A 55441-nucleotide genomic window follows, 5' to 3' on the forward strand; every position below is an offset into this window, starting at 1 on the left:
CGGTCGCCGATTCATCGGATCGAAGCCGAACACCCAGCCGGTCCGCGATCGCCACGGCGGGATCATGCCCGAGACCGAGCTCGCCGAGTTCGACGAAAACCATCCCATCGGCACCGGTCGAGAAGTGCTGCCCGACTACCCGACGGGCCAGGCGGGTCTTGCCGATACCGCCCGGACCGGTCAACGACACCAGGCGCGCGGCCCGCAGCAGATCCGCAACGGCGGCCGACTCATCGTGGCGGCCGACGTAGCTGCTCAGCTCGGTGAGGTGGTCGCCACTGTGCACCATCGGCCGTCCGCTCCCTACCCGCGCCGCGGCCGGCGGTACAGGTATCCGGATGTACCGCCGCGCCCAGGCGCGCAGCCTCTCGAGGTACGGCGATCCTACGACGACGAGGCGGGTGGCGGCCCGGGGTTGGCCGCAGTCGGTCAGAGTCGCCCGGCGGCGAAATCGGCGGCTTCGCCGGCGAACCGGGTGTATTGGAGGTGGACATTCCAGTTGCTGCCGCCGGGGTCGCACACCGGATCGCCGTCGTTGCACACGTCATAGGTGCGGCCGGCGTAGGTGCCGGTCACGGCTTTGCCGATTTCGCGAATCGGGTTGCCGAACAACAGCAATGCCGCGATCCTCGGCTCCACGCTCACCGGAAGTGTGGCGACGACCGGGCCGCCGACCTTCGCGCCCGCACTGCTGATCCCGATCGAATTGGCGACGACATTCGCGCCCTGCGAATAGCCGACCAACACGAACTTCTCATCGGGGCAGGCGGCCGCCTGAGCCACCACGTGGTCGACGAGGTCACGGTTACCGGCCTGGACCGACGTCGGCTGATTCAGGTCGGCGGGATAGTTCACCCGATACGCGGTGGTCGTCACGGTGAGTGCGGCGTCGATGGCCTTGTACACCGGATTACCGACGACGGTGCCCAGGCGGTATTCGCTCCACGCCCCACCGGGCTCGTTGGTGCCGCGAGCCGCCACCACATGGACCTCGGAGCATGTCGCGTCCGGTGCGGCATTTCCACCGCCGACCGCGGATCCCGTCAGCGCGGTCGTCGCGAGCACCACCGCCGCACTCCGCTGCCATATCCGGCCGTTGCTTGGCATCCTTGCGCCTCTCTGTCGGCGAGTTCGAGAGGCGACCATGCCTCCGTCGCTGGAACGTAAGGCCGGAGGAGCTCGGCGGCTGCGCCGCACGGCGCACATTGGACAACTCATGAAGGGGGTCGGCCCAACTTTTGTCCGCGCACTATTTACGCAGCGGGTTTCGGTCGTGTGCGGTCGCCGTCGGCGGACCGGGCAGCCCGTCGGATGCGGCATCGCCCTCGGCCTCCTGGATTCGGCCGAAAACCACCGCCGCGGCCCGTCGCCACCTCCGGTCTTCGGCGATGGCCGCCATCTTTTCGGGGAGCCATGACGCCACTCGTGCCCGGATGGCGCGACAACAGCAGATTCTCGGAAGCGCCCGGTGATGACGCAGGTCAGGCTTGTGGTGACTCGACACCTAGGAGAACGATGCCACGACATTCCTGCGGCCGGCTCTTGTTGACCGGCGCGGCAATTCTGAACCTGCTACCGGCCGTAGCGGTCGTATCCGTCGACCGTGCCGCCGGCGCCTACGGGCTCGATTCCGTCGACGGCGACCTTCGGCTACTGATGCGTCACCGCGGCATACTGTTCGCGATCCTGGGCGCCGGGCTGCTGGTGGCGGTGTTCCGGCCACGGCTGCGGACCGTCGCCATCACCGCGAACGCCGTGAGTATGGCGGGCTTCCTCGCTCTGATCCCGCTCGAACAGCCGGTCGGGCCCGCTCTGCTGCGCGTGGCGAAGCTGGACGCGCTCGGACTGCTCTTGCTCGCCGGCGCGGCGGCGGCGTTCTGGCAGCGGAATCAGGAGGCGCTCAGATGAGGACCGTGGTGCTGATCCTGGCGGCCGTATTCTTCTGCGGCATGGGACTTTACGCGTTCGCGGCTCCCGCCTTGCTCGCGCGCCCGTTCCGGCTGGAAGTGAATTCCCCGGAGAGCCGATACGAAATCCGGGCGGTCTACGGCGGGTTCGGTGTAGCGATGGCGCTCGTGCTCGGCTGGTCTGTAGTGGGGGAGGGCGGCACGCATTCCGGTGCGGCGATGGCCGTCGGCATGGCGCTGGCCGGTATGGCGGTCGGGAGGGCGGTATCGCGGTTGCGGGATGCGCCGACCGCGTTCTACCCGATCTGGTTCTACTGCCTGGTGGAAGCAGTGGGCGCCGGCGCGATCCTCGCCGTCGCGTGACCGCGGTCAGCCGACGATGAGCACGAGTGTTTCCGCCGCGCAGGCCGGTTTGCTCGCACCGCCGTGCGCGACGGCGGTGCCGTAGGGGCCGGTGGCCGCGCGTTCCGGATCGACGGGCGTGATGCCCGCGTTCGGTCCTGATCAGTCCGGCCGGTGGCAGAAGACCCGCTGCAAGAGGACGCCCAGCTGCTCGCGTTCCTGCTCGCTGAGCCGGTCCAGGCCCTCGCGGGTGACCCGCATTTTCGCGCGGATCGCATCGGTGACCTGCTCGCCCTCGGGCGTGATCACCAGATTGGTGACGCGCCGGTCGAGTGCGCTCGGCTCGCGCCGCACCAGACCGCGCTTCTCCAGCCGGTTGATGATTCCCGTCACGTTGGACGCATCGCAGGCCAGGATCTCGGCCAGCGCGCGCATCGCGACCGGCCCTCGGCGCAGCACCGTCAGCGTCTTGCCTTGGCTCGCAGTGAGGTTCTCGCTCGCGGCCGCGATGGTGAAGTCCCCGTAGTAAGCGCCGAGCGACACCGACAGCAGCTCCATGAGCCGGGCCGTCTCGACGGGGGGCGCTTGTGTCATGCCACCACCCTATCCGCAGAAACTTGACTATCTCAAATACTTACCTCTAGCGTGGGCGATTGCTTGAAGTACTCAACCATTGATTTTGTCAAGTAACCCCAGGAGTATCCAGTGACCACCACCGCGTCCGCGGCCTCCCGCACCGCCGAGGTCCTGTCACGGCCCGTCCAGCTCAACGGCCTGACCGTCCCGAACCGCATCGCGATGGCGCCGATGACGCGCATGTTCTCGCCCGACGGGATCCCCGGTGACGACGTGCGGTCCTATTACGCCCGCCGCGCCGCTGCCGGTGTGGGCTTGATCGTCACCGAAGGAACCTATGTCGGCCACGAATCGGCAGGCAACAGTGACCGGGTGCCGCGCTTTTACGGCGAGGAGCAGCTGGCGGGGTGGGCGAAGGTCGCCGAGGGCGTGCACGCGGCGGGCGGCACCATCGTGCCGCAGCTGTGGCATATCGGCATGGTCCGCGGCCAGGGCGAACAGCCCTACCCCGACGCTCCCGCCGTGGGCCCGTCCGGCATCCGGGTCGACGGCACCGAGGGTGCGGGCAAGGCCATGACGCAGGCCGACCTCGACGATGTCATCGGCGCCTTCGCCGACGCGGCCGCGGCCGCCGAGCGCATCGGCTTCGACGGCGTCGAATTGCACGGTGCGCACGGCTATCTCATCGACCAGTTCCTGTGGGAGCGGACCAACCGCCGCGCCGATGGCTACGGCGGTGACGCGGTCGCCCGCACGAAGTTCGCGGCCGAGATCGTGGCGGCGGTGCGTGCGGCCGTCTCGCCGGAGTTCCCGGTGATCCTGCGCTACTCGCAGTGGAAGCAGGACGCCTACGACGCGCGGCTGGCCGAGACCCCGCAGGCGCTCGAGGCGATCCTGGCCCCGCTCGTCGCGGCCGGTGTGGACGCCTTCCATGCCTCCACCCGCCGCTACTGGTTGCCGGAGTTCGACGGTTCGGATCTGAACCTGGCGGGCTGGACCAAGAAACTCACCGGCAAGCCGGCCATCACCGTCGGCTCGGTCGGGCTCGACGGCGATTTCCTGCACGCGTTCCGGGGCCGGGGTGCCGAACTCGGCAGCCTCGACAACCTGCTCGATCGCATGGAGCGCGACGAGTTCGACCTCGTCGCGGTCGGCCGGGCATTGTTGCAGGACCCGGAGTGGGCCTCGAAGGTGCTCGAAGGCCGCCTCGACGAGCTGAAGCCGTACGACGCCGCGGCGCTGAAAACGCTGAGCTGAGCAGTCGCCCTGCGCGACAACGGTTCTCACCGTCACGATCCTCAGATATCGGGTTGCCGACGAGTCCGGGTGACGTCCGCGACTGGCAGTGTGCTGCCGCCAGGCGCATCGTTCGCCGCGCGGGCCGGTATCAGCCGCGTGATCGCGCGGAGACCTCGGACGCCCTGCCGCGCCTGTCAGTAGTCGAGGGCGTGTTCGGGCTGACAGACCTGCAGGGGCGACGGCAGGTACCGCACGATGGCGTTCACCAGCGGCGCGACCTCGCCTCGCGGCGTCGCATCACACAGCACGGGCACGGCGTCACCGATCTGGGTGAGACGGCGGACGCGGTCATGCAGTACTTCCGGTGAAATCGCCGGCACACCGGCATCGGTCGAGGCGGCGTCGGAATGCATGATCGTCTCCCGCAGCCGGCGATACCACTGCTCGGCGAGTTCCCACCGGCGACCGTAGTAGGCGGCGGCCACCGGCTCGATCGCCCACATCGGAATCAGGTCGACCACGCCGTCGAAGTGCGCGCCGAGCCCGTGCGGAATGTGCAGCACCAGCGGTACCGCCCCATGGGTGCCCGCGATGGTGTGGACGCAGCGATCGAAATCGGCGCCGGGCTGGTCGAGGCCGGTCACCAGGCACAGGCGCGCGACTTGGTGATCGTCGGCCACGCGCAGTGCCGCCTCGAGCCGTGCGGTGCTCCTGGTGGCGTTCATGACGGCGAGCACGCCGTCGGCCAGGCGGATGGACCGTTCGAGGGTGTCGATCGGCGCGTGCGTCGACAACTCGGCGAACCGGATCGTGTGGCCGGTCGTCCGTGCCGGCGGCACAGTCGTGGTCAGGGCGCGGCGCAGGCGGTGGACGACGCGGGTCGTATCGTCGGGTTCGCCGACGACGGTGACGTTGCGAATCGCCTGCGGGTCAATGAGTTCGGTGCCCATCGTGTGGTGATCTCCAGATCGACTCCAGGAGGCGATCGCCTACCCGATCCGGCCTCACGTTACCTGCGCCGGTGATTTCCGGAAGCGGAAATCCGGCCCAAAATAGAACGTGTTCCTATAACGTCGGGTTCGTGCAGAAAGAACAACGCCCCGCCGTGGCCGACTGGTTCACCGCCGACGACGGCACGGTGCGCCTGAAGGGAAGCCGCTGCACGACCTGCGGCACGCCGTACTTCCCGCGCAACACCCTGGCCTGCCGGAATCCGCAGTGCGCAGGCCCGAAGGACGGCTCCGAACTCACCGAATACCTGTTCTCCACCCGCGGCCGGATCTGGTCGTACGCCGACGCCCGGTACAAGCCGCCTGCGCCCTACGTTTCACCCGATCCGTTCGAGCCCTACGTGGTGGCGGCGGTGGAACTCGACGTCGAGCAGATGGTGATCCTCGGCCAGGTGGTGCGTGGTCTGACGGTCGACGACCTGGCCGTCGGCATGCCCGTCGAGCTGACGCTCGGGGTGCTGTACGAGGACGAGGAAGCCGAGCACACGGTGTGGATGTGGAGGCCGGTCGATGCCTGAATCGAATGACCGCGATATCGCCGTTCTCGGTGCGGGAATGCACCAGTGGGGCAAATGGGGGCGCAACTTCGTCGAATACGGACTGGTCGCAGCGCGTGCGGCGCTCGCCGACGCCGGCGTGGACCACCGCGACGTCGGCTACATCGCCGGCGCCGACACGATCCGCAACGGCTACCCCGGTTTCGTCGCCGGCGCCACCTTCGCCCAGGCCCTCGGCTGGTCGGGTGCGCGGATCTCGAGCAGCTACGCCGCCTGCGCCTCCGGCGCCCAGGCCATCGCCAACGCGCGCGCCCAGATCCTCGCCGGACTGTGCGACGTCGCGCTGGTCGTCGGCGCGGACGCCGCACCGAAGGGCTTCTTCCAACCGGTCGGCGGTGAACGCCGCGACGACCCGGACTGGCTGCGCTTCCACCTGCTGGGTGCGACCAACCCCATCTATTTCGCGTTGTACGCCCGCCGCCGGATGGCGCTGCACGGCGCCACGCTGGACGACTTCGCCGCGGTCAAGGTGAAGAACGCCCGGCACGGCCTGAACAACCCGTACGCCCGCTACCGCAAGGAGGTCTCGGCCGAGGAGGTCGCCGCCTCGGCGATCGTCTCGGATCCGCTGCGCCTGCTCGACATCTGCGCGACCAGTGACGGCGGCGCCGCGCTGGTGCTGACGTCGATGGAATACGCCCGCCGCCACGGCGTCACCGACCCCGTCCGCATCCGTGCCCTGTCGACGGTCACCCCGACCTTCCCGAAAACAGTGCTCGACCTGCCCGATTTCGCCACCGACTCCGCCGTGGCCGTCGAACCACCGCCCCGCGAATTCCGTTCCGCGGTCGCGCACGCCGCCTATGAAGAAGCCGGCCTCGGCCCGGACGAGCTGTCCCTCGCCGAGGTCTACGACCTGTCGACCGCACTCGAGCTGGACTGGTACGAAGACATCGGCCTCTGCGAGAAGGGCGGCGCCGAAGACCTGTTACGCAGCGGCGCAACCACCCTGGGTGGACGGATCCCGGTGAACCCGAGCGGCGGCCTGGCCTGCTTCGGCGAGGCCATCCCCGCCCAGGCCATCGCGCAGGTCTGCGAACTCACCTGGCAGCTGCGCGGGCAGGCCGACGGGAGGCAAGTGGACGGCGCCGGCGCGGGAATCGCGGTGAATCAGGGCCTGTTCGGCCACGGGTCGGCCATCATCGCCACCCGCTGATCCCGCGTCCGGCTCCGTGTGCCGGCTAACCGGCCGGTGCGGGGTTCGGGACCGACCCCACCAGGCCGCCGTCGACGACGAGGTCCTGACCGGTGATGTAGGAGGCGTCGTCGGAGGCGAGGAACGCGACGGCGGCGGCGACTTCCGCGGCATGGCCGACGGTGCCCAGCGGTACCTGGGCGGCGTTGCGGGCGTCGGCGTCCGGGTCGGTGTTGGCGTCGCGGTACATCTCGGTATCGATGTAGCCGGGGCTGACCGAGTTGACGCGGATACCTCGCGGCGCGAGGTCCGAGCCGAGAGTGCGGGCCAGGTTGTGCACCGCGGCCTTGGTGGCCGAGTAGATCGAGGCGACCGGCAGGCCGCGGTGCAGCGTCCACGATGCGTTGAGGACGATCGCGCCACCCTCCTTCAGCAGCGGCAGGGCTTTCTGCACGGTGAAGAACACGCCCTTGAAGTTCACATCGATGGATTGGTCGACATCGGCTTCGGTCAGCTCGGTGCTCGGTTGGAAGATTCCGGTACCGGCGTTGGCGAAGATGGCGTCGAGGTGGCCGCGCCAGGTCTGGATGGACCGCATCAGGGCGTCGAGGTCGCTGAGGTTCGCGACGTCGGCGCGGACGGTCAGCACGCGGGGCCCGGCATCGAGTTCGGCGGCGGCCCGCTGCAAACGGGCGTCGTCGCGGCCGGTGATGACGACGTAGGCGCCCTCGTCCAGCAGGCGACGCGCCGTCGCCAGGCCCATGCCGGAGGTGCCGCCGGTGATCAGAACAGTGCGGTTGGTGAATCGGTTCATGCGAATGATCCTGCGGGCGGGGCGAGGGTCGCGGCAGTGCGCGGCGAACCTGGGTCTGACACCACCACCTTCGGGCGTGGATCCACGGCCTTCGTCAGCGTCGGCCGGTCTCTGCTAGCCGGAAACCACGACCGCGCGCGTCACCCGACGGTGGCCCTCAGCAGGCCGGCAAGGCGTTGCTCGGTCTGGGTATCCGGCGACGGGGTGTGCAGCAGCAGGCGATGGCCGGGCAGATCGGGTAGCAGCAACGTGGTGTAGTCGAAGACGAGTTCGCCGGCCTCCGGATGGTCGAGCACCTTCGTGCCCGTCGTCGTATCGCGAACGTCGTGTTCGGCCCAGATCTCGGCGAATTCGGCGCTCACCGAACACATGTCGTCGGCGAGCCGACCGAACTCCGGATCATCCGGATAGCGCGCGGCGTCGGCGCGGAACTGGGCGACGATGGCGCGAGCGGCATCGTGCCGGTGACACAGCGACGACCGGTAGCGAGAGCTGGTGAAGAAGGTGACCAGACAATTGTGGTCCTCCTCGCCGTATCCGAACACCAGCTCGGCCGCACGGTTCACCGCCACCAGATTCCAATGCCGATCCAGCAGGTAGGCCGGGCGCGGCAGCCACGAATCGATGACGCGCCGCAACTCCTCCGGAACCGGTCGGGACATCGCAGCCGGCGGCGGCGGATTGAGCCCGGCCAACAGGTAGAGATGCGCACGTTCGCTCGCATCCAACCGCAGCACCCGGGCAATCGCATCCAGCACATCACCGGACACGTTGATATCGCGCCCTTGCTCGAGCCACGTGTACCAAGAAACCCCGACCCCGGCGAGCACCGCGACCTCCTCACGACGCAAACCCGGGGTCCGTCGCGCGCGAGTATCACCGACCGCCAGGCCGGCATCGGCGGGCGAAACCCGCGCTCGGCGCGACCGCAGAAACTCCTTCATCTCGGCACTGCGGCGAGCTCTGGCCTCGGTGGGTAGCGGGGTCGATCTCATGCCGACGATCGTAAGCACCGGCCCCGATCGTGTTCCCCGCGAGCTCGCGCGACATCGGTGGCGTGGTGGCGAATCCACGCCATGAACGGTTCCAGCGATTCGGCCAGGCCGTGCCCCAGCGGAGTGAGCTCGTAACTCACCCGTGGCGGCGTAGCAGGTTCCACGGTGCGGGTGGCCAGACCGTCGCGTACCAGTGTGCGCAACGTCTTCGAGAGCATCTTGTCGCTGATGCCCTCGATCTTGCTCTGTAGCTCGAAGAACCGTAACGGCCGCTCGCGCAAGATGTGCAGCACGGGGCTGACCCACCGGCCGGAGAGGTCGATGGTCTCGCGCCACGAGCACTCGGGGTGAAATCCGTCACCGGGACCATCGGCGTCGGTCTGCGAGACCTGCGGGCCTACTGTCATTTCGGCAGCTTACCTCTAGGTAGGTACTCACCATAGGTGAGCTCGGATGCTTACGCTCCTGACATGTCGATAGTCGTTTTCGGAGCCAGTGGAAACGTCGGCCGCGAAGTGGTAGCCGGCCTGAATTCCGTTGCCGTGAAGGTCCGCCTGACCAGCCGTGCCCCCGACGCGGCTCGGCTTCCGGCGGGGGCCGAAGTGGTTGTGGCCGATCTGGATCGGTCCGAAACACTGCCCGCCGCGCTGGAAGGCGCAGACAGTGTCTTCGTGTATGCGCGACCCGCGGGGCTGGATGGATTCGTCGCCGCGGCCGAAGCTGCCGGGGTGCAGCACGTTGTGCTCCTGTCCTCGGCGGCGGCCTCGGATCCCGAACCCGAATCCAACCCGATCGCCTGGACACACTTTCGGTGTGAGTCCGCGCTGAGGGCCTCGAAACTGGCGTGGACGTTCCTGCGGCCCGGCATGTCCGCCACGAACCTGATCTGGTGGTGGCAGAAGTCCATTCGGGAACACGACCTTGTACACCTGCCCTACCCGGACGCTCGGATAGCCGCCGTGCACGAAAAGGACATAGCCGCAATGGCGGTAACCGCATTGACCACACCAGGCCACCGCCAGGCCACCTACCCGGTGACCGGACCCGAAGCGATCACCATGCGAGAGCAGGTGCGCCACATCGCGGCGGCCGTCGGCCGGGACATCGCGGTCGTGGAGACGTCCGTCGATCAGGCGCGGGCCGCACTCGAGCGGACTGTGGCGCCGGTTGTCGCCACGGCGATCCTGGACGGGTGGCGGGCCGCGACCGAGAGCACACCCCCAGTGTCGACCTCGGTCGAGGATGTCACGGGCCGACCCGCACAATCTTTCGCGGAATGGGCCCGTGACCACGCTGCCGACTTCGTCCGCCGCTGAAGTCGGGCTGATCGCTCCAATCTCCGGCTCGTCCAACGCAGCGAAAGTTGGAGGGCCACACCAGCGGGCGTCCTGTAAACGGCATTTCAGGATGCTTATACCGACTTGGTGGTAGCCAAACCCGGGGTACGTCGCGCGCGAGTATCACCGACCGCCAGGCCGGCATCGGCGGGCGAAACCCGCGCTCGGCGCGACCGCAGAAACTCCTTCATCTCGGCACTGCGGCGAGCTCTGGCCTCGGTGGGTAGCGGGGTCGATCTCATGCCGACGATCGTAAGCACCGGCCCGCCCGCGGCCGTCGTCGAGGCGCTGACCACGCCCAACGCGAAGCGCTTCCTCACGTCCGCTGATCGCGGAGCCAGTCGTCTATGAGACCGGTGGCTGCTTCCGGCGTCGGGTCGTTCTTGATCATGGCGCTGATGCGCTGGGCTTGTGCGGTTGTCGGCAAGAACCCGACCAAGAGCACGGGAAGAAGGAGTCGGCGGGCCAAGAGTTCCCGCGCCGATGTCACCTGGGGCCTGCGGATCACCGAAACGTTGACGCGGATCGCGTGTTCGTTGCCCGGTGGGACGCCTGGCCGGTCGGATTCTCGTGCGGCGTAACGGAAACCGTGTGCGAGGTTGCAGGCGGAGCAGTCCATCGGACCGCCGCCGAGGCGGCTCCCGCATTCCTCGCACAGGATCCGGTCGAGCGCGCCGTCGACGATTCGCCAGTCGTGCTGGTCGGGTTCGGCAGCGATCAACCGGGCAAGGTCGAGCTCATTGTCACCTTGCCACTGGTCGACGAAGCCCTGCCACCCCTGCTCGACGAGGTCGTCGACGAGGAACCGGCACCGGAGGCACTCGGGTGCTCCGCCGTACTCATAACCGCCGCACTCTTCGCATCGCACCAAGGCAGCACCGACTTCCGGCCTCACCCACACTATTGTCGTGCCGACTCGGCGATCGGCGCCAGGGAAATACTCGCGCCACCGACTCGATGGTCCGCCGGCTTCTTACTCGCCGGCAACGCAATCACCTGGGCGAATCAGCTGATAGCAGAGCGGTCCGTGCCGCATCTCGCACGATCGGCCGGCCTGAGGCGCTGCCGGGGCTGTTCCACTGGCCGGAAAGTCGGCTATCGGCCGACGCCCCGAACGGTCTGTAATCGGTGAATGACCGACCACACCTCGTTCGCTCCGGGTGCGCTGCTGACCGGACGGCGGGCCGTGGTCACCGGCGGGGCCGCCGGTATCGGCGCCGCCGTGGTGCGGGCGTTTGCCTCGCACGGGGCCGAGGTCCTCGTCGCGGATATCGAACCGATCGGCTCGGCCGAATTCGACCGCGCCGCCGGCGGTTCGATCGCGCACATCGAATGGGATGTGCGGGTTGCGCCATGCCCACCCGAACTGGCAGAGCACCGGCCAGACGTGCTCGTCAACAATGTCGGTCACTATCTGCAACCGCCACACACCTTCGCTACCAACGCGCCATCGCTGTGGGAGGAACTGCACGACATCAACTTCGGGCAGGTGCTGCGCCTGACCCACGCGCTGCTGCCAGGGATGACCGAACGCGGGCGGGGCTCGATCATCAACCTCACCACGGTCGAAGCGCATCGGGCGATGCCCGGTCACGCCGTGTACTCGGGATACAAGGCCGCACTGACGGCGTTCACGCGGTCGCTGGCCGCGGAGGTCGGCCCCGCCGGTATCCGCGTCAATGCGATCGCCCCCGATCTCATCGAGTCGCCTCAGGTGCCTTACGACAAGCTTGTCCCCGAGGCCGACCGGCAGTTGTGGCCCACCTGGTCACCGCTCGGTGGCCCCGGTCGTCCGGAAGACGTGGCCGGGGTGGCGCTGTTCCTGGCCTCCGAGCTGTCCCGATTCGTCACCGGCGGCACTATCCACGTCGACGGCGGAACCCACGCCGCCGGCGGCTGGGTGCCGCGCCTGTCCGGCGGCTGGACCAACCGTCCCCGAAACCCCTGAACCGACACACCGAAAGCGATGTCGAAATGAAGATCTTGGTCATCGGCGGCACCGGGATGATCGGCGCGCACGCCGCGCTGCATCTGCGCGAGCACGGCGACGAAGTCACCGTCGCCGCCCGCGGGCCGGTTCCCGACTCCTCGCCGGTCGCGGGCTTTCCGCTGCTGACCGGCGACTACACGGTTCCCACCTTCACCCCCGAGCAACTGTCACGGTTCGACGCCATCGTTTTCGCCGCCGGACAGGACTTCCGGCACATGACCGTCGACGACGACTTCCACACCTTCTGGGAGAACACCCAAAGCGTGGGTGTGCCGCGTTTCGCCGCACTCGCGAAACAGGCCGGGGTCGGCCGCTTCGTGCAGGTCGGCAGCTACTACCACCAGCTCCGACCGGATCTGGCGGACGACAACCCCTATATCGCGGCCAGGAAGGCGGCCGACGAGGGCGCCCGCGCGCTCGCGGACCGATTGTTCACCGTGTGCACGCTCAATCCGCCCTCGATCATCGGCGCCGTACCCGGTGCGTCGGCCCGGCGCTACCGGCGGATGGTCGCGTGGGCGGCAGGCAACGAACCCGGCATCCCTGATTTCGCTCCGGCGGGCGGCACCAACTTCATGTCCGCTGCCTCGCTCGCACAAGCGATCCGCGGTGCCCTGCGCTCTGACGAATCCGGGGCGGCGTACCTCGTCGGCGACGAGAACCTCTCCTACCGGCAGTTCTTCCAGATGATGGTCGACGCCGCCGGCGGCAAGCGGACCATCGTCGAACGGGATGAACAGCATCCGCTGCTCCCGGACACCGCCATCGTCCAAGGACGCGGCAACACACTGGCCTACGAACCGGGTCCCGACGTGGTGCGCCGACTGGGCTACACCCGCGACGACTGCGCCCGAGCAATCGAGGAGCTCGTCGACGTGGTCCGCGCCTGCACCTCCTGAGTCCGGTTAATCGATGTCCTCGTCGATCCGGCCGATCTTGCGATCGACGGTCTGACCGTCGAGCAGCACACCGGGGTAGCCGCGGTGGGCGAGTTCGGTGCACATGCGGCGGTACTTGCCGACACCGCCGACATACCCGAGGAAGGTCGAGGGCTTGCCGACCACGTTGGAGCCGCGGTACCAGGAATCGGTGGTGGCGTAGAGGGTTTTGCCGACCACGTCCTCGCAGATGGTCACCCATTCGTCCTGTGCTTCGGGAGTCGCCTCGATGACCTCGACGCCCTCGGCGCGGGCGTGCTCGATCAGGTCGGTGATCCAGTCGACGGCCTGCTCGATGGTGACGATCACGTTGCTGACGATGGCCGGGCTCTGCGGACCACCGATCATGAAGAAATTCGGGAAGCCCGCGGTCATGATGCCGAGGAAGGTGCGCACCCCGTCGCTCCACGCGCGTTGCAGACTGCCGCTGTCCTGGGAGGAGAGGTTGAGACCGAACAGCGGGCCGGTGAAGGCGTCGAAGCCGATGCCGAGCACGATCGCGTCGACTTCGTAGTTGCCGGCGCTGGTGACGATGCTGTCGCCGGTCATCGTTTCGATGGGTTGCTCGCGCAGCGAGACCAGCGAGACGTTCGGGCGGTTGAAGGTCTCGTAATAGTCGGTGCCGAATACGCTGCGCTTGGCGCCGAGGGGGTGGAAGCGTGGTTCGAGCAGAGCTGCGGTCTTCGGGTCGTGCACGATCTCGCGGATCTTGCCGCAGAAGAAGTCGGTGGCGGTTTTGTTGGCCTCCGGATCGGTGAGCAGATCGGTGAATTCGGCGCCGACACCCTGGAATCCGCTGCGCTCGTAGGCTTGTTCGTAGCGGCGCAGGCGTTCCTCATCGCTCACGTCGAACGCCTTGTCGGTGACCGGTCGATCGGGGATGCCGCCGGGGGAGTGGCGACACTCCTCACGGATCGCGGCGTAGTCGCGCTTGACCCGCTCGACGTCCTCCGGTGCCAGTGGTGCGTTCCGCGCGGGGAACACATAGTTCGGTGTGCGCTGGAAGACGGTGAGGTGTTCGGCGACGGCAGCGATGTGCGGAATCGCCTGCACCGCGGAGGAACCGGTGCCGATCACGGCGACGCGCTTGCCGGCCAGATCGTCGAGCGGAATGGTCCAGCGGCTGGTGGAGACCGTGATCCCGGTGAAGTTCTCGATCCCCGGGACGTCGAAGTCCTTCGGTGTCGACAGCCCGCCCGCCCCCGAGATCAGATAGCGGCAGCGGTGCACCTCGCCGGAGTCGAGCGTCACCTCCCACAGGTGTTCGCCGGGCAGCCATCGACCTGAGGTGACCTTGGTGTTGAACGTGAAGTACTTGCGCAGATCGAAGCGATCGGCGACATGGTTGAGGTAGCGCAGGATCTCCGGCTGCGGCGCGAAACGCTCGCTCCAGGTCCACTCCTGCTGGAGCTCCTCGCTGAACGAGTAGGAGTAGTAGATGCTCTCGACGTCGCAGCGAGCGCCGGGGTAGGTGTTCCAGTACCAGGTGCCCCCGACGTCGGGCGCGGTCTCGAATCCGGCGAACGACCAGTCGTGCTGCTCGGCCTGGTAGGCGACGTAGAGACCGGAGAAGCCCGCACCGACACAGATGACGTCGAGCGGTTGGGGGGTGGGATGTTGCATGGGAGTTGCCTTCGGTGTCCGGGTGTAGGGGCATCGGGCTGGGAGCGGAACGCGCTCATCATGATCAGTTGACTATGTCAGATGATCGAAAATTATCGACGGATCTGCGCGGCCGTCAAGAGCCGGCCACCTCGTCACGGGGCCGCGATATCACGCAGATACCAGCACACCTCGTCGATCGCCTGCTCGGCCTGGGTGAACACGCCGACCTCGGTGAAGAAGCCGTGGAAGACCCCGGTATACCTGGTCGACGACACCGCGACGCCCGCGTCCCGCAGCCGCTGCGCATACGCTTCGGCATCGTCGCGGATCGGATCGACCTCGGCCGTGATGACCAGCGCGGGCGGTAGACCGTGCAGCGACTGCGCGCGCAGCGGCGCCGCGAGTGGATCGCCGCCGGGGTGTCCGGCGCCGACGTACTGCGCCCAGAGCCAGCGGCCCTCCGCGGCGCCGAGCAGTGGAGCGTCGGCGAACTCCGACCACGACGGGCTGGAGAACGTGTCGTCGACGGCGGGATAGGCGAGCACCTGCGCGACGGGCAGGTCGCTGCCCTCGTCGCGGCGGTACAGGCACAGGGCGACAGCGAGATTGCCTCCGGCGGAGTCGCCGCCGATGGCCATCCGATTCGGATCGATGCCCAGGCCGGCGGCCGACCGGCGCAGCCACGCGTAGGCGTCGACGCAGTCTTCCAGCGCTGCCGGGTACGGGTTCTCCGGTGCCAATCGGTACTCCAGGGATACGACCGTCCACCCGGATCCGTGCGCGATCGCCCGGCACAGCTCGTCGGCGCCGTCGAGGGTGCCGAGGACGAAACCGCCGCCGTGCAGGTAGACCAGGGTGGGGCCCGCGGCGTCCACCGCCCGGTGCGCGCGGTAGAACCGTGCCGCTATGGTGCCGGCTCGCGTCGGGATGGTCAGGTGGTCGACCTGGCCGAGCGGGGTGAGCGGCTCGGCCGACGGGGTCGAGTTCACCAGCGCGCGAGCCTGCTCGGGCCCCAGCTCGTGGAGGGGTTTCACCAAGATTTTGTTGATCATGCTCGCCACGGCCGCAGCGCGGTCATCGAGCAATTTCCAGCACGCGGGAATGTCGTCGTTCATGAGAAAACCTCGCTGGTCGTTGACAAGAAGTGATCTGTGCCTCACCATCATAGTCACATGACTCAGACATTTGACTATAAGTTCACGTTTCATTTGGGATCCGCTGTCGACGGTGTTCCGCGCACACGATCTCGTCGCATCGAAAGGACAACAACATGACCGAAACGACGATCGATCCCGCCCTGCGCGGGGCCGACGCGGTCGACGGGGTCGATATCCGGATCGAGGACGACGCCAGTCCGATCGTCCGGCTGATCGCCCGGACCATTGGCGACTCCCTCCGTGCCGACGGTTCGCTGGTGCCGGCCGGGTTGACCGGCGCGATCGCGATCCGTTCCCACGACACCCCGCAGGCGGCCACGATCACCCTCGCCGACGGTGCGATCGCGGTGTCGGGCGGTGTGTTCGTCGAGCCCGATCTCGACGTCACCGTCGACCTGAACCAGTTCTTCGCCCCGGTCGGTGAGCCCGTCGGCTCGCCGGAGTTCGCGGCGGTGGCGCTCGCGCTGCTGTCGCCGCCGCTGCCGGACTGGAAGACCGCCGCGCGGAGCTTCTGGGACAAGGCCCGGTCGGTGCCGGGGATCCCGGACGTGCTGGTCGCCGTCATCGAGGGTCCCGACGGGGTGGATCAGGTCGTCGTGGGCGAGGGGGACAGTCACTACGTCATCGCGGGGCCGCCGGATCTGCTGGCCGCGGTCTTCACCGGCGCCGTCGATCTGCTCGCCGCCCTGTCCACCGGTCTCATGGGTGTGCGTGGCACCCTCTCGCAGCTGTCGGTGCTGGTCGCCGCTTCCTGGAAGGTTCGTTACGATGTCTGAAATCGCAACCACCGCAACGGCTCTCGCGCCCGGTGTGCACACGGTCCGGATCGAGTCGACCAACCACGATGGCTCCTTCCACGGCAAGAACATCTCGCCGGCGAAGTTCGCCGCGAGTGCGGAATCGGGTTTCGCGATGGCCGACCTGCTGTTCGGTCTCGACGTCGGCAACGCGCCGACGCTCGGTTTCGCCTACCCCGACTGGCGTGGTCATCTCGCCGATCTGGAGTTCCGGCCCGACATGTCGACGCTGGTGCAGTGGGCACCCGGTGTGCAGTCGGTGATCGGTGACTATTGGCAGCCCAATGGTTCCCCGATCGGCACCTGTCCGCGCAACCTCGCGCGGGCAATGGTGGACCGGCTCGCCACCCGTGGTTTCACCGCTACCGTCGCGGTCGAGATCGAAGCCACTCTGTTCCAGGAGTCGGTGCATGAGGCGCGGGAGAAGGGTTACCGCGACCTGACACCGCTCGGCGGGTCCGCGGGCACCGCCTACAACCTGGCGAAGTCGAAGGACTGGGTCGACTACATGTCGGCGGTCGCGCGGCGGCTCGAGGAGATCGGCATCGAGTGGGAAGCGTGGAGCGACGAGGACGCGGCCGGTCAGGTCGAGCTCAATCTCGTGCCCGCCGACCCGATCTCGGTGTGCGACAACTGGGCACGTGCTCGACAGGTGATGCGGGAGGTGGCCTTCGAACTCGGCCACACCGTCACCTTCATGGCCAAGCCGACTGCCGGCTACGGCCAGGCCTCGCACGTCAACCTGTCGCTGCAGCGCGACGGCGTCAACGCGTTCTACGCCGCCGACGGGCCGTCGGACACCATGCGGCACGCGGTCGCCGGCCTGCTGGCGACGATGCGTGGCGCGACCTCGGTCATGCTCCCGCAGATCACCTCCTACCGTCGTCTGGTCGATCTGAGCGGACCGCCCACCACGGTGACCTGGGGTATCGCCAACAAGACGACCGCGGTGCGCGCGGTGTGCGGTCACCCGAAGTACTCCCGGCTCGAGTACCGCGTTCCGGGTGCCGACGCCAACCTCTACCTCGCGGTCGCGACGATTCTGGCGGGCGTGATCGCCGGGATCGACGGCAAGCTCGAGCCTGCCGACCCGGTCACCGATATGGCCTGGTGCGCGCCCGACATCGAACGGCTGCCCGACACCATCACCAAAGCCGCTGCCGCGCTGGAATCGGATCTGATCCTGCGTGAGCAGCTCGGTGACGAGTTCGTCGACTACTGGGTGGGCACCCGGCGGTGGGAATGGATGCAATTCCACACCACCGGCGGCGACCCGTTCGCCGAGCTGTCGGAGTGGGAGTCCAGCCGCTACTTCGAGTTCCCGTGAGCGCCGGCCACGCGGACCGGGTGCGCCCGCTCATCGGGCTGACCGGCCGGCGCTTCCGGATGGAGCTGATCAAGGGCGGTCACCCGGGATACGGACACCGCCTCACCGACAGCTTCATCTCCGATTTCGCCGCCGCGATCACGCGCGCGGGCGGGGTACCGGTGATGCTGCCCTACGACGCCGACCCGGCCGCTCTCGGCTATTGGCTCAGTGGTGTCGTGATCACCGGCGGTCAGGATGTGCATCCGCGCTGCTGGGGTGGTGACGAGTCGGTGGTCGGCGAGGTCGATCCGGTGCTGGACCCCTCGGTCCACGACGTCAATCGGGACGAGTTCGAGATCGCGTTGACGCGGGTCGCGCTGGAGCGCGAGATCCCGCTGCTCGGTGTGTGCCGCGGCATGCAGGTGCTCAATGTGACCCTCGGCGGCACGCTGATTCCCGATCTGCCCGTCGGGCCGGTACGTCATCTGATGACGACGGGGCCGCTGTCGGATGGCGAACCCGAGCACGTCGTCACCTTCGACGCGGGCACGATCGCCCAGAAGGTGTTCGGCGATCGCCTGGTGACCAACTCCTGGCACCATCAGGCGATCGACACCTGTGGCGCCGGATTGGTGATCACCGGCCGCACCGACGACGGTGTGGCCGAGTCCGTCGAACTGCCGGGTGCTCCCGTACTCGGTGTGCAGTGGCATCCGGAGTGGATGATTACCGACGACGGCGCGCTGCGCTGGCTGGTCGACGCGGCCGCCGGGCGACGCTGATCCCATCGCAACCGCTGTGGCCATGACCTTTCCGGTGATGGCCACAGCGGCGCGATCAGCTCGTGCGTACCCAGGACACCAGTGAACGCATCGTCGGCTCGGGTGTGGTGGCGGCCGGCGTGGTCGCCTGTGCGGCGGCATCACCGAGATTGGCCGCCATCCACGCGTCCAGCACGCCGAGGGTGAGCTCCACCTGCGCACGCGCCGCGTCGGCATCAGTGAACACCAGCCAGTTCAGGGCGAATCCGTCCGACAGCGCGGAGACGACGTAGATCAGCTGATCGACCATGTCCGGGTCGAGCGGTCGGCCCGAGGCGGTCGTGGTGCCCTCCAGGATCGTGCGCATGGTGGCGTAAGCCTCGGTGTAAACGACCTCGGCCTGCTCGCCCTCCCGCTGGCCCCAGCTGATCAGCTCGAGGATGGTCGCGCCGAAGTCCGGATTCTCCAGGTACCAGTGCAATACGCCGCGCAACAGGCCCCGGGCGGTGCTCTGCGCGTCGCTGTGGACATCGCTGCGGTTCAGCACATCCCGGTACTCGCCGGCCAGATACTCGAAGACGGCGGCGAACAGTAGCTCCTTGGTCGCGAAGCAATAGTGCAGCGTGGCCAGGGGAGCGTTGGCTTCTTCGGCGATGCGGCGCGTGGTGGCTCCGTCCACCCCGCGAGCGGCGATCACGCGCACGGCCGCGGCCACCAGTTCGGCGCGGCGTTCGGCTGCGGGGACGCGAGCCATGGGCTTCTCCTGTCGAAAAAGATCTGAACGTTTGATCAAGTCAACTCTGAGGTTACCAGCTCGCGCAGCATGCGCCGAGTACGCCGGCGCGGGAGTGTTACGGAAAGTGGGTCAGATGCCTTGATCGTATGACCCAGTTCGGTTACCGTTATGGCGGGCCTCACATATCGACTCGCCTGACGGCAGCAAATCCCGGTCCTGGCGTATGGGACCCCATCGAAAACCGCACATGGTGGCGCACCCGAGAACCGGCCACCCGCCCGGCGGCTGCAAGGCCGATCGATGGCCTTCCACCTGCTATCCGCGAAGAGGATGACATGACCAACGTCGCATCGATCCAGTCCGAACGCGCGAGCGTGCTCGCGCGTCTGGCCGAGGACCCGCCGATCGGCACGCTCACCGGCCTGCTGGCCGACCAGGCGCGCCGCCGTCCCGGCCACGAGTTCCTCCGGTTCGCGGACCGGTCGTGGACCTTCGCCGAGATCGACGAGTGGACCACGCGGCTGGCTCGGCGACTGATCGCCGAGGACGGCGTCCGTCCGGGCGACCGGGTCGCGATCATGCTTCCCAATGTGGTGCAGTGGCCGGTCGCCTGGCTGGCCGTGCTCGAGGCGGGTGCGGTGACGGTTCCGGTGAATTCCTCCTATCAGCGTGCGGACCTGGAATTCGTACTCCGAGATTCCGGTGCCCGGGTAGTGGTCACCGACGCCGAGCACGCCCCGCTGGTCGAGGGGGTGCGCGCGGACAGCAGCGAACTGGCGGGCATCCGCATCGTTCATGCCGGAACACCCGGCGAGCTCGCGGCATATCCCGCGGATCCGCCCGCGGTGGACATCGCAGGCGAGACGTTGGCGAACCTCCAATACACCTCGGGGACAACAGGATTCCCGAAAGCCTGCATGCTCACCCACGACTACTGGACCCGGCTCGGCTGGGTGTGCGCGAATGCCGCCGGCCTCGGCGCCGAGGACGTGGCGCTCACCTCGCAGCCGTTCTCCTACATGGATCCGCAGTGGAACACCGCGCTGTGCCTGACGATCGGGGCGCCGCTGGTGGTGCTGCCCCGGTTCTCCGCCTCCGGTTTCATGGCCGATGTCCGCAAGCACCGGGCCACGTTCTGCTACGTGCTCGGTTCCATGCCGACACTGCTGTTCAAGCAGCCGCCCACCCCGCAGGACCGTGACAACGACCTGCGCATCGTGCTGTGCTCGGCCATTCCCGCCGCGCTGCACGCCGAACTCGAACAGCGCTGGGGCGCGCCGTGGCGGGAGATCTTCGGAATGACCGAGACCGGCGTCGATCTGGTGAGCCTGCCCGAAGCCACCGACAACGTCGGCAGCGGGCGGCTGGGCCGGCCGGTGCCGACCAAACAGGTCCGGGTGGTCGACCCGCAGGGCCGCGAAGTCGGCGAAGGCGAGTCCGGCGAACTCGTCACCTCGGGTAAGCCCATGATGCTCGGCTACTGGAACCGGCCCGAAGCCACCGCGCAGGTCCTGCGCGACGGCTGGCTGCACACCGGCGATGTCGCCGTCCGCGAGGCGGACAGCTACCGCCTGGTCGGCCGGCTCAAGGACATGGTGCGCCGGGGCGGGGAGAACATCGCCAGCGCCGAGGTCGAGCGCGCGCTCGAACGCGACGACAGCGTTGTCGCGACCGCTGTCGTCGGTGTGCCGGACGAGCTGTTCGGCGAGGAGGTCAAGGCCTTCGTGCAACTGGCCCCCGGTGTGGCGCAGAGCCGCGAGACCGCGCAGCGCATCCTCGACAATGCCCGACATCAGCTGGCGCGCTTCAAGCTTCCGCGCTACGTGGAGTTCGTCGCCGACTTCCCGCGCACCCCCTCCGAACGCGTGTCCAAACCCGCGCTGAAGGCGCGCGCCGCCGAGCAGCCCGGCACCACCTACGACCTGCGACCGCCGCGCGACTGAGGAGCCGGACATGACCGACAACTATCTGGATGTACGCATCGATGACGACGTCGCGGTGCTCACCTTGAACCGCCCGGCGAAGCTGAACGTGCTGGATGTGGCCACCCGGGTGCTGCTCGCGCAGACCATTCGCCATTTCGGGACCGGTGATCTGGTGCGCGGGATCGTGCTCACCGGCACCGGCCGGGCCTTTTCCGCGGGTGAGGACCTGCAGGCGGTGCCATCCACCTATGCCGAGATCCGCGAGGCTTTCGCCACCTTCCACGACATCACCCGCGCGATCCTCGAAACGAAGATTCCTGTCATCGCGGCCGTGAACGGGATCGCCGTGGGCGGCGCCTCCGAGATCACGCTGTGCTGTGACGGCCGGATCGGCAGCCGGACCGCCGAGTACTTCCAACCCGAGAACCATCGCGGAATCATCATTTCCAACGCCTCCAGCTTTCTGATGGGCCGGCTGGTCCGCAACCACGCGATGCGCATCATCCTGGGATCCCAGCGGATCGGCGCCGAGGAAGCGCTGCGGATCGGGCTGCTCGACGAGATCGTCGCGCCGGAGGCTCTGGTCGGCCGTGCCGTCGAGGTGGTCCGGCAGTGGAACTCCGATCCCCGGATCACCGCCTTGCACCTGGGCCTGTTGCGCCCGCAGCCCGCCGATATCGAAGCCGCGTTCGCGCGCGAGGACGACGCCGCCCGCGAGGCCTGGGAGTCCGGCGCCTTCAGCGAAGGCATCGAGGGTTTCTGGACATCGAAGAACGCGGCGTCCTCGGCGTCCGCGCAGCACAACCGAGATCGGAGTCGATCATGATCACCACCGAAGCAGCTGTTCTCACCGCGGTCGAGCAACCGCTGGAGTTCACCGAGATCTTGGTCGACGACCCGGAACCCAACGAGGTCCGGCTCGCGGTCTCGAATGTCGGACTGTGCCACAGCGATCTGCACTACATGACCGGAACCGTGGCCGCCGACCTGCCCGTAGTGGTCGGGCACGAGGTGGCGGGTGTGGTCGAGGCGGTCGGCTCGGCGGTGACCACGTTGCGTCCCGGCGACCGCGTCGTCGGCGCTCTCACCCCCTCGTGCGGGCTGTGCCGCAACTGCCAGGTCGGACACTCGACGCAGTGTCAGCGCATCACCGAGATCCGGCAGCGGCCCCGGCCCGCCTTCCAGACGCCCGACGGTCAGGTCATCCACCGGCTCGGCGATGTCGGCGCGTTCTCCCGCCACACGCTGATGCGGGAGAACGCACTGGTCAAGGTGGCCGACGAGGTGAGCCTGCACGTGGGCTGCCTGCTCTCGTGCTGCATCATCACCGGTGTCGGTGCCGTGTTCCGTGGCGCCGAAGTGCGTCCCGGCTCCACCGTCGCCGTCATCGGTTGCGGCGGTGTCGGTTCCGCGATCATCCAGGGCGCGCGCCTGGCCGGAGCGTCGGCGATCGTCGCCGTCGACCTCGACGACGCCCGCCTCGCCGCTGCCGAGACCTATGGCGCCACCCACGTCGTCAACGGTGCGGCGGATGTGGCCGCCGAGATCCGGAATCTGCTCGGCGACGGTGTGGACTACTCGTTCGAGGCCGTCGGCAGCGCCCGGACCGCGGCCACCGCGCTCGAGGTGCTGCGACCCACCGGCACCGCATGTCTGGTCGGTATCGCACCCGACGGCACCGACCTGAAGCTTCCCGCCTGGAACTTCTTCTTCTCCGAGAAGCGTCTCATCGGCTCCTATATGGGTTCGGGCCAGGCGCAGGAGGACATTGCCCAGTTCGCGCGCCTGTACCAGCAGGGGCGGCTGCTGCTCGACGAGATGGTCAGCGACGTCATCCCGTTCCACGACATCGACAAGGGCTTCGAGGCGATGAAGTCCGGCGAAGTCACCCGCATCGTCGCCGACCTCACCGTGTGAGCTCCCGCCCATTCGCGCACCGAAGGAACCCCTGATGACGAATCCGCAACTACCCCAACCGATCAACTACATCGCCGACGACTGGTCCGAATGCGCGACGATTCCCGGCGCCTGGAACCTCGACCCCAACACCGGCCGGCCCGTGCACCGTGCCGTCACCACCACGCCCGCGGATGTGGAACGCGCGCTGCGCCATGCCGAGCGGTCCTACGGGTTCGAGCGCTGGGACGACGCGGCGAGTGAGGAACGGGCGGAGGTCATCGAGCGCGCGGCCGACATCGTCGAGTCCCGGGTCGAGGACATCGCCTACACCGATGCCCTCACCAGCGGCGTCCCGATCGCCAAGGCTCGGCTGGTCGCGCAGTTCCTGCCGCATCGGATCCGGGCCGCGGCCGCGGATCTTCGTACCCTCCCACGTCGCACCGCGCTCGACGCCGGCGGTCGTGACGTGCGGCTGTACAAGGTCCCGTGGGGTCCTGCCGCCATCCTCACCCCGTGGAACGGTCCGAGCTTCATTCCCGCCGCGAAGATGGTGAGTGCGCTGGCGGCCGGATGCCCCGTCATTCTGAAACCGTCGGAGCACGCACCGAGCAGCGCCCAGATCATCGTCGAGAGCTTCGTCAAGGCCGGCCTGCCCGACGGGGCGTTGCAGCTCGTGCACGGCGCCGGTGACGTCGGCGCGGCCATCACCGGCGATCACCGGGTGAAGGTCGTCTCCTTCACCGGCGGCCCGAATGCGGGCCGGGCCATCGCCCGCGCGGCCGCGGAGGATTTCAAGGTGCTCCAGCTCGAACTCGGCGGCAACAATCCCGCCCTGGTCCTGGACGACGCCGACATCGACGTCGCCGCCGACGGCATCCTCGACGGGATGACCAAGCTCAACGGTCAGTGGTGCGAGGGCCCCGGCAAGGTGCTGGCACACAAGAGCCTGGTCGAACCGCTGCTCGAGGCGCTGCTGGATCGTATCGCCCACATCGAGATCGGGAACTCGCTCGACGAGACCACCGAACTCGGCCCCATCTCGAACGCCCCGCACTTCGCGACGTTGCACAGTCGCATCGACGAACTGCGGGCCAACGGCGCGACCATCCACCAGCCCGCGAAACTGCCGGGCCTCGACGGCTTCTTCCTGTCGCCGACCGTCGCCACGGGCGTCGACGCGTCGCTGGCCACCGCCGAACTGTTCGGCCCGCTCATCAGCCTGCACGCCGTGGAGTCCGACGAAGATGCCCTGCGCGTGGCCAACGCCAACCCGTCCGGTCTGGACGCCTACGTATTCGGTGGCGACCTCGACCGCGCGATCGAGGTCGGCTCGCGGATCCTCTCGGGCGAGGTGCGGGTGAACGGCGCCAAGGTCGCCGACCTGGCCGATGGATCGGCCCAAAGCTTCTGGGGCACTTCGGGAATCGGCGGTCACGCCCCCGGTGAGTCCGTCCGGGTGTTCTGCGGCGACCGCGTGGTCGGCGTCGATTCCCCCGACCTTCCCCTGTAATCGACCCCTCAACGAAAGCGGCTGTTGCCATGAACTCCACCTCCACCTCCGACCATGGGGTTGTCGACGTCATCGGTGTCGGCGCCGGCTTCACCGGCATGTACCTCTCGCACCGGCTGACGACAGCGGGCTGGACCTTCGCCGGGTTCGAGGCCGGGCCGAGCGTCGGTGGCACCTGGTTCTGGAACACCTATCCGGGCGCACGATGTGACGTCGAGAGCATCTACTACTCGTACTCCTTCGACGAGCAACTCCAGCAGGAGTGGACGTGGAGCGAGCGGTTCGCCCCGCAGGCCGAGATCCTCAGCTACATCGAACACGTCGCCGACCGCTTCGACCTGCGCAAGCACTTCACCTTCAACACCCGCGTGGTGGCCTGCACCTGGAACGCTGCCGACCGGCTCTGGGAAGTCCAACTCGACAACGGCGAGGTCCGGCGCAGCCGCTACCTGGTCTCGGGTGCAGGTGGCCTGTCCACACCCAAGGACTTCGACGTGCCCGGACTGTCGAACTTCACCGGCCTGACGGTGTCGACCAGCCGGTGGAACATCTCCCTCGACGATCTCGCGGGCAAGCGCGTGGCCGTGATCGGCACGGGATCCTCTGGCGTACAAGCCATTCCGCTCATTGCGGAGGTCGCCGAGCACCTCACGGTCTTCCAGCGCACCCCGAACTACGTGATGCCCGCCCGCAACCGCGTGCTCTCTCCGGAACAGGTCGCCGCCGTCAAGGACGACTACCCGGCCATCCGGGAGGAGTGCAGGCACTCGCCGGGCGGCATCCCCGATCGCCCCGTCACCGACCGCGCGTTCGACGTATCGGACGAGGAGCGTAGGCGACGCTACGAGGCGGCATACGAACGCAGCGGCTTCCTCGGCGTCGGCGCCGAGTTCGCCGACCTGATCTTCGACGCCGAGGCGAACCGGACGGCATCGGAGTTCATCCACGACAAGATCCGCGAGATCGTGAAAGACCCGGTCACCGCGGAGCGGCTGGTGCCCAAGTACCACCCGCTCGGCGCCAAGCGCAGCGTCTTCGGCACCGACTACTACGAGACCTACAACCGGCCGAACGTCTCGCTGGTGTCACTGCGCGAAGAGTCGATCGAGACGATGACCGAGAACGCGATCGTCACCTCGAACGGCACCTACGAGGTGGACGCCATCGTGCTCGCCATCGGGTTCGACGCCTTCACCGGCCCGCTGTTCGGGCTCAACATCACCGGCGCGTCCGGTAGGAAGCTGCAGGACACGTGGAGTGACGGGATTCGCTCCTACCTCGGGTTCATGGCCGCCGACTTCCCCAACTTCTTCATGGTCGGTGGACCGCTCAGCCCGGCGCTGGCAAGCAACGTGGTGGTGACGATCGAGCAGGCCGTCGACTGGATCGCCGACCTCATCGAACACGCCCGCGACACCGACGCGACCCTGATCGAGGCCACTCCCGAAGCCCAGCAGGAGTGGGTGGACATCACCGAGTGGACCGTATCCCAGACGCTGTACGCGACCACCGACTCCTGGTACCGGGGTTCCAATGTCGAGGGCAAGCCCAACACCTTCATGGGCTATCTGGGTGGCGTCGGCAAGTATCGGCGCATGTGTACCGAGATCGCCAAACGCGGCTACCCCGGCGTCGAGATCGACGGTGAAACGCCGTCGCGCACAGTCGGCCCTATTCACGAGGAGATCGCATGAGCAGCGCAGTCCACCGGCGGTATGTCGCCTTCTCCGACGCGCACTACGCCGGTAACCTCGTCGACGGTGCCTACGCCTTGAAGCTGTTCGGCGACGTCGGCACCAACCTCTCGATCGAGCTGGATGGCCACGAAGGCTTGTTCGCCGGCTACTCGTCGGTGGAGTTCCTGGCCCCGATCCGGGGCGGTGATGTCGTCGAAGCCGAGGCGACCCTGGTGAAGAAGGGCAACCGAAGCCGCACAGTCGATTTCGAGCTCCGGGTGATCTGCCGGGGCTCCGACGACACCGGCCGCGCGCACGTCCTGCAACCGCCCTTGGTCGCGGTGCGCGCTCGCGGCACCGCCGTCATCCCCGCCGGCGGAACGGGGTAGGCGTCATGAAGTTGATCGACGACACCGGATGGGCCGGACAGCCCGACACGGCCGAACCGTCGCTGACCGGCGAGATCACCTGCGACGTCGTCGTGATCGGCGGCGGTGGTGGCGGCATGTCGGCCGCCCTGCGTCTCGCCGACAAGGGCGTCGACGTGGTGCTGCTCGAGGCGAAGACACTGGGCTGGGGCGCCACCTCCCGCAACGCCGGCTACATCACGAACTCGATCGCCGCCGATCCGGAGATGCTGGGATTCCTGCTGAAGCGTGAGCGGTTGCGCGAGCTGTACCGCTACGCCGAGCACGCGGTGCATTTCGCCGAGGACGCGATCAAGCACCACGGCATCGACTGCGATTACCGCCAAGAGGGCATCGTCATGGGTGCGATCTCGAAGGGGCAGCTGCGGCACGCGCGCCGCAACGCGAAGGTGCTGGCCGAGGCCGGATCGTCGGGCGAATTCATCGAAGGCCCCGAAGCGGGCCTGCCGGAGGGTTTTCTCGGCGGCATCCGCGAAGGTGTCGGTGGCACGGTGAACCCGGGCAAGTTCGCCCTCGGGTTGCGTGCCGCGACGATCGCCGCCGGGGTCCGCGTCTACGAGTCGACTCCCGCGCTCGACGTCGTCGACACTGGTGGGCGAGTCACCGTGGAGACCCCACACGGCAAAGTCAGGGCCCGCAAGGCGCTGCTGACCACGAACGCCGCGAGCAACAGCCTGTCCATCGCGCCGAAGCACGTGGCGACGCCGGTGTGGACGTCGCTGGTCGAAACCGAACCCATTGCGCCCGAACGGCTCGACGAGATCGGCTGGACCAGCCGCGCGCCCCTGGTGACACTGCACATGATCCTGGAGAGCTACCGCGTCACCCCGCGCGGCACCATCGCCTTCGGAACCCGCCGCATCCAGGCAGGTCGCAACCCGCTGCCCGACCGCACCCCGGCGACGAACGTCGTCGACGATCTCGTTCGCGGCTTCCGTGACCGCTTCCCCGGACTGCGCGACATCAAGCCGATGCAGGCCTGGGGCGGCTGGATCGGCATGAGTTCCACGTGGCTGCCGGTCGCCGGCGAGGCCTCCGCGAACGTGCTGTACTCCGCGGCCTGCAACGGCCACGGCTTCGCCCAGGCGCAGTACGTGGGTCATATGCTGGCCGACCACGTCACCGGCGCGCCCCGGCACGAGGACCTGGAGGCGATCTGGCACGGCCGCAAGCGGTTCTGGCCCAGCTTCGTCAGCAATCCGGCGCTGTATGCGGGTTGGCTCGCCGACCGCGCCACCGACCGTTGGTCCTCGCTGCGGAAGTAGTCGCCACACCTGTTGTCGCCGGCCGTCGAAGCCGCTCGCCGTCGACGGCCGGCTCGACGCGCGCGCGGGGAGGTCCTCGCAGAGGTCTTCTCGGTATCGAACCAGGACCCGGTCGACGAGCCGGGCGAATGACTTAGACAAACGACCAAGAATGTTGAGATCCACATGTTCACCAACACCTTTACCGAAACGTTCGGTGTCGAGCACCCCCTTGTCTGCGGCGGCATGACCGCCGTCGGCACCGCGGATCTGATCGGCGCCGTGGCCAACGCCGGTGCTCTCGGATTCCTCACCGCGCTCACCCAGCCCACGCCCGAAGCGCTGGTCAAGGAGATCAACCGCTGCCGCGATCTCACCGACAAGCCGTTCGGGGTGAACCTGACCATCCTGCCGACCATCAAGCCGGTGCCGTATGACGAATACCGCGACGCCATCGTCGACAGCGGCATCACCATCGTCGAAACCGCCGGCGGTAATCCGCAGCCGCACCTGCCCACTTTCACGGCCGCGGGCGTGAAGGTGATCCACAAGGCGGTCACCGTTCGGCACGCGCTCAAGGCCCAGCAGCTCGGCGTCGACGCCGTCAGCATCGATGGGTTCGAATGCGCGGGACACCCCGGCGAGGACGACGTTCCCGGTCTCGTGCTGATCCCCGCCGCCGCTCGGGCACTGACCATCCCGATCATCGCCACCGGCGCAGGACTTGTCGCGGCCCTGGCGCTCGGCGCGTGCGCGGTCAATATGGGCACGCGATTCATGGCGACCACCGAGGCGCCCATTCATGACAACGTCAAACGGCAGATCGTCGACAACAGCGAACGCGACACCGTCATCGTGTTTCGCGAGTTCCACAACTCGGCCCGCGTTGCCCGCAATGCGGTATCGGAGGAGATCGCCGCGATCTCCCGCGAACCCGGCGCGAGCTTCGACGACATCGCCCACCTGGCCAGCGGCGCACGCGCCCGCGAGCAGGTGTACGGCAACGGCGATGTCGACGGCGGGCTGTGGTGGGCCAGCCGGGCTCAGGGCCTGATCCACGATATCGGCAGCTGCGCGGAGGTGGTCGACACCATCCTCGCCGAAGCGCGGCAGATCATCACCGGCACCCTGCCCGGTCAGCTCGCGGGCTGACGCTGTCTTCGAGCCGCCGAATCCGCGCGTCGGGTTCGGCGGTTCGGCATGTCGGCCCTCCGTGTGTCATGGGGAATGATTCGCACGAATTAGTGGGTCAAATGGCTTGATCATATGACCCACTCCCGGTACCGTTATGACTGGCATCACATTCCGACCCCCGCTGCATACCTGGATCAGCGGCCGGCTGTCGGACCCATGGATTGCCGGAACGAGACGACTACCGTTCCTCGATCGCTCGGTAGCGCTGACGAAAACGACCCATTGCCGCTGGCCGGCGGGTGTCACCCCTTCAAGGAGAAGATCAATGTCGATCAAGGAACTGCTGTTCGCGGTCGCGGACATCTGGATGATCGCCGTCGGTTTCACCTACGGCATCAAATTCATCCGGAACTACCGGAACTATCTGCTCGGACTCGAGTGGATCATCGTGGCGACATCGGGAACGAACTTCCTGATCTATGGCTTGCTCAAAGCCGGTCATGACAGCCCGATGTACGCGTTCGCCTACTTCCTGGACGCCTTCTCGCGCTCGGTCGGTATCACGCTGATCCTGGTACTCGGGTTGATGAAGGTCACCCACCGGTACAAGCCCTCGGTGGCGGTCGACGTCGGCGCGTTCGCGCTCGCCGGTGTGGTCGGTTTCGTTCTGAGCGTTTACGCCGAGGAGGTCGGTACCCCGGGCAAGATCTTCTACATCGTGGCCAACGTCCTCACGACGTTGTTCCTGATCTATTTCTCCAAGCGGCTCTGGGAGATCGGTGAGCGCGGGCACGCGGTGTGGGCCGGAATCGCGACGGCGTGCGGATTCGTGATCGCCGCGACCTACGACTTCGTCCACATTCCGGGCGACGATGCCGAGCACACCATCTTCTACATCTTCGCGCTGTCCACCTGGGGCTTGCAGATGTTCACCTACTACCGCGCTTACCGCGCCTTCGATGCTTACAACAAGAAGGTCGACGCTCCGGCTGTCATCGGTGACGCCCCCGTCACGGCGTGAATGCCGCACTGTCGTCAGGCCTGTCAGGAGACGAAATGCCAACGCAGAATACGCAGGAAGAAACGACCGAGGTCGTCGTCATCGGCGCCGGAATGGCGGGATTGACGGCCGCGACCACCTTGGCCCCGACCACCGAGGTGGTCGTGCTCGAGTCCACCGACCGCACCGGCGGACGCGTCGACACCGTCCGCCAGGGCGACTACTGGATCAATGTCGGCACCCAGTTCACCGAGGGCACCGGCACGTTGATCGACGCGCTCGAACGGCACAACATCGAGATGGGTTCGCTCGCCGGCAAGAGCATCGCGTTGCATTTGAACGGTTCGACAGTCGATACCTCGAATCCGCTGGCGCTGATGTTCCGCACACGCATGACGATGATGGATCGGCTCGGCCTCGCCATCGTCGGGGCGCGCATCCTCTCGGCCGCGCCGTTCCTCGAGTCGCAGAGCCGTTTCGCGCAGCGGGTGCGGGCCAGGCTCGAGTCCAAGCTGGCGTCGTATCTGCTGAACGGCGTGCGTTCGGAATTGGCCGCCATTATGGTCCGGTCGTGGTCGGCGCAGTGGATGGGCTGTGATCCGGACGAGACGGCCGCCGCGCAGTTCGTCTACTCGGTCGGCATCGCGCTGGCCGACCCGGAGAAGGTTCCGAACTTCTCGCTGCCGGTCGGCGGTAACCAGACGCTGACCGATGTGCTGACCGAGGATCTGGGCGCTCGCATCCGGCTGAACTCGGTGGTGCGATCGGTGCGCCGCGACGGTGACGGTGTGGTCGTCGACTATCTCGACGGTGGCGTGCCCAGGCGGTTGCGGGCCGCGCGCGCGATCGTCACCACGCCCGCCGACATCACCGAACGGATCATTCCGGATCTGCCGCAGCAGTACCGCAATGCGTTCAACGACATCACCTACGGTCGTTACGTGGTGGTCGGATTCTTCACCGACGAGGTCGGCCCGCAGCGCTGGGACAAGTATTTCGCCATCTCCGCACCGCAGCTGTCGTTCCAGGCGGTGTTCAACCACGCCGCGGCGCTGCGTACCGGCGACGACCGCAAGCCGGGCGGCGCCCTGGCGTGTTTCGCCGGTGGTGGCAAGGCCGACGAACTGCTCGACCTCCCCGACGAGGAGATCGTGTCCCGCTTCAGGGCCGATTTGCTCAGCGTGCTGCCCGAACTGGACGGCAAGCTGGGGGAGCCCATCGTGCGCAGGCACCGTCGAGTCGTCCCGTTCTGGGCACCCGGCCGGCGCAAGACGCTCCCCACCCTGCGCGATCCGCTCGGCCCCATCCATCTCGCCGGTGACTACCAGCTCGACGTGCCCTCGCTGGCCGACGCGGCCACCTCGGGCGAGCGTTCAGCACTGGCCGTTCTGGCCGACCTGGGTCGCTCCGCATAGCCGAACGTCATCCGGCGACGAGGGCGTCGCGCACCGATGTCATCCGCCCATCCGACACGTGAGCCCCGGCCGACACCTATACGGCCGGGGCTCACACCTATGTACCAGTCGGGTCGATCGGTCCCGCCGGGGTTCAGGATGCATTTGCGTGCCTCTGCGCCATGCGTCGCATCATCTCCTCCGGTTCGACATCTACGACGTGGGAGGCGATCGTCCATCGGTGGCCGAAGGGGTCGATGATGTAGCCGTCGCGGTCGCCGTAGAACTGGTCCTGTGCGGGCCGCTGGAGCTTGGCGCCGAGCCTGACCGCACGGGCGGTGACACGTCGACGTCACCGACGTAAACGAACATGACCACGGGGGCAGCCCAACCTGCGGCGGTGCCTGCGTTCCCGGTTACGCCGACACTATTGGATCAAAATGGTTTGATGTATTCTGCGAGGGTGAGCGGGATCATACGCGGTGTTCCACCATTGATCGGTCTGGCGGCGCATCCGGTGCGCTGGGCGCTGATGCGGGAGTTGGCGGTCAGTGACCGGCGGGTGCGCGAGCTTGTCGCCTCGGTAGGTCAGCCGCAGAATCTTGTGTCCTATCACCTGCGCGTGCTGCGGTCGGCGGGGCTGGTCGTGGCGCGCCGGAGCAGCTTCGATGGGCGCGACAGCTACTACCACCTCGATCTGGCTCGGTGCGCGCAGGCATTCTCCGATGCGGCGACGGCCCTGCATCCAGGACTCGGTGCGTCTGTTCCGCGGCGCGCTGGTGGATCGGTGCTGTTCGTGTGCACCGGAAACAGCGTCAGGTCGCCGATGGCCGAGGCCCTGCTGCGGCATCGCGTCGAAGGCATCGAGGTCGCCAGCGCCGGCAGTCATCCGGCCGACCGCGTGCACCCCGCCGTGGCCCGCGTCCTACACGAGGAGTTCGGGATCGGATTCACGCCGCGGGCCCCGCAATCGTTGGCGAAGCTGCTGTCGGATCGACGGTTCGAGCATGTGATCACCTTGTGCGACAAGGTTCGCGAGTTCGCCCGCGCACAGGGTGTCCCCGTGGCAGCGCACTGGAGCCTGCCCGCTCCCTCGCTCGATCCCGGACAGCGCGGTTATCGGGAATTACACAGTCTCGCAATCGAACTCGATTCCCGCATCAGATATCTATCGTTGCAAGGAGTATCAGAGGAGACGCCATGACCACCTCATCCACCGGCCGGGCTCGGGTGCGCTACCTCGTCGACGATGTCGGCGCGGCAGTCGAGTTCTACACCGCCCACCTCGGCTTCGCCGTGGCCAAGAATGCCGCCCCCGCCTTCGCCGCGGTGGCGCGCGGATCACTCGAACTGCTGCTGTCCGGATCGGCCAGTTCCGGCGCCCGTGCGACACCCGCCGGCGCGCGTACGGCGGGCGGCAACCGCATTCAGCTCGTCGTCGACGACCTCCGCGCCGAGATCGATCGGCTGCGGGCCGCGGGCCTGTCGTTCAGCAGCGAGGAGATCAGCGGCCCCGGCGGCAGCCAGATCCTGCTGGCCGACCCCTCCGGTAACCTCGTCGAACTCTTTCAACCCGCAGCCCGATAGATTCACCGAGAGCAACAGATTCATCGAGGGTAACGGCGAGCACCGCACGGCGCCGGCCCGGTCACGATGCCGGTGCTCGGGTTCAGGGTGCCGCGGCGAGTAGCGCGATCAGCCAGGCCTTGTGGGCGCCGCCGGCGATCAGCGCGATTCCGGCGCCGTTCACACCGAACAGTGCTTCAGGCCGGTGTCTGGGTCGAATTGCACCGGTGGCCGGGCACCTTCCATGGCTCGCAGGCCCTGCCCGCCGAAGTGTCGCAGCGCCGATCGGCCGAACTCTGCGCCGCCCTTCGTCGCGCGCTGTCGGCCTGATCGGGGGACCGTCGATGAACGCGACTATGCGTGCGCACACACCGGACTCCTCCGTGCGGGCCAGCCGTTGTCTTGGACGCTTGCCGAGAGATTGCGCGGGTATGTGTCTTCCATGGCGGTCATGCTGAAACGAGCGGTAACCACCCCGCTGCTGTATTTCTTCATTCTCGGCGACATCCTCGGTGCCGGGGTATACGTGCTGGTCGGCACTGTCGCGCGCGAGACGGGTGGGGCAGTGTGGCTTCCGTTGCTGATCGCGCTCGGGCTGGCGACGCTCACCGCTGGCTCGTATGCCGAGATGGCCACGAAGTATCCGCGGGCAGGCGGCTCGGCCCACTACGTCACCACAGCATTCGGTCCGGCAGCGGGATCGTTCATCGGGTTCTGCATGCTCGCCGCGGGAATCGTCTCGGTGGCGGCGCTGGCCCGAGGATTCGCCGGTGACTATTTGCAGGCACTGGTCTCGCTGCCGACGGTGCTCGTGGTGGTGGTCTTCCTGGTCGAGCTGGCCGCCCTCAACATCCGTGGGATCAAGGAGTCCCTCGGCGCCAACGTCGTCGCCACCTCGATCGAGTTGTCCGGGCTGCTGCTGATCATCGGCCTCGGCGGGTGGGTGATGTTGCGCGGCGATGCCGACCCGGGCAGGCTCGTGCAGGTCGGAACCAGCGACCAAGGAGCCGCCAGGGCTGTGCTGGCCGGAACGGTGCTCGCCTTCTACTCGTTCGTTGGGTTCGAGACCTCGGTGAACCTGGCCGAGGAGGTCAAGGACCCGCGGCGTTCGTATCCCACGGCGTTGTTCGGCGCGCTGCTCACCGCAGGTGTGGTGTACGCGCTGATCGGTGTGGTCGCCAGTGCGTGTGTTCCCACCGAGCAGTTGGCGGCTTCCAGCGGGCCCCTGCTCGAGGTCGTCCGGGTCGCGGGGCAGGTGCCGGACTGGTTGTTCAGTGTCGTCGCACTGGTCGCGGTGGCCAACGGTGCGCTGCTCACCGGCATCATGTCGTCGCGGCTTGCCTACGGCATGGCAGGCGATGGTCTCCTGCCGCCGGTCCTGGCCCGGATCTCCGCGCGCAGACGGACGCCGTGGATCGCGATTCTGGCGACCTCGTCGGTGTCGCTGGTCTTGGCGCTGACCGGTGAAATCGACTCACTGGCAGCGACTTTGGTGCTGTTGCTGCTATTCGTTTTCGCCGCCGTCAACGCGGCGGTGCTGGCACTGCGCCGCGACGCGGGCGAGCCCGGGCATTTCCGGATCCCGACCGTCGTTCCCTGGCTCGGCTTGGCGTCGTGCCTGTTCCTGTTCACCCGAATAGAGAGCGAGGTGTGGGTGCGCGGCCTGCTGCTCCTCGCGCTCGGCGCGGCACTGGCCGTGGCGAACGCCGTGCGCGCTCGCCGGCGCGGCGCGGCAGTTGAGCCGAGTCGAGTCGGCGGCGGCCAGTGATCAGCGCGGCCGCCTCATGCGCCCAATAGCCGGATCTTGTCGTCGAGCAAGGCCGCGTGGGTGTGCAGCTGGGCCTCCTCCGGCTGCGCCCCGATTTGGTCGGCCAGATCCGCTCGGGTGACGACCACTATGCCGTCGCGGTCCTCGACCGGCCCGGTATGCAGCTGGATGCGGCCCTCTACCAGCAGCAGGCAACTGTTCGGGTCCGCGTCGAGCAGCCGACGAAGATCGGCGGCGTCGACCTGGGTTCGGGAGGTCTCAGGGTGCTCTGCGGAATTGTCGGTGCTCATACCCGGCGGTTGCCCGCCCACGGCGAGAGGAAACGGCTGCGGGCACAAGCAGCGGCGGAAACTCGCCGATCCATGGCACCGCGCGCATCACTGAGCGCGATGATCGTGCCGGTAGCGCCACCAGGCGGCCAGCCAGCCGACCTCCATGGCGGCGTCGAGCAGATAGCTCTTCGGTATGCGTCCCTTCGGGACATAGACCAGGTCGATGAGCAGCAGCGTCGCCGCGGTCGCGATGCCGATGTCGGCGGCGCTGCGGACACCGCCGGGTCTGCCGGTGGCCAGCAATTGGACGGTGCCGTTGGCCACGAGCAACCCCGCGACCGTCGATTGGAGCCACTCGTCTTCCTTGTGCCCGAAGACGGCTTCGAAGCTGCGGCGATGGAGCAGCGGCCAGCCGCCACCGACGACATTGAACATCCCGTTGGCCATCGCGAGCCCAGAGCTCGATAACGCCATCGCAACCTCCATGCGCTGAGGCGAGAACGACTGTGACCGGCGTACCCGCGTCGACCTCTGCCAAACAGGCGTCCCGGTGCCATCGACAGCTCATCCGGATGAGCGCCGGGCGCGACCCGCGGGGCCGCCGATCGCCTGGTGTAGAGGCGGGCCGTCGAGGCGTCGGGGAGTTCGGCGCCGATGAAGGCAATGGCGCGCGCTACCTGATCCTGCCACCCGGATTCGACGGCACGGTGCTCGATGGCTATCTCGTTCTGTCCTCGGATATCGATCGGACGTATGCCTTGCTGCGGTCGGTGCTGGTCAACTTACGGGATAGGCGCGGCGAGATCCTCCGATCCGACCGCACCTATCGCATGCGCGTGCCCGCCGAGGTCCCGGTATCCCAGTACTGGTCGGTCACGATGTACGACGGCGAGGACCACACCCTCATCCGCGGCAACACCACGTACTCGGTGTCCTCCCAGAAACCCGGCCTACGGGTCAATGATGATGGCTCCGTCGATGTCTACTTCGGCCCCAAGGCAATACCAGGGCTGGAGGCCAACTTCATCGGCACCGGTGACAGTGAGACATTCGAGTTGATGTTCCGCTTCTATGGCGTGGGCCACGGGGTCATGAACAAGCAGTGGCAGCTCGAAGACCCCGAGGCCGTCGACGTCACCGAGCTCACCGCCACGCGGTGAGCTGCGACAGCTGGGCCATAGGCGCTCAATGCAACAGCGTCCCAAGGGATCTCGCAAACCGTGTGGCGGCATCGACCTGCGCCTGGATCACCTGGGCGCGAGCCGAGGTGCCCGTCGAGCACAGGGCGCCGGGCACCTATCTGCAGCCCGACTCGCCGGCCGACCCTGATCGGATGCGCAACTGGCTCCCGACCCCGGCAGGCGACACCTTCCAGCTCGCCGCTCGGTTCTACGGGCCCGCCTCCGGACTCCTCGACGGCACCTATCCGATGCCGAAACCCGTCCGCGCCACCAACTGAGGTCGAACGATGAAACGTTTGCCTACGGGCGCGGCCGCCATCACTCGGTGATCATTCTCGCCATCGACAGCAGGAGTTCGATCGCGTACTGCACTGATTGTTCGAGGATCTCGGCCGGGTCGCCGTCGAACTGCCGGTGGCTTGTCCGCACGTCAGCGCGCGAGCTGGTGCAGAACCACACCGATCCGGCGGGTTCGCCGTCTTGGGGGCCAGGACCACCGACGCCGGTGGTGGCGACGGCGATATCGGCGTCCATCAGGGTTCGGACGCCCTCGGCCATAGCGGTTGCCGCGGTCTCGGAAACCACGGGAACGTCGGGGACGTCGAGGACGCGGTGTTTGACCTCGGCCGCGTAGGCGATGACGCCGCCGCGAAACCAAGCCGCGGAATCCGGTGCGGCACCCAGGGCGGCGGCGAGATTGCCCGCGGTCAACGATTCGGCGACGGCTACCGTCAGGCCATGTCGTTCGGCGAGATCGGCGAGCTGGTTGGCGATCGCGTTCATGGTCTCCTTCGGTAGCCGGGTGGACGTTGGTGCGGTCATCAGCGTAGTTCGGCCGGCGGAACATGCCGCCGGGGCAAGGTCGGATCCGACGGCGGCAGGCGCCGGCCGACATCCGTCCCGGCTCTCGATCACCCTGCTGCGCAACGTCTACGGTGTCTGTAGTAGACATTCGGGATGGGCTTCGCACCTTCTCCCCGGCGCACGGCCGTCGCCGTCACGCTCATCGGCACGGCGATCGCCTTCATCGGCATCGGCGGTATTCGGCTCCTCGGTGCGGAGTCTGTTGTCGGTGTGGACCAGAACTTGGGGTACGCCCTGCTGTGGCCGGTGTTCGGCGGGTTCCTGGTCTTCGCCCTGCTGCGTAGTCGGCAATGGGAGCAGTCCGCGCCGAGCTCACCGTCGGAAGCGCCCGACGACCGGCTCGCGCCGCCTGTCGTCGCACGGCGCCCGGAGTACGTCTCGCACGGGGACCGGGAGCTGGCCGACTACAACCGCTACCTCGCCCGGCTGCATGCGGAAGATATGCGGGCCCGGCTCGAGGCGGCGGGGCTCGACCTGCGGTGAGGACGGCGCTGTGTGCGCTCATCGTGTCCGCCGGGCCTGCCCGGCCCGGCCCCCGGGCTCCTGCTGCTCGTCGATACCTGGCGCACGCTCGCCCGAGCAGGCGATCGACGCGCGCCGGCTACCGACCTCATCCCGATCGGGTGTAGCGCGGCCTGGCTCGATGGCCTGGCCGGCGCGGAACTCGCCGAGCCCGCGGAGGATATTCCGCCGCACCTACCCACCGGGTGCCGATGCCCAGCTCGAGCTGCTGACCAGGGTCGATGTCACCGCTGACCTGGCCGGGATCACGATTCCGGCACTCGTCGTCGCCGGAGCGCACGATCAGGTGATCTCGCGGCACTCACCGACGAACTCGCACACGGAATCGCGGGAGCCGAAGCGGTGGTGCTGGACTCGGGCCACGCGCTGGCCGCGGAACGCCCCGAGGAATGGGCCGACGCGGCACCGGATTCCTGTCCCTGATCGGCCACAGTCATCAGCCGGCGCGAATATCCTAGGACTCAATACAGCAGCGCCCCAAGGGATCTCGCGCACCGTGCGGCGGCATCGACCTGCGCCTGGATCACCTGGGCGCGAGCCGAGGTCCCCGCCAGGCACAGGGCGCCGCGCACCCTCCCCTCCGCATCACTGATCGGCAGCGCGGCGCAGCTCAGTTCGGGCTCCAGTTCGTCGATCTGGGTCGCGACGCCCGCCCGGCGCACCGCCTCGAGCTGGGCGTGGAGGGTGGCGTGATCGGTCACCGTGGCGGGCGTGAGGCGGGGGAGTCGGGAGGGGAGTGCGTCGAGGGCGGCGGGGTCGTGGGCGAGCAGCAGCTTGCCGGCCGCCGAGGCGTGCGGGTACCGGACCAGTTCTCGCTCGGCTCGCACGGGATGATCCGGATCGGCGTCGATGACATGCACCGTGCCGGCCCGGAATCCCATGACGTGCACCCCGAAGCGCACCGACGAGCGCAACTCCTCGATCGCCGCGCGGGCGGCGAACGGCATGATCGGCCGAGCGGCCGCACTGATCAACCCGTCCAGCCGGGCGCCGAGCCCGAAGCCGCGTAGATCGGAGGTGCGCACCAGGTATTCCTCGGCGACCAGGGCGTTGAGCAGCCGGTAGGCGGTGGCGGCGGGCAGGTGCAGTGCCGCGGCGATCTCCTTGGCCGTCACGCCGAGCCCGAGGGTGGCGACCACTTCGAGGATGCGCAGCGAGTTCGAGACGGTGCTCGGGTGATGCCGGGACGGATCGCGCAACGGGCTCATCGGAACGTGGCCGCCCGTGCGAGGTCGGAGCGCTGCGTCTCGTCGTAGATGCCGACCGCGGCCAGCCGCGCGGGCCGGAAGACCGTCAGACAACCGGTGTAGACCACCGCGGCCACCATGATGAGGCCGTACACCAGGATCACCCGGTTGCCGTCCCGCACCGTCGAGATCGCCGCGTTGCCCGCGAGAAACAGCAGCAACGTGGCGGTGAGCGCGCCGAGCACCCACAGCCGCGCGCTGTTCTCCCCGATCCGCCGCAGCAGCACCGGCGCCGACACGCAGACCGCGAAATAGCTACCCAGATATCCGCAGGCACTCAGGGTGAGGAACGCGCGCAACCCGTCTTCGGGCGTCGCCCCCACGGCCAGCACCACCACCGGCACCACCGCCACCACCGCGAGCGCGGCCAACGCCGCGTGTGAGGGCGTGCGGAAACGCGGATGCACGTGGCCGAAGGCGCGTGGCGCGACCCCCTCCCGGCCCATGCAGAACAGCACCCGCACCAGTGCGTTCATCGAGGCCAGCGTGCAGGCGAAAAAGGAGGCGGCGATACCGAGGTCCAGGAAGGCGGCCAGCGTGCGGGAGCCGTCGGCGACGAGCAGTTCCACCAAGGGCGTGGAGCTGCCCGCGGCCGGCGACTGGTGCAGCGCGATGGCCAGCACCGGCACGGCGGTGAGGTAGATCGCCGCCGACAGCGCCGGCGTCCACGCCAGCGCGCGGGGGATCGAGCGAAACGGTTGCTGCGCTTCCCCGCTGAGCGTTGTGGAGCTCTCGAATCCGACGAACGCGCTCACCGCCACGACCACGCCGACGGCGAGCAACTGGAGGTCACCGTCGAAGGTGAACGCCGAACTCGCCGGGGCATCGGTGTGCTGGGTCGTCATCAGCACCAGCAGCACCGCGGCGACGATCACGATCGACACACACTCCACCCCGAGTGTGGTCCACGCCGACATCCGGATGCCCCGGATGAGGACCAGGCCGACGGCGAGCGCCGCCACCACCGCGACCGCCCCCACCGTCACGGCGGGTGTGCCGCGCGCGAGGCCAACACTCGCCGCCACATGCGCGAGGTAGGCGCCGACCGCGATGAGACCCGCGATGGACACCGCCCCGTAACCGACGATCGCCGACCATCCGGTCGGCACCGCCGCTTTCGGGCCGAGCCCCCGCGCGACGTAGGTGTAGAGCCCGCCCACCGACGCCATCCGCTGCGCCATCGGCCGGATGCAGCCCGCGACCAGCACGGTGAGCACCGCCGCGCACACGAACGCGACCAGCGCGCCGCCACCCCCGGCGGTCGCCAGCACCAGCGCGGGCGTCACGCCCGCGGTCCCGGCGGGCGCTACCGCGGCGACCGACTGGGCAAGCACGGGAGCGAACGGCAAGCGCCGCCGGTCCAGCCCGCGCACCGGCGACTTCTCGGCGATCAGGTGCCGCCCCTGCGCCTCGGGCATCGCGCTCCGTCCTGTCTGCACGACGCCGACGACCGGCGCCGTATCGACGATTATCACAAGCCCACCGGAGGAAATGTTTCCGGCGTGTTACGCGGGGTGGGAATTTCCGGCGCACGATTTCTCACAGGAGATTCGACAAACGTAGGCCGCCCGTCATATCCGCTCAGTACGTTGTGCCGACGTGAGCAATTGCGCAGGTTGCGCCCGCGATCGCTGCTCGCAGCCGAATATCCGATGTCCGTATGGAGCCGCAGATGTCTGTTCTCGACGCCGACAAATCCCGGAATCAGGGAAGTGAATCGCACCAGGAATCCAGCGATTATCTGGCCAGACGCCAGCTGAAGCGGGGCAGCGCCGGCTGGCTGCTGCTGGCCGGGCTCGGGGTGAGCTATGTGATCTCCGGCGACTATTCCGGCTGGAACTTCGGCCTGGAACAAGGCGGATTCGGTGGCCTGGCCATCGCCGCCGTGATCATCGCCGCCATGTACCTGGCCATGGTGCTGGGAATGGCCGAGATGAGTTCGGCGCTACCCGCGGCGGGCGGTGGATATACCTTCGCTCGGCGCGCGCTCGGACCCTGGGGCGGATTCGCCACCGGCACGGCCATTCTCATCGAATACGCCATCGCACCGGCCGCGATCGCCACCTTCATCGGCGCCTACGTGGAATCGCTCGGATTGTTCGGCATCCACGACGGCTGGTGGGTGTATCTGGCCGTGTACGCGGTGTTCATCGGGATCCATCTCAGCGGCGTCGGCGAGGCGCTGAAGGTGATGTTCGTGATCACCGCCATCGCGCTGGTCGGCCTGATCGTGTTCGTCGTCGCGGCCATCGGGCACTTCGAGGTGGCCAACCTGACGAACATCCCGGTGAGCGACGCCGCGGGCGCCTCGAGTGTGCTGCCGCATGGTTATCTCGGCATCTGGGCGGCGATCCCGTTCGCGATCTGGTTCTTCCTCGCGGTGGAGGGTGTGCCGCTGGCGGCGGAGGAGACGAAAGATCCCGAGCGCAATGTCCCGCGCGGCATCGTCGCCGCGATGGGGGTCTTGCTGGTGACCTGCGCACTCGTGCTGGTGCTCACCACCGGCGCCGGCGGAGCCGAGGCCATGCAGTCCTCGGGCAACCCGCTGGTGGAAGCGCTCGGCGACAGCGGCGCGGCCAAGATCGTGAACTACATCGGCCTGGCCGGTCTGATCGCCAGCTTCTTCTCCATCATCTACGCCTACTCCCGCCAGCTGTTCGCGCTCTCGCGGGCGGGCTATCTGCCGAAATCGTTGTCGGTCACCAACTCTCGCAAGGCACCGGTCCTCGCGCTGATCGTGCCCGGTGCGATCGGATTCGGGCTCACCTTCACCGGTCAGGGCGCGATGCTGCTGAATATGGCCGTCTTCGGCGCCGCGCTCAGCTATGTGTTGATGATGACCAGCCACATCGTGCTGCGCCGCCGCGAGCCGGGGATGGCGCGGCCCTACCGCACCCCGGGCGGCATCGCCACCACCGGTTTCGCGCTGGTCGTCGCCGCGTTCGCGGTGGTCGCCACCTTCCTGGTGGACACCAAGGCCGCGCTGTGCTGCCTGGCGGTGTTCGCCGCGTTCCTGGCCTACTTCGGTCTCTACAGCCGCCACCGGCTGGTCGCGAACTCGCCCGACGAGGAGTTCGCGGTGCTGGCCCGCGCCGAGGAGGAACTCGAATGACCTACCACCAGAGCGTTTCCGGCCGGAACTTCAGCTTCGGCTCGCTGGTGGAAGTGCTGGCCAAGGCCTCACCGTTGCGCTCGGGGGACCAGCTCGCCGGCTGCGCGGCCGAATCCGACGCCGAACGCGCCGCCGCCTGCTGGGTACTGGCCGACCTCCCGCTGACCACCTTCCTCGACGAACAGGTCGTGCCGTACGAAACCGACGACGTGACCCGCCTGATCGTCGACGGCCACGACCGGGCGGCCTTCGCCCCGATCGCGCACCTCACCGTCGGCGGCTTCCGCGACTGGCTACTGGCCACCGCCGCCACACCCGGCGCCGCGGCCGCCCTGTCCGCGATCGCGGCCGGCCTGACGCCGGAAATGGTGGCGGCGGTCTCGAAGATCATGCGCAACCAGGACCTGATCGCGGTGGCCAAGGCGATCACGGTGACCTCGGCCTTCCGCACGACGATCGGTTTGCCCGGCCGGATCGCCACCCGCCTGCAGCCGAACCATCCCACCGACGATCCGCGCGGCATCGCCGCCGCGACCCTCGACGGACTGCTGATGGGCTGCGGCGACGCCGTCATCGGCATCAACCCCGCGACCGATTCGCCAAGGGCGACAGCGGATCTGCTGCATCTGCTCGATGATGTGCGTACCCGTTTCGACATCCCGATGCAATCGTGTGTGCTCTCCCACGTGACCACGACGATGGAACTCATCGACAACAACGTTCCCGTCGATCTGGTGTTCCAGTCCATCGCGGGCACCGAAGGCGCCAACGCGAGTTTCGGCGTGACGCTGCCCTTGCTGGCCGAGGCGAACGAAGCGGCTCGGGCGCTGGGGCGCGGGACGGTCGGAAACAACGTGATGTATCTGGAAACCGGTCAGGGGTCGGCGCTTTCAGCGGGAGCGCATGTGGGCACCGGTGGGCGACCGGTGGATCAGCAGACGCTGGAGGCGCGGGCCTACGCGGTGGCGCGGGCGCTCGATCCGCTACTGGTGAACACCGTCGTCGGTTTCATCGGCCCCGAGTATTTGTACGACGGCAAGCAGATCATCCGCGCCGGGCTCGAGGATCACTTCTGCGGCAAGCTGCTCGGGCTGCCGATGGGCGTCGACGTCTGCTACACCAACCACGCCGAAGCCGACCAGGACGATATGGACACCTTGCTCACGCTGCTCGGGGTCGCGGGCGCGGCGTTCGTGATCGCGGTGCCGGGCGCCGACGACGTCATGCTCGGCTATCAGAGCCTGTCGTTCCACGACGCGCTGTATGTGCGTCAGGTGCTGGGGCTGCGGGCCGCACCCGAGTTCGAGGCCTGGCTGCGCGGGCTCGGGATGGCCGACGATTCGGGCCGGATCCTGCCGGTGGATGCGGCCGCGTCACCGCTGCTCGCCCTCACCGCCCGCTGACCAGGAGGATCTTTCCGTGGAGATCGACAACGCCGCCGATTCCCCGCACGACGTGTGGGCGCCGTTGCGCCGCACCACCCAGGCCAGAATCGGGTTGGGCCGCACCGGCAGTGCCCTGCCCACCCAGCGGGTGCTGGAGTTCCGTGCCGCGCACGCTGCCGCCCGTGACGCCGTGCACCTGCCAATCGACGCCGCCGTCCTCGGCGAGCGGATCGCGGACCTGGGCCTCGGTGCTCCGGCCGTCGTCCGCAGCAAAGCGAGCGACCGAAGCCAATACCTGCGCCGCCCCGATCTCGGCCGCAGCCCGGCCGACCTGTCATCGCTGTCGCACACCGGTGCCGATATCGGCTTCGTGCTGGCCGACGGTCTGTCGCCGCGCGCTCTCGACGAACACGGTCCCGGCCTGCTCGAAGCGCTGACCGAGGAGCTGCGCCCGCACTACAGCCTCGCCCCGCCGGTGCTCGCGGTGCAGGCCCGCGTGGCTCTGGGCGACCATATCGGCGCAGCGCTCGGCGTGCGGACCCTGATCATGCTCATCGGTGAACGCCCCGGTCTCTCGGTCGCCGACAGCCTCGGCATCTACCTCACCCACCTGCCCCGGCCCGGCCGCACCGACGCCGACCGCAACTGCGTCTCCAACATCCACCCGCCCGAAGGGCTCGGTTACCGCCGCGCGGCCGCCATCACCGCCGGCCTGGTCGCGGGTGCCCGCGCGCTCGGCCGCTCCGGCGTCGCCCTCAAAGACACCTCGGGCGAGGAACTAGCGGGAACGGAGTCGGTGGCGTTGGAGTGAGCGGACCAGCGGGTTGCTGTCGTTGGCCGCGGCCCAGTCGCGTTCGGCGGCCTGGATCAGGGGGTTGAGCTTCTGATACAGCTCCGTCCCGCGTTTGCTCAGGTGCAGGCGCACGCGTCGCCGGTCGGCGGCGTCGACCTCCCGGAATACCAGCGCCTTCGACACCAAACGGTCGGTGACGCGGGAGAGCGTCGGGGCGGAGGTCAGGGTTCTGTTGCGCAGTTCGGTCATCGTGAGTTCGGGTGCGCTCGCCAAGGTGGCGATCGCCAGCCAGTCATCGATGCCGAGGCCGGTCTCGGCGAGGTGGCGTTCGACGGCGGCGGTCAGTTCGCGGGCGGTGGTGAGGAGCAGCGTCGTCAGCGAAGGGTCGCTGTCGGTGGTTGCGACGTCGTGCTCCATCGAATCCTCTCGAACCGTTGCGGCCGGGTCGATCGACCTGAATACTTTCACCTGAAATGATATCAGCGTCGGTCGTGACTTCACGCCTGTCGGCCCGCCGGGATAGTCGATGAACCGCGGTCCGGTGCTCAGGCGTGCCCGCGCCGACGTCTGGCGGCTGGCCCTGGTGATTCCGCTGCAAGGGCCGGCGGGGTTGTTCGGTGCGTCCTGCGAGGCGGTCGGCGAGTTGCTCGCCCATGATCTGAACGCGGCCGGCGGTGTGCTCGGCCGCGAGGTCGTGCTCGAGATCGTCGACGGTGGCGCCGCGCCGTCGCGGGTGGCGGCGCAGGTGGCCCGGCTGGCCGATGCCGGCCACATCGACGCGGTGAGCGGATGGCACATCTCATCGGTGCGCAACGCGCTCGCGCCGGTGCTGGCCGGGCGGATCCCGTACGCGTACAGCTCCCTGTACGAGGGCGGGGAGACCCGGCCCGGGGTGTATTGCTGCGGTGAGACGCCGCGTCAGCAGATCGCACCGGCCCTGCGGTGGCTGCGCGACAACACCGGCACCCGCAAGTGGTTCGTCGTCGGCGACGATTACGTGTGGCCGCAGCAATCGCTGAGTGCGGTCCGGCGATTCGCCGCCGAACTCGGGCTGGATCTCGTCGGCGGCGCGTTCGTGAAGCTCGGCGGCGGGAATATGCGCACGGTGGTCGAGCAAGTCGCGCGGTCGGGCTGTGAGTCGGTGCTCATGCTGCTGGTCGGTCAGGACGCCGTGCAGTTCAATCGAGCGTTCGCCCGGCGTGGGCTGCAGGACTCGATCTTGCGGTTCAGCCCGCTCATGGACGAGAACATGTTGCTGGCCAGCGGCGCCGACGCGACACGCGGACTCGTGGTGGCCTCGGGCTATTTCCGTTCCCTGACCGACGGCAATGCGATGGAGCTGGTCCGTGGATACACCGGTTTGCACGGCCCGGTCGCTCCGGCCATCGGTGCGGCCGCCGAATCCTGCTATGAGGGAGGGCAATTGCTGGCCGCGATGGCTCGTCGCGCCGGCCGGCTCGACGATCTGAACCCCGTCCCGCACGGCATCGCCTATGAGGGTCCGCGCGGAACAATCGAGTTCCAGGGAATCGAGGCCAAGCAGCGCATCCACCTGGCGGTAGCGAATGGCTTCGATTTCGACATCGTGACGTGCCTCTGATCGGCGTGCCACCCAGTGGGGCACGCCGATCAGCGCAGTGGGATTCCGTGCGGCGGCTCAGTCGACTTCGTCGATGCGATAGACCAACACACGGTCGTCGCGAACGGCCACTGACAACGTCAGCGGTTCCCCGGCGGTGCGGTGCTGCAGGATCGCCTCGGCGATCGGGGCGGCGACCCGGCACCGGAGCCGTCGCCGCATGGCGCGAGCGCCGAACGCGGGATCGAACCCTTCCACGGCCAGCAGGTCGATGACCGAGTCCGCGCACGTGAGCTGCACGCCCCGGCGGCGGAGCCGGGCGGCGAGCCGGTCGGTCTCCAGCCGGGCGATCCGGCGTGCGGTGTCGGCCGTGATCGGGTTCAGCACGACGATCTCGTCGATCCGGTTGTAGAACTCCGGATCGAGGAACCGCTGCACCGCCTCGAGCGTGAGCTCTCGATGCCGCGCGCCGTTATCGGTGCGCAGACGCGGCCGCCATCGAGTGCGCCGGTGCACCCATTGCGCGGAGCCCAGATTGGAGGTCAGGAAGACATAACAGTTGCGAAAGGAAATGCGTTCCTTGCCATTGGCCAAACGCAGCTCCCCGGTGTCGAGCACATGCAATAGTGCCCGCAGCACGGTCACATCGGCCTTCTCGATCTCATCGAACAACACGATCCCCGGCCGATAACTGGTGCCTTCGACGGTATCCCGGTCGAAAATGGTCAGCGATTCCTTGCTGCCGGCATAACCGGGCGGCGCGCCGCTGAACGATGCGGCGTAGTGTTCTTGCGCCAGGGCGTTCATATCCACTCGGCACAAATCATCCGGGCCGCTGCGCAACTCGGCGGCCAGCCGGCGGACGAGCTCGGTTTTGCCGACTCCGGTGGGGCCCGCGAGCAGCACACTGGCCAACGGGCCGTGCGGGTCCGTGGCGCCGACGTGCGCGAGGGTCACCGCGCGCACGACGGCGTCGATGGCGTCGGCTTGTCCGAGGACGGATTCACCGAGCCGGGTTGCCAGCGCCTGCCGATCGAATCCGGTGGCCGAAGCGGGGCGCGCCGGTGCGACGGGCGCCCGGTTCTGGTCCTGGAGCATGTCGGTCAGGAATGGCACGAATTCCTCCTAGGCCTCGGTGGTCTGTTCGACGGGCAGCGCACCGACCCGGCACTCGGCGACCCCGACGGTGTCGCGGGTCAACTCCTCGACCTGTTGTTGCGCCTTGACCGCATCGGTCACCCACAACTTGTAGAACTCGAAGGGGCAGTCGGCCACCCCGCGATCGCCGTCACCGGCGGCATGCACGCCGGAGTAGCCGCGGTGCAACAGTTTGAACAAATGGTTCTGGGATTGGTCGTTCGCGCGCGCGTCTCGAATCGCGGCGACCGACAGCTGGGCGTACTGGATTCCGTATTCCTCCTCGCCGGTTTCGCCGAGGGTTCGGCCATCGAACCCGATGATGGCCGAATGCCCGAAGTAGGAATAGACGCCGTCGAACCCGGCGGCATTCGCGACGGCGACATAGCAATTGTTGGCCCACGCCATGGCCTTGGCCATGAGCACCTGCTGATCTTTGGCCGGATACATGTAGCCCTGGCAGCGCACGATCAACTCCGCGCCCTTCATCGCGCAGTCGCGCCAGATCTCCGGGTAGTTGCCGTCGTCGCAGATGATCAGCGACACCTTCAGGCCTTTGGGCCCTTCGGTGACGTAGGTGGTGTCGCCCGGATACCATCCCTCGATCGGGCACCAGGGCAGGATCTTTCGATATTTCTGCGCGATCTCGCCCCGGTCGTTGATCAGGATCAGCGTGTTGTAGGGCGGCTTGTTCGGGTGGTCCTCGTGCTGCTCGCCGGTGATCGAGAAGACACCCCAGACGCCGGCTTGCCGGCATGCGGCCGAGAAGATCTCGGTTTCCGCGCCGGGCACGGTCGCGGCGGTCGCGTACATCTCCTGCTCGTCGTACATGATTCCCTGAGTCGAGTACTCGGGAAAGATCACCAGATCCATCCCCGGTAGACCGGTTTTCATGCCGATCAGCATCTCCGCGATCTTGTGCGCGTTGGCGAGGACCTCGGCTTTCGTATGCAGGCGCGGCATCTTGTAATTGACCACCGCGACGCCGACGGTGTCGGGGCTGGATGAAATATCACCGTGTCGCATTCGATTTCTCCTTTGTCGGACCCGTTTCGGGCGATCGGCGCGGTTCAGGAAGCCGCGGGAACATTCGTGGGCGCGAGGCGGTACCGGCCGGCGAGCAACCAGGCGACGCCGAGCGCGGCGACGACTCCGGCGGCCCAGACCGCGGCCATGCCTGCGGTGGGGTGGAAGTTGCCGGTCAGCGCCAAGAGCGCCGGGACGGTGCACGTCGGCAGGCTCAGCAGCACGGCGGCCCAGCCGGTGAAGCGGGTCAGTCCGTCCACGCCGAGGCCGAGGACCAGGAAGAACAGGCCCCACAGCAGCGCCCACGCGATCCAGATGACACCGAAGACCGGATCCGCCATCCGTCCGAACGAGATCCAGGCGTACACCAGGGCCGCCGCGGCGACGAAGGCCGAAAACCAGCCGATCCCTTGGGGTTCGCATCCGGCGAGCGTGCCGATTCCCACGTAGAGGTAGGTGAAACCGAACAGGTACACACCCGATGCGGACAGGATCGTTGCCGGGTCCCCGGCGGACTGGATGAGCACGATCGTCGGCAGCACGCACTGCATAGCTCCGACGAACAGATTGAGCACGGCCGCCGAGCGAGGCGGGACAACGCCGAGCAGCATGAGTCCGTTCACCAGGAGAACGGCTCCGACGTACAGCAGACCGACACTGCCCATGACCACCACCATTAGTTTCACATGAAATGATTTCAGATGAAAATACGTGTGGTGGGTCACAGAGTCAAGAGCTCTGGTCGCGCGGGAGTCGGCTCAGCCGATGACCGGTTCCATCACGATCGGCGGGACGGATTCGACGCATGTGGTCGAGCCGGTGGTGCCGGTGCGGATGAACCGATCGACGATCCCGGTGACGCAACCGCTTGGTTCGAGATCGGGGACATGGCCGGTGTTCGGCACCGAGACGAACGTGGCGTCGGCGAAGCGTGCGGCGACCTGCTCACCATGTGCGTCGGGGCTGATGGCGTCGAGGTCGCCCGACAGCACCAGCACCGGGACGTTCGGCAGCGCACCTTTCGCCCGAACCGGTTGTGGCGCGGTGATGTTCGGCCATCCGATGCACGCGTCGCCACCGTCACGCACCGCGGCGTTGAACCCCGGGAGGCTGAACGCGCTGTCGGCCGAAGGCGCGGCGGCTGCGAGTGTCTGGCGGTACTGCCGCTCTCGCTCGGTCACCGTCGCCGCGGATGCTCCGGCCCCGGTACGGGGTCGCCCCAAGGCGCTGGCCCGCTGCGTGGACAACCTGATCGGCAACGCGATCAAGTTCAGTCCCGCCGGCACTCCGATCATCGTGCACATCCACGGCACCGAACTCGCGGTACACGACCAGGGGCCCGGCATCGACCCGTCGGAGACCACCGCCGTCTTCGGCCGGTTCTACCGCGCCGAAGGCACCCAAGCCATCCCCGGATCCGGCCTCGGCCTGGCCATCGTGGACGACATCGTCACCGCCCACCACGGCACCGTCTTCGCCGAACCCGGTCCCGGCGCTCGCATCGGCTTCCGCCTGCCGCCGATCTCGCCGTAGACCGGCGCGATTGGTCACCGGACAGACCGGACGTCGTGACGATCAGGGCCGCGCAGGACCTCGCCCGCTTGGCGGCGGCCGAAAGGCCGGTGTGGGTCTCTTGTGCACATGCACAAATTCCGGGGTCACCGTTCTGCATCGTGTCAATGGCGCCGGGCGCCGAGGTGCTGTGAACTCATTCCACTGGGTCGCCGACGGCTGGCCCAGGAGCGCAATCGCCGGCGGCGCTCGGCGGGGAATCAATGACGATTCGGAGGACCTCTGGTGAGAACGACACGGCTGGCGTCGATCGTTGTGGCGGCGTGCGTCGCCTGGGCCGGTGGGGGCGTGGCGGCGGCCGATTCGGCGTTTCCGCCGAGCTTCCCGCCCGACCAGAACCAGCTGCCGAAGTTGCCGTCGGAGCCGCAACTGTATGACATGCTGCCGATTCCGACGCCGGCCGAAGACCCGTGGTATGACGATCCGCCGAATCCGGCCTCGTATGCCCCCGGTGCGATCGTGCGCAGCAGGGAAGTGCAGACGCGGCTGCTGGGGATCCCGTTCCCGGTCTACACCAAGCAGCTGCTGTTCCGGTCCAGCGATGTGCACGACAACCCGATCGTCACCGCGACGACCGTCATCGTTCCGGGAATCCCGTGGCACGGCAGCCCGCGTCCGGTGGTCTCCTTCCAGGAGGCGATCGACTCGACGAACTCCGCGTGCAACCCGTCCTACACCCTGCAGACCGGCACCATGAAGGAGTCGACGCTGATGGCCGGGTGGCTGGCGCAGGGATTTGCGATCAATGTGCCCGACTTCGACGGCAAATTCAACACATTCAACACCTACGACGAGGGCAAGATGGTCCTCGACAGCCTGCGCGCGATGAAGAACGACCCCACCTTGGGGCTCACCGATTCCGGGATCGCGCTCTACGGCTACTCCGGCGGCGGGTCGGGATCGATGCGGGCGGCCGAACTGCGCCACAGCTACGCGCCGGATGTGCGGCTGCTGGCCACCGCCATCGGTGGTACGCCCGGTGACCTGGTCGCGCAGGCGCACTACGCCACGCAACCGCAACCGGGGCTGACCGGGATCAGCAACTTCACCATGTGGCTCGGGCTGGCGAGTTTGTCGCGCGAATACCCCGATGTGTTCGATCCCGCGGAATTGCTCACCCCGGAGGGGCAGCAGATCGTCGCCGACATCGCGAGCCGTTGTGTCCTGACGATCGCACCGACCGGCATGTACCGCCCCATCAGCGAGTACTACCGGCCCGGCAAATCGCTCGAAGGTTCACCGGAGATCATCGAGATCCTGCGCGACAACAGTCTCGGCAAGTACGTCCCCGACAGCCCGGTGCTGTGGTGGCACGGAGTGTGGGATGAGCTGATCCCGCCGTCGGTCGTGCTGCCGACCGTCGACAGCCTCTGGCAACGCGGCGCCGACCTGCGCTTCGTCACGGTCCCGATCCCCGAGCACATCGTCAACGCGGGCGTCGGCTGGGCGCCGGCCACGGCCTGGATCAGCCATGTGCTGCGCGGCGGTTCACCGGGCCCGAAGTTCCATGCCCCCTTCCAGCCGTTGCCGCCGGACTTCCCGGGCAGCTGAGCCCATGGAACCGCCTGCCCCAGTCCGCCTTTCGCCGCCGCGGGCATGGCGGTTCGCGCCGAGAACCCCCTCAGCGGAGGTACGGGTAGTCCTGAACCCAGTGGAATCCGCGGCTGCGCAGGGTGAAGGTGGTGGGATCGACGCGATCGAGGGTGATCGAGACCGGGCGGTCGTGCAGGGTGCCGCGCAGGATCAGGCGATCCGGGGCGGGCTGTTCGGAGGACAAGGTGGCGAATGGTGCGCGGTACTCGGCTCGCTCGTCCACTGCAAGCATGGTGAGTTCCAGGAGTCCGTCGGTGCGGAAAACGGCGCGTGCCGGTACCAGATCACCGTTCATGCGTTGAAAAGCAGCTTCCTCGGGGTCATCGAACATCACTCGCTGCCAACGGTTCTCGTCGGTGGTCAGCGGCGCGACCGGTCGCCCGTCGAGTACGAAGTCCCGCACATCCCATATCCCGTAGAGCGGGGATCTGGGACTCGCGGCACCGTGCTGTTGTTGCCAGACTCGCCAGTTGTCCTGGACACCGCTCGCCGTGACCCAGACGGCGAGGGCCACCAGCGACCACGTCGCGATGCGGTTCTTGCCGGGATCGGTGAACAGGGCAGGCAGGGTCAACGGCGCGCAGGCGCGTTGCCGCACGAACAGGTCGAACAGTTGCCGCAGATATGGGGCGAGCAGGACCAGGCTGATCAGCAGCAGGTGGGCCGACAGCAGCTTCTCCGGCACATCGAAGGTCATATTCAGCACCAGGATCTGCGCCGTGCTCGCCAGGCTCACCGCGGCACCGAGTATCGCGGTCCGGGGCAGCAACAACAGCAGCCCGGCCGCGACTTCTGCTGCACCGAGGGTCATCTCGTACGCGGGCGAGCTGCCGACCTGAAGCCACAGCACCGACATGGGGCTGAAGCTGCCGTACGGCTGCAACAGCTGCGCCAGGCCGGGCGCGGGCATCTGGTTCGGGATGAGTTTGGCCAGTCCGAACGACAGCATCTGCCCGGCCAGGCACAGCCGCAGAAACAGCGTGAACCACGCCAACAGCTTGGGGTGGGAGCTCCGGGGGTCGACGGCGGTCCACCCCCGCGGCTGCTACCACCGCAGCGACCAGCAGGCAGAACACCAGCACCCACATCGCTGTCTGGTCGCCGGCTCCGGAGTCCTTGTGCAGCACCGCCTCGACCCCGAAAACCCTCGCGCCGACCCAACCGGTGACGGCGTCGGTCATCGACGTGGCCCACAGCCCGGCATGCCCCTGCACCCAGCGGCCGAAGGGGCCGAGCAGTGCGAAGACGATGTAGGGGATGAGCAGGCAGAACAAGCCGAAATAGACGACGCAGAAGCGGAACGCGAACAGCGTCGCGGGATGCCAGGACGCTGCCTGCACGCTGCTGGTCGCGGGCTCGCGCGTGCTGGTCACCGGTGCATCCTCGGATCTTCGGTGGGATCGGCGTACTGGGCCGGACACCCATGAGCGATCGCCCCGGGGCGCAGTTCGAAATGCCAGGGCTCGTTGCGGTAGATCTGGCACAGGCCGTATCCGGCGCCGTGAGCCGACAGCCAAGCCGCCGCCTCGGCGGGCCCGATATCGACCGCCTCACCCGATACATGCGCCGAGGTTTCCGCAGTGGCCACCCATCGGGCGGCTTCGGCCGCCGAACCATAGGTCGCGACCGCCTCACGCAACAGCTGGTCCTGGTACTCCGCGGAACGCCGGCCACTGGTCACGACCAACTCGACACCGTCGTCCGCGGCATCCGTCGACGCCCGGCGCAAGGCATCGAGCAAAGCGGGCTCGAGGTCGGACACGGACGGAACCCCGTCATCGAATGACGCGGCACCCGGCGGACCATGATGGCCGCCACGAATCGTATCGACGGCCTCGGCGACCGAGGAGGACAACGGTGCCGGCGACTGATGAACGACGACACCGATCAGGGCCGCCCCGGCGAGGCCGCAGGCGGCGAGGACGGTGAGGCGGCTACGGTGAGGCGCGGTTCGTGCTGGTTCGCTGTGGTTCATGCCTCCAGTGAAGGCAGCGTCGTGTTGTCAGCACGTATGCGATTTCGGATACGCCGACGATATGTCCCGGCTGGGAGGATCGAGGGTCTATGCGAGTACTGATCGTCGAGGACGAACCGTATCTGGCCGAAGCCATCCGCGACGGGCTGCGCCTGGAAGCGATCGCCGCCGACATCGCCGGTGACGGTGAGACCGCCCTCGAGCTGCTCGCCGTCAACGCCTACGACATCGCCGTGCTCGACCGTGACATTCCCGGGCCCTCCGGCGACGAGATCGCCCGGCGCATCGTGGCCTCCGGCAGCGGTCTGCCGATCCTGATGCTCACCGCGGCCGACCGGCTCGACGACAAGGCGAGCGGATTCGGTCTCGGCGCCGACGATTACCTCACCAAGCCGTTCGAACTGCGCGAGCTGGTGCTGCGGCTCAGAGCTCTGGACCGCAGGCGCGCACACAACCGCCCGCCGGTGCGCGAGATCGCGGGACTGCGGCTGGATCCGTTCCGGCGCGAGGTCTACCGCGATGGCCGCTACGTCGCGCTGACCCGCAAGCAGTTCGCGGTGCTCGAAGTTCTCGTCGCCGCCGAGGGAGGCGTGGTCAGTGCCGAAGAGTTGCTGGAACGGGCGTGGGACGAGAACGCGGACCCGTTCACCAACGCGGTGCGGATCACGGTATCGGCGTTGCGCAAACGTCTCGGCGAGCCGTGGGTCATCGCGACCGTCGCCGGTGTCGGGTATCGCATCGACACGCAACCGGCCAACGGGGGAGCGGAGCGTGGATAGGGCGCCTGGCCTGAGTGTTCGGCTCAAGCTCACCCTCAGCTACGCGGGCTTCCTCATGCTCGCGGGTGTCCTGCTGCTGGCCGCCGTCCTGGTCTTCTACCTGTACCTGCTGCCCGCCGGCTGGATCAACGCCAGCGGAAACTTCTGGATCGACCGCTCGCTGCTGCTGCGGGCCTTCGCCCCGTTCATGGCCCTGGTGCTCGTCTTCCTGCTCGTTTTCGGCCTGCTTGGCGGGTGGCTGCTGGCCGGCCGGATGCTCGCCCCGCTGACACCGATCGCGGCGGCCACCCGACTGGCCGCGAACGGATCTCTGTCGCACCGCATCCGGTTACCGGGCCGCCACGACGAATTCCGCGAACTCGCCGACGCCTTCGACACCATGCTCGCGCGCCTGGAAGCGCATGTCGGCGAACAACAGAGGTTCGCGGCGAACGCCTCCCATGAACTGCGCACGCCGCTGGCGATCACGCAGACCCTGCTCGACGTCGCCCGCAACGACAGCGACGGTGCCACCGCCGAACTCGTCGACCGTCTGTACGCGGTCAATACCCGGGCGATCGACCTCACCGAAGCGTTGCTCGTGCTCAGTCGCGCCGACCGCCGCGCGTTCACCAGGGAGCCCGTCGACCTGTCGTTGCTGGCCGAACAAGCCGCCGAAACACTGCTCCCGCTGGCCGAGCGTCACGGTGTCGTCCTGGAAACCGCCGGGGAGATCGCGCCGGCCTTCGGCTCGGCGGCTCTTCTGCAGCAGATGACGACCAACCTCGTGCACAATGCGATCGTGCACAACCTGCCCGAACGCGGCGCCGTGTGGATCAGCACCGGTGTCGAGCCCGGCTGGGTGGTGCTCACTGTCGAGAACACCGGCGAAATGCTCAGCCCGCAGGTGGTTTCCACGCTGGCCGAGCCCTTTCAGCGCGGCACCGAACGCGTCCGCACGCACCAGCAAGGCGTTGGCCTCGGGCTCGCCATCGTCGACAGCATCACCTCGGCGCACGATGGGATCCTGACACTCACACCGTGTCCCGCCGGCGGTCTCCGGGTGACGGTGCGGCTGCCCGCACAGTCGTGAGAGGTGCGGCGATCAGACGAACAGTCCGAGCACGACCCCACTGACGGACCAGCTCGAGACCCCAGTCGGCCATATGCACCAGGGCTGTCGGGATCGGGACGTTCTCGTACACCATGGCGTCGGCCAGGATGGTGACCGGCAGCACCGCCACGATCGCGCCGAGCGCCGCTGCGGCGGCGGCTCCATGCCGGTCACCGGCGAGCAGCAGGACTGCCGGCACGGCGGCCGCTACGAGGCCGCCCGAGGGATCGTGAGCCGGTTCAGGCTGGTCGAACGGCGGTCACCAACTGGAAGGTGTTGTCCTTGCGGGTCACGGCGACCTTGTCGAATCCGGCTGCCTCGAGGAGTGTGGTCAGCTCGGTGTCGGAGTGGAACCGTGCCCGCTTCGCGACAGGGGCGGGCATGAGCGTGCGTGGCGGGTCCGGTGCCACCGTGTGGACCACCAGGCGCCCTCCCGGGCGCAGGACGCGGTGGAGTTCGGCGAGCACCGATCCGGTATCGACGAAGAACAGCACGTTCATCGCAGTGGCACAGGTGAAGTGGGCATCCGGTAGCGGAAGCGAGGTGGCATCGGCTTCGATCA

The 55441-nt window shown here is 67.8% G+C and carries 58 protein-coding genes and 2 pseudogenes (1 of these 60 cut by a window edge); 35 read left to right on the top strand and 25 right to left on the bottom strand.

Features of this window, described 5'->3' with window-relative positions; genetic code table 11:
- Both RJ05_RS28530 and RJ05_RS28535 read right to left on the bottom strand, forming a co-directional pair.
- Positions 1–289, bottom strand: a pseudogene (locus RJ05_RS28530) (LuxR family transcriptional regulator); the annotation flags it as partial.
- A gap of 140 nt (positions 290–429) precedes the next feature.
- On the bottom strand, positions 430–1107 hold the full coding sequence (locus RJ05_RS28535) for a cutinase family protein (protein ID WP_051017088.1): 678 nt from the start codon (positions 1105–1107) through the stop codon (positions 430–432).
- Positions 1108–1413: 306 nt separating this feature from the next.
- On the opposite strand from RJ05_RS28535, the gene RJ05_RS28540 reads away from it, so the two are divergent.
- Both RJ05_RS28540 and RJ05_RS28545 read left to right on the top strand, forming a co-directional pair.
- Positions 1414–1908 (top strand): hypothetical protein, encoded by a 495-nt coding sequence (locus RJ05_RS28540; protein WP_170214336.1) that lies wholly within the window; start codon positions 1414–1416, stop codon positions 1906–1908.
- Entirely contained in the window at positions 1905–2270 is a 366-nt protein-coding gene (locus RJ05_RS28545; protein ID WP_036543234.1) for a DUF4345 family protein, read from the top strand. The genes RJ05_RS28540 and RJ05_RS28545 overlap by 4 nt, the downstream gene beginning before the upstream one ends.
- 141 nt (positions 2271–2411) lie before the next feature.
- Here the strand turns inward: RJ05_RS28545 and RJ05_RS28550 are convergent, their stop codons facing one another.
- Positions 2412–2843, bottom strand: coding sequence for a MarR family winged helix-turn-helix transcriptional regulator (locus RJ05_RS28550; protein WP_036543237.1), 432 nt, complete (start codon positions 2841–2843; stop codon positions 2412–2414).
- Positions 2844–2954: 111 nt separating this feature from the next.
- On the opposite strand from RJ05_RS28550, the gene RJ05_RS28555 reads away from it, so the two are divergent.
- Positions 2955–4082: an NADH:flavin oxidoreductase gene (locus RJ05_RS28555; RefSeq protein WP_036543239.1), complete on the top strand. Its 1128-nt coding sequence runs from the start codon at positions 2955–2957 to the stop codon at positions 4080–4082.
- A 176-nt stretch (positions 4083–4258) separates the two neighbouring features.
- Here RJ05_RS28555 and RJ05_RS28560 read toward each other — a convergent pair whose 3' ends face one another.
- Positions 4259–5014: a hypothetical protein gene (locus RJ05_RS28560; RefSeq protein WP_036543241.1), complete on the bottom strand. Its 756-nt coding sequence runs from the start codon at positions 5012–5014 to the stop codon at positions 4259–4261.
- A 131-nt stretch (positions 5015–5145) separates the two neighbouring features.
- Here RJ05_RS28560 and RJ05_RS28565 point away from each other — a divergent pair, with 131 nt between their 5' ends.
- Together RJ05_RS28565 and RJ05_RS28570 are read left to right on the top strand one after the other, a co-directional pair.
- Positions 5146–5592: a Zn-ribbon domain-containing OB-fold protein gene (locus RJ05_RS28565; RefSeq protein ID WP_081597609.1), complete on the top strand. Its 447-nt coding sequence runs from the start codon at positions 5146–5148 to the stop codon at positions 5590–5592.
- On the top strand, positions 5585–6787 hold the full coding sequence (locus tag RJ05_RS28570) for a lipid-transfer protein (protein ID WP_036543246.1): 1203 nt from the start codon (positions 5585–5587) through the stop codon (positions 6785–6787). Before RJ05_RS28565 ends, RJ05_RS28570 begins: the two co-directional genes overlap by 8 nt.
- A gap of 25 nt (positions 6788–6812) precedes the next feature.
- On the opposite strand, the gene RJ05_RS28575 is transcribed toward RJ05_RS28570, so the two are convergent.
- The 3 genes from RJ05_RS28575 to RJ05_RS28585 all read right to left on the bottom strand — a co-directional run bounded on the left by RJ05_RS28575 (position 6813) and on the right by RJ05_RS28585 (position 8982).
- Entirely contained in the window at positions 6813–7580 is a 768-nt protein-coding gene (locus RJ05_RS28575; protein WP_036543248.1) for an SDR family NAD(P)-dependent oxidoreductase, read from the bottom strand.
- A gap of 140 nt (positions 7581–7720) precedes the next feature.
- Positions 7721–8575: a helix-turn-helix transcriptional regulator gene (locus tag RJ05_RS28580; RefSeq protein WP_036543250.1), complete on the bottom strand. Its 855-nt coding sequence runs from the start codon at positions 8573–8575 to the stop codon at positions 7721–7723.
- Positions 8572–8982: a winged helix-turn-helix transcriptional regulator gene (locus RJ05_RS28585; protein WP_036543252.1), complete on the bottom strand. Its 411-nt coding sequence runs from the start codon at positions 8980–8982 to the stop codon at positions 8572–8574. Before RJ05_RS28585 ends, RJ05_RS28580 begins: the two co-directional genes overlap by 4 nt.
- Before the next feature lie 63 nt (positions 8983–9045).
- Between RJ05_RS28585 and RJ05_RS28590 the strand changes: the two genes are divergently transcribed.
- Positions 9046–9891, top strand: a complete 846-nt coding sequence (locus RJ05_RS28590; RefSeq protein WP_036543255.1) for an NAD(P)H-binding protein — start codon at positions 9046–9048, stop codon at positions 9889–9891.
- 337 nt (positions 9892–10228) lie between these two features.
- Here the strand turns inward: RJ05_RS28590 and RJ05_RS28600 are convergent, their stop codons facing one another.
- Complete coding sequence (locus RJ05_RS28600) at positions 10229–10807, bottom strand: hypothetical protein (protein ID WP_036543358.1); 579 nt, start codon at positions 10805–10807, stop codon at positions 10229–10231.
- A 237-nt stretch (positions 10808–11044) separates the two neighbouring features.
- Here RJ05_RS28600 and RJ05_RS28605 point away from each other — a divergent pair, with 237 nt between their 5' ends.
- Both RJ05_RS28605 and RJ05_RS28610 read left to right on the top strand, forming a co-directional pair.
- Positions 11045–11860: an SDR family NAD(P)-dependent oxidoreductase gene (locus RJ05_RS28605; RefSeq protein ID WP_036543259.1), complete on the top strand. Its 816-nt coding sequence runs from the start codon at positions 11045–11047 to the stop codon at positions 11858–11860.
- 26 nt (positions 11861–11886) lie between these two features.
- Complete coding sequence (locus RJ05_RS28610) at positions 11887–12801, top strand: NAD-dependent epimerase/dehydratase family protein (protein WP_036543263.1); 915 nt, start codon at positions 11887–11889, stop codon at positions 12799–12801.
- Positions 12802–12807: 6 nt separating this feature from the next.
- On the opposite strand, the gene RJ05_RS28615 is transcribed toward RJ05_RS28610, so the two are convergent.
- Both RJ05_RS28615 and RJ05_RS28620 read right to left on the bottom strand, forming a co-directional pair.
- Positions 12808–14463: a flavin-containing monooxygenase gene (locus tag RJ05_RS28615; RefSeq protein WP_036543265.1), complete on the bottom strand. Its 1656-nt coding sequence runs from the start codon at positions 14461–14463 to the stop codon at positions 12808–12810.
- A gap of 134 nt (positions 14464–14597) precedes the next feature.
- On the bottom strand, positions 14598–15560 hold the full coding sequence (locus tag RJ05_RS28620; RefSeq protein ID WP_036543268.1) for an alpha/beta hydrolase: 963 nt from the start codon (positions 15558–15560) through the stop codon (positions 14598–14600).
- 155 nt (positions 15561–15715) lie between these two features.
- Between RJ05_RS28620 and RJ05_RS28625 the strand changes: the two genes are divergently transcribed.
- The 3 genes from RJ05_RS28625 to RJ05_RS28635 are packed head-to-tail and all read left to right on the top strand — an operon-like array spanning position 15716 to position 18490.
- Complete coding sequence (locus RJ05_RS28625) at positions 15716–16378, top strand: hypothetical protein (RefSeq protein ID WP_036543271.1); 663 nt, start codon at positions 15716–15718, stop codon at positions 16376–16378.
- Positions 16371–17726 carry a glutamine synthetase family protein gene (locus RJ05_RS28630; RefSeq protein WP_036543274.1) on the top strand — a complete coding sequence of 452 codons (1356 nt, stop codon included), beginning with the start codon at positions 16371–16373 and terminating at the stop codon, positions 17724–17726. The genes RJ05_RS28625 and RJ05_RS28630 overlap by 8 nt, the downstream gene beginning before the upstream one ends.
- The gene (locus RJ05_RS28635) at positions 17723–18490 is read left to right on the top strand and encodes a gamma-glutamyl-gamma-aminobutyrate hydrolase family protein (RefSeq protein ID WP_036543276.1); all 768 of its coding nucleotides are present in this window, start codon (positions 17723–17725) and stop codon (positions 18488–18490) included. Before RJ05_RS28630 ends, RJ05_RS28635 begins: the two co-directional genes overlap by 4 nt.
- A 55-nt stretch (positions 18491–18545) precedes the next feature.
- On the opposite strand, the gene RJ05_RS28640 is transcribed toward RJ05_RS28635, so the two are convergent.
- Positions 18546–19223, bottom strand: a complete 678-nt coding sequence (locus tag RJ05_RS28640; RefSeq protein ID WP_036543278.1) for a TetR/AcrR family transcriptional regulator — start codon at positions 19221–19223, stop codon at positions 18546–18548.
- Between the two features lie 317 nt (positions 19224–19540).
- On the opposite strand from RJ05_RS28640, the gene RJ05_RS28645 reads away from it, so the two are divergent.
- From RJ05_RS28645 to RJ05_RS28710, 13 genes are all read left to right on the top strand, one after another.
- Positions 19541–21148, top strand: a complete 1608-nt coding sequence (locus RJ05_RS28645) for a class I adenylate-forming enzyme family protein (RefSeq protein ID WP_036543281.1) — start codon at positions 19541–19543, stop codon at positions 21146–21148.
- Between the two features lie 10 nt (positions 21149–21158).
- Entirely contained in the window at positions 21159–21956 is a 798-nt protein-coding gene (locus RJ05_RS28650) for an enoyl-CoA hydratase/isomerase family protein (RefSeq protein ID WP_036543286.1), read from the top strand.
- Positions 21953–23047: a Zn-dependent alcohol dehydrogenase gene (locus tag RJ05_RS28655; protein WP_036543288.1), complete on the top strand. Its 1095-nt coding sequence runs from the start codon at positions 21953–21955 to the stop codon at positions 23045–23047. Before RJ05_RS28650 ends, RJ05_RS28655 begins: the two co-directional genes overlap by 4 nt.
- Positions 23048–23081: 34 nt before the next feature.
- Positions 23082–24539 (top strand): aldehyde dehydrogenase family protein, encoded by a 1458-nt coding sequence (locus RJ05_RS28660; RefSeq protein ID WP_036543291.1) that lies wholly within the window; start codon positions 23082–23084, stop codon positions 24537–24539.
- 29 nt (positions 24540–24568) lie between these two features.
- Positions 24569–26233 (top strand): flavin-containing monooxygenase, encoded by a 1665-nt coding sequence (locus RJ05_RS28665; RefSeq protein ID WP_036543293.1) that lies wholly within the window; start codon positions 24569–24571, stop codon positions 26231–26233.
- On the top strand, positions 26230–26604 hold the full coding sequence (locus RJ05_RS28670; RefSeq protein WP_036543296.1) for a hotdog domain-containing protein: 375 nt from the start codon (positions 26230–26232) through the stop codon (positions 26602–26604). The genes RJ05_RS28665 and RJ05_RS28670 overlap by 4 nt, the downstream gene beginning before the upstream one ends.
- A gap of 5 nt (positions 26605–26609) precedes the next feature.
- Complete coding sequence (locus RJ05_RS28675) at positions 26610–27908, top strand: NAD(P)/FAD-dependent oxidoreductase (RefSeq protein ID WP_036543299.1); 1299 nt, start codon at positions 26610–26612, stop codon at positions 27906–27908.
- A 165-nt stretch (positions 27909–28073) separates the two neighbouring features.
- Entirely contained in the window at positions 28074–29039 is a 966-nt protein-coding gene (locus RJ05_RS28680) for an NAD(P)H-dependent flavin oxidoreductase (protein WP_036543303.1), read from the top strand.
- Between the two features lie 307 nt (positions 29040–29346).
- Complete coding sequence (locus tag RJ05_RS28685; RefSeq protein WP_036543305.1) at positions 29347–30042, top strand: hypothetical protein; 696 nt, start codon at positions 29347–29349, stop codon at positions 30040–30042.
- 35 nt (positions 30043–30077) lie between these two features.
- Positions 30078–31436, top strand: coding sequence for a flavin monoamine oxidase family protein (locus tag RJ05_RS28690; protein ID WP_036543308.1), 1359 nt, complete (start codon positions 30078–30080; stop codon positions 31434–31436).
- 442 nt (positions 31437–31878) lie between these two features.
- Positions 31879–32619, top strand: a complete 741-nt coding sequence (locus RJ05_RS32795) for an arsenate reductase/protein-tyrosine-phosphatase family protein (protein ID WP_036543315.1) — start codon at positions 31879–31881, stop codon at positions 32617–32619.
- Positions 32616–33002 carry a VOC family protein gene (locus RJ05_RS28705; protein ID WP_036543317.1) on the top strand — a complete coding sequence of 129 codons (387 nt, stop codon included), beginning with the start codon at positions 32616–32618 and terminating at the stop codon, positions 33000–33002. The genes RJ05_RS32795 and RJ05_RS28705 overlap by 4 nt, the downstream gene beginning before the upstream one ends.
- A gap of 430 nt (positions 33003–33432) precedes the next feature.
- Positions 33433–34749: an APC family permease gene (locus RJ05_RS28710; RefSeq protein ID WP_234012249.1), complete on the top strand. Its 1317-nt coding sequence runs from the start codon at positions 33433–33435 to the stop codon at positions 34747–34749.
- A 14-nt stretch (positions 34750–34763) separates the two neighbouring features.
- Here RJ05_RS28710 and RJ05_RS28715 read toward each other — a convergent pair whose 3' ends face one another.
- Positions 34764–35039, bottom strand: coding sequence for a hypothetical protein (locus tag RJ05_RS28715; protein WP_051017096.1), 276 nt, complete (start codon positions 35037–35039; stop codon positions 34764–34766).
- Between the two features lie 87 nt (positions 35040–35126).
- Positions 35127–35495, bottom strand: a complete 369-nt coding sequence (locus RJ05_RS28720; protein WP_036543365.1) for a hypothetical protein — start codon at positions 35493–35495, stop codon at positions 35127–35129.
- A gap of 98 nt (positions 35496–35593) precedes the next feature.
- On the opposite strand from RJ05_RS28720, the gene RJ05_RS28725 reads away from it, so the two are divergent.
- Positions 35594–36181 carry a DUF1214 domain-containing protein gene (locus RJ05_RS28725; protein WP_036543321.1) on the top strand — a complete coding sequence of 196 codons (588 nt, stop codon included), beginning with the start codon at positions 35594–35596 and terminating at the stop codon, positions 36179–36181.
- A 62-nt stretch (positions 36182–36243) separates the two neighbouring features.
- Complete coding sequence (locus RJ05_RS32665) at positions 36244–36480, top strand: DUF1214 domain-containing protein (RefSeq protein ID WP_104359793.1); 237 nt, start codon at positions 36244–36246, stop codon at positions 36478–36480.
- Positions 36481–36520: 40 nt separating this feature from the next.
- On the opposite strand, the gene RJ05_RS28735 is transcribed toward RJ05_RS32665, so the two are convergent.
- Positions 36521–37024: a CinA family protein gene (locus RJ05_RS28735; RefSeq protein ID WP_036543326.1), complete on the bottom strand. Its 504-nt coding sequence runs from the start codon at positions 37022–37024 to the stop codon at positions 36521–36523.
- A 135-nt stretch (positions 37025–37159) separates the two neighbouring features.
- On the opposite strand from RJ05_RS28735, the gene RJ05_RS28740 reads away from it, so the two are divergent.
- Complete coding sequence (locus RJ05_RS28740; protein WP_051017098.1) at positions 37160–37549, top strand: hypothetical protein; 390 nt, start codon at positions 37160–37162, stop codon at positions 37547–37549.
- 500 nt (positions 37550–38049) lie between these two features.
- Here the strand turns inward: RJ05_RS28740 and RJ05_RS28745 are convergent, their stop codons facing one another.
- Both RJ05_RS28745 and RJ05_RS28750 read right to left on the bottom strand, forming a co-directional pair.
- Positions 38050–38796, bottom strand: a complete 747-nt coding sequence (locus RJ05_RS28745; RefSeq protein ID WP_036543327.1) for an IclR family transcriptional regulator — start codon at positions 38794–38796, stop codon at positions 38050–38052.
- Positions 38793–40253 carry an APC family permease gene (locus tag RJ05_RS28750; RefSeq protein ID WP_036543329.1) on the bottom strand — a complete coding sequence of 487 codons (1461 nt, stop codon included), beginning with the start codon at positions 40251–40253 and terminating at the stop codon, positions 38793–38795. Before RJ05_RS28750 ends, RJ05_RS28745 begins: the two co-directional genes overlap by 4 nt.
- A gap of 254 nt (positions 40254–40507) precedes the next feature.
- Here RJ05_RS28750 and eat point away from each other — a divergent pair, with 254 nt between their 5' ends.
- The 3 genes from eat to eutC are packed head-to-tail and all read left to right on the top strand — an operon-like array spanning position 40508 to position 44143.
- On the top strand, positions 40508–41947 hold the full coding sequence (gene eat / locus RJ05_RS28755) for an ethanolamine permease (protein ID WP_036543369.1): 1440 nt from the start codon (positions 40508–40510) through the stop codon (positions 41945–41947).
- A complete protein-coding gene (locus tag RJ05_RS28760) occupies positions 41944–43350 on the top strand; it encodes an ethanolamine ammonia-lyase subunit EutB (protein ID WP_036543330.1) in 1407 nt (468 codons plus the stop codon). The genes eat and RJ05_RS28760 overlap by 4 nt, the downstream gene beginning before the upstream one ends.
- A gap of 16 nt (positions 43351–43366) precedes the next feature.
- A complete protein-coding gene (gene eutC, locus RJ05_RS28765; protein WP_051017107.1) occupies positions 43367–44143 on the top strand; it encodes an ethanolamine ammonia-lyase subunit EutC in 777 nt (258 codons plus the stop codon).
- On the opposite strand, the gene RJ05_RS28770 is transcribed toward eutC, so the two are convergent.
- Entirely contained in the window at positions 44111–44542 is a 432-nt protein-coding gene (locus RJ05_RS28770; protein ID WP_036543332.1) for a MarR family winged helix-turn-helix transcriptional regulator, read from the bottom strand. The two genes, eutC and RJ05_RS28770, sit on opposite strands and share 33 nt — an antisense overlap.
- Before the next feature lie 109 nt (positions 44543–44651).
- Between RJ05_RS28770 and RJ05_RS28775 the strand changes: the two genes are divergently transcribed.
- Entirely contained in the window at positions 44652–45725 is a 1074-nt protein-coding gene (locus RJ05_RS28775) for a substrate-binding domain-containing protein (protein ID WP_036543334.1), read from the top strand.
- A 57-nt stretch (positions 45726–45782) separates the two neighbouring features.
- On the opposite strand, the gene RJ05_RS28780 is transcribed toward RJ05_RS28775, so the two are convergent.
- The 4 genes from RJ05_RS28780 to RJ05_RS31215 form a co-directional block, all read right to left on the bottom strand.
- Positions 45783–46820 carry an AAA family ATPase gene (locus RJ05_RS28780; protein ID WP_036543337.1) on the bottom strand — a complete coding sequence of 346 codons (1038 nt, stop codon included), beginning with the start codon at positions 46818–46820 and terminating at the stop codon, positions 45783–45785.
- A 9-nt stretch (positions 46821–46829) separates the two neighbouring features.
- On the bottom strand, positions 46830–47867 hold the full coding sequence (locus RJ05_RS28785) for an aliphatic amidase (RefSeq protein WP_036543339.1): 1038 nt from the start codon (positions 47865–47867) through the stop codon (positions 46830–46832).
- A 44-nt stretch (positions 47868–47911) separates the two neighbouring features.
- Entirely contained in the window at positions 47912–48532 is a 621-nt protein-coding gene (locus RJ05_RS28790) for an AmiS/UreI family transporter (RefSeq protein WP_036543375.1), read from the bottom strand.
- A 93-nt stretch (positions 48533–48625) separates the two neighbouring features.
- A complete protein-coding gene (locus tag RJ05_RS31215) occupies positions 48626–49048 on the bottom strand; it encodes an alpha/beta hydrolase (protein WP_036543341.1) in 423 nt (140 codons plus the stop codon).
- Between RJ05_RS31215 and RJ05_RS32670 the strand changes: the two genes are divergently transcribed.
- Positions 48930–49400, top strand: coding sequence for a sensor histidine kinase (locus tag RJ05_RS32670; protein WP_255220975.1), 471 nt, complete (start codon positions 48930–48932; stop codon positions 49398–49400). The genes RJ05_RS31215 and RJ05_RS32670 overlap by 119 nt on opposite strands.
- Positions 49401–49664: 264 nt before the next feature.
- Positions 49665–50990 (top strand): lipase family protein, encoded by a 1326-nt coding sequence (locus RJ05_RS28805; RefSeq protein ID WP_373365091.1) that lies wholly within the window; start codon positions 49665–49667, stop codon positions 50988–50990.
- 70 nt (positions 50991–51060) lie between these two features.
- Here RJ05_RS28805 and RJ05_RS28810 read toward each other — a convergent pair.
- A pseudogene (locus tag RJ05_RS28810) lies at positions 51061–52372 on the bottom strand (DoxX family protein).
- A 29-nt stretch (positions 52373–52401) separates the two neighbouring features.
- Complete coding sequence (locus tag RJ05_RS32675) at positions 52402–52794, bottom strand: M15 family metallopeptidase (RefSeq protein WP_234012250.1); 393 nt, start codon at positions 52792–52794, stop codon at positions 52402–52404.
- Between the two features lie 302 nt (positions 52795–53096).
- On the opposite strand from RJ05_RS32675, the gene RJ05_RS28820 reads away from it, so the two are divergent.
- Positions 53097–53786, top strand: coding sequence for a response regulator transcription factor (locus tag RJ05_RS28820; protein ID WP_036543347.1), 690 nt, complete (start codon positions 53097–53099; stop codon positions 53784–53786).
- On the top strand, positions 53779–54858 hold the full coding sequence (locus RJ05_RS28825) for a sensor histidine kinase (RefSeq protein WP_195026007.1): 1080 nt from the start codon (positions 53779–53781) through the stop codon (positions 54856–54858). Before RJ05_RS28820 ends, RJ05_RS28825 begins: the two co-directional genes overlap by 8 nt.
- On the opposite strand, the gene RJ05_RS28830 is transcribed toward RJ05_RS28825, so the two are convergent.
- Positions 54800–55078, bottom strand: a complete 279-nt coding sequence (locus RJ05_RS28830; RefSeq protein WP_228789055.1) for a hypothetical protein — start codon at positions 55076–55078, stop codon at positions 54800–54802. The two genes, RJ05_RS28825 and RJ05_RS28830, sit on opposite strands and share 59 nt — an antisense overlap.
- 40 nt (positions 55079–55118) lie before the next feature.
- Positions 55119–55441 carry the 3' portion of a class I SAM-dependent methyltransferase gene (locus RJ05_RS29665; protein ID WP_051017099.1) on the bottom strand. Its footprint extends 292 nt past the window's final position, so the window shows 323 of its 615 coding nt (coding positions 293–615); its start codon lies beyond the right edge, outside the window; its stop codon occupies positions 55119–55121.

It is taken from the genome of Nocardia cyriacigeorgica NBRC 100375 (assembly GCF_000308555.1).
Taxonomy (GTDB): domain Bacteria; phylum Actinomycetota; class Actinomycetes; order Mycobacteriales; family Mycobacteriaceae; genus Nocardia; species Nocardia cyriacigeorgica.

Excerpts from the sequence above, each read along its gene's own strand:
- RJ05_RS28535 (WP_051017088.1), bottom strand. The coding sequence starts at position 1,107 with ATGCCAAGCAACGGCCGGATATGGCAGCGGAGTGCGGCGGTGGTGCTC.
- RJ05_RS28540 (WP_170214336.1), top strand. The coding sequence starts at position 1,414 with ATGACGCCACTCGTGCCCGGATGGCGCGACAACAGCAGATTCTCGGAA.
- RJ05_RS28545 (WP_036543234.1), top strand. The coding sequence starts at position 1,905 with ATGAGGACCGTGGTGCTGATCCTGGCGGCCGTATTCTTCTGCGGCATG.
- RJ05_RS28550 (WP_036543237.1), bottom strand. The coding sequence starts at position 2,843 with ATGACACAAGCGCCCCCCGTCGAGACGGCCCGGCTCATGGAGCTGCTG.
- RJ05_RS28560 (WP_036543241.1), bottom strand. The coding sequence starts at position 5,014 with ATGGGCACCGAACTCATTGACCCGCAGGCGATTCGCAACGTCACCGTC.
- RJ05_RS28570 (WP_036543246.1), top strand. The coding sequence starts at position 5,585 with ATGCCTGAATCGAATGACCGCGATATCGCCGTTCTCGGTGCGGGAATG.
- RJ05_RS28575 (WP_036543248.1), bottom strand. The coding sequence starts at position 7,580 with ATGAACCGATTCACCAACCGCACTGTTCTGATCACCGGCGGCACCTCC.
- RJ05_RS28580 (WP_036543250.1), bottom strand. The coding sequence starts at position 8,575 with ATGAGATCGACCCCGCTACCCACCGAGGCCAGAGCTCGCCGCAGTGCC.
- RJ05_RS28585 (WP_036543252.1), bottom strand. The coding sequence starts at position 8,982 with ATGACAGTAGGCCCGCAGGTCTCGCAGACCGACGCCGATGGTCCCGGT.
- RJ05_RS28590 (WP_036543255.1), top strand. The coding sequence starts at position 9,046 with ATGTCGATAGTCGTTTTCGGAGCCAGTGGAAACGTCGGCCGCGAAGTG.
- RJ05_RS28605 (WP_036543259.1), top strand. The coding sequence starts at position 11,045 with ATGACCGACCACACCTCGTTCGCTCCGGGTGCGCTGCTGACCGGACGG.
- RJ05_RS28610 (WP_036543263.1), top strand. The coding sequence starts at position 11,887 with ATGAAGATCTTGGTCATCGGCGGCACCGGGATGATCGGCGCGCACGCC.
- RJ05_RS28615 (WP_036543265.1), bottom strand. The coding sequence starts at position 14,463 with ATGCAACATCCCACCCCCCAACCGCTCGACGTCATCTGTGTCGGTGCG.
- RJ05_RS28620 (WP_036543268.1), bottom strand. The coding sequence starts at position 15,560 with ATGAACGACGACATTCCCGCGTGCTGGAAATTGCTCGATGACCGCGCT.
- RJ05_RS28625 (WP_036543271.1), top strand. The coding sequence starts at position 15,716 with ATGACCGAAACGACGATCGATCCCGCCCTGCGCGGGGCCGACGCGGTC.
- RJ05_RS28630 (WP_036543274.1), top strand. The coding sequence starts at position 16,371 with ATGTCTGAAATCGCAACCACCGCAACGGCTCTCGCGCCCGGTGTGCAC.
- RJ05_RS28640 (WP_036543278.1), bottom strand. The coding sequence starts at position 19,223 with ATGGCTCGCGTCCCCGCAGCCGAACGCCGCGCCGAACTGGTGGCCGCG.
- RJ05_RS28645 (WP_036543281.1), top strand. The coding sequence starts at position 19,541 with ATGACCAACGTCGCATCGATCCAGTCCGAACGCGCGAGCGTGCTCGCG.
- RJ05_RS28650 (WP_036543286.1), top strand. The coding sequence starts at position 21,159 with ATGACCGACAACTATCTGGATGTACGCATCGATGACGACGTCGCGGTG.
- RJ05_RS28655 (WP_036543288.1), top strand. The coding sequence starts at position 21,953 with ATGATCACCACCGAAGCAGCTGTTCTCACCGCGGTCGAGCAACCGCTG.
- RJ05_RS28660 (WP_036543291.1), top strand. The coding sequence starts at position 23,082 with ATGACGAATCCGCAACTACCCCAACCGATCAACTACATCGCCGACGAC.
- RJ05_RS28665 (WP_036543293.1), top strand. The coding sequence starts at position 24,569 with ATGAACTCCACCTCCACCTCCGACCATGGGGTTGTCGACGTCATCGGT.
- RJ05_RS28670 (WP_036543296.1), top strand. The coding sequence starts at position 26,230 with ATGAGCAGCGCAGTCCACCGGCGGTATGTCGCCTTCTCCGACGCGCAC.
- RJ05_RS28675 (WP_036543299.1), top strand. The coding sequence starts at position 26,610 with ATGAAGTTGATCGACGACACCGGATGGGCCGGACAGCCCGACACGGCC.
- RJ05_RS28680 (WP_036543303.1), top strand. The coding sequence starts at position 28,074 with ATGTTCACCAACACCTTTACCGAAACGTTCGGTGTCGAGCACCCCCTT.
- RJ05_RS28685 (WP_036543305.1), top strand. The coding sequence starts at position 29,347 with ATGTCGATCAAGGAACTGCTGTTCGCGGTCGCGGACATCTGGATGATC.
- RJ05_RS28690 (WP_036543308.1), top strand. The coding sequence starts at position 30,078 with ATGCCAACGCAGAATACGCAGGAAGAAACGACCGAGGTCGTCGTCATC.
- RJ05_RS28705 (WP_036543317.1), top strand. The coding sequence starts at position 32,616 with ATGACCACCTCATCCACCGGCCGGGCTCGGGTGCGCTACCTCGTCGAC.
- RJ05_RS28710 (WP_234012249.1), top strand. The coding sequence starts at position 33,433 with ATGCTGAAACGAGCGGTAACCACCCCGCTGCTGTATTTCTTCATTCTC.
- RJ05_RS28715 (WP_051017096.1), bottom strand. The coding sequence starts at position 35,039 with ATGAGCACCGACAATTCCGCAGAGCACCCTGAGACCTCCCGAACCCAG.
- RJ05_RS28720 (WP_036543365.1), bottom strand. The coding sequence starts at position 35,495 with ATGGCGTTATCGAGCTCTGGGCTCGCGATGGCCAACGGGATGTTCAAT.
- RJ05_RS28725 (WP_036543321.1), top strand. The coding sequence starts at position 35,594 with ATGAGCGCCGGGCGCGACCCGCGGGGCCGCCGATCGCCTGGTGTAGAG.
- RJ05_RS28735 (WP_036543326.1), bottom strand. The coding sequence starts at position 37,024 with ATGACCGCACCAACGTCCACCCGGCTACCGAAGGAGACCATGAACGCG.
- RJ05_RS28740 (WP_051017098.1), top strand. The coding sequence starts at position 37,160 with ATGGGCTTCGCACCTTCTCCCCGGCGCACGGCCGTCGCCGTCACGCTC.
- RJ05_RS28745 (WP_036543327.1), bottom strand. The coding sequence starts at position 38,796 with ATGAGCCCGTTGCGCGATCCGTCCCGGCATCACCCGAGCACCGTCTCG.
- RJ05_RS28750 (WP_036543329.1), bottom strand. The coding sequence starts at position 40,253 with ATGCCCGAGGCGCAGGGGCGGCACCTGATCGCCGAGAAGTCGCCGGTG.
- eat (WP_036543369.1), top strand. The coding sequence starts at position 40,508 with ATGTCTGTTCTCGACGCCGACAAATCCCGGAATCAGGGAAGTGAATCG.
- RJ05_RS28760 (WP_036543330.1), top strand. The coding sequence starts at position 41,944 with ATGACCTACCACCAGAGCGTTTCCGGCCGGAACTTCAGCTTCGGCTCG.
- RJ05_RS28770 (WP_036543332.1), bottom strand. The coding sequence starts at position 44,542 with ATGGAGCACGACGTCGCAACCACCGACAGCGACCCTTCGCTGACGACG.
- RJ05_RS28775 (WP_036543334.1), top strand. The coding sequence starts at position 44,652 with ATGAACCGCGGTCCGGTGCTCAGGCGTGCCCGCGCCGACGTCTGGCGG.
- RJ05_RS28785 (WP_036543339.1), bottom strand. The coding sequence starts at position 47,867 with ATGCGACACGGTGATATTTCATCCAGCCCCGACACCGTCGGCGTCGCG.
- RJ05_RS28790 (WP_036543375.1), bottom strand. The coding sequence starts at position 48,532 with ATGGGCAGTGTCGGTCTGCTGTACGTCGGAGCCGTTCTCCTGGTGAAC.
- RJ05_RS32670 (WP_255220975.1), top strand. The coding sequence starts at position 48,930 with ATGCACGCGTCGCCACCGTCACGCACCGCGGCGTTGAACCCCGGGAGG.
- RJ05_RS28820 (WP_036543347.1), top strand. The coding sequence starts at position 53,097 with ATGCGAGTACTGATCGTCGAGGACGAACCGTATCTGGCCGAAGCCATC.